54 protein-coding genes, 4 tRNA genes and 1 pseudogene (2 of these 59 cut by a window edge) are annotated in these 56,409 nt (G+C 59.1%); 42 read left to right on the forward strand and 17 right to left on the reverse strand.

Going from position 1 to position 56,409, the window contains the following annotated elements:
• The 9 genes from SERRSCBI_RS01510 to SERRSCBI_RS01550 all read left to right on the forward strand — a co-directional run.
• Positions 1-1,416 carry the end of an enterobactin synthase subunit F gene (locus SERRSCBI_RS01510; RefSeq protein ID WP_042783485.1) on the forward strand. Its footprint begins 2,529 nt before the window's first position, so 1,416 of the gene's 3,945 nt are visible here — the last part of the coding sequence; the start codon falls outside the window, past its left edge; it ends in the stop codon at positions 1,414-1,416.
• A gap of 176 nt (positions 1,417-1,592) precedes the next feature.
• Positions 1,593-2,861 (forward strand): enterobactin transporter EntS, encoded by a 1,269-nt coding sequence (gene entS / locus SERRSCBI_RS01515; protein WP_042783486.1) that lies wholly within the window; start codon positions 1,593-1,595, stop codon positions 2,859-2,861.
• A 212-nt stretch (positions 2,862-3,073) separates the two neighbouring features.
• Positions 3,074-4,279, forward strand: coding sequence for an isochorismate synthase (locus SERRSCBI_RS01520; protein ID WP_049866641.1), 1,206 nt, complete (start codon positions 3,074-3,076; stop codon positions 4,277-4,279).
• Positions 4,280-4,286: 7 nt separating this feature from the next.
• The gene (locus tag SERRSCBI_RS01525) at positions 4,287-5,915 is read left to right on the forward strand and encodes a (2,3-dihydroxybenzoyl)adenylate synthase (RefSeq protein WP_042783487.1); all 1,629 of its coding nucleotides are present in this window, start codon (positions 4,287-4,289) and stop codon (positions 5,913-5,915) included.
• A gap of 3 nt (positions 5,916-5,918) precedes the next feature.
• Positions 5,919-6,779, forward strand: coding sequence for an isochorismatase (locus tag SERRSCBI_RS01530; RefSeq protein WP_033641590.1), 861 nt, complete (start codon positions 5,919-5,921; stop codon positions 6,777-6,779).
• 106 nt (positions 6,780-6,885) lie between these two features.
• A complete protein-coding gene (locus tag SERRSCBI_RS01535; protein WP_369795926.1) occupies positions 6,886-7,905 on the forward strand; it encodes a PQQ-binding-like beta-propeller repeat protein in 1,020 nt (339 codons plus the stop codon).
• Positions 7,906-8,024: 119 nt separating this feature from the next.
• Entirely contained in the window at positions 8,025-8,645 is a 621-nt protein-coding gene (locus SERRSCBI_RS01540; RefSeq protein ID WP_042783489.1) for a DUF2238 domain-containing protein, read from the forward strand.
• A gap of 326 nt (positions 8,646-8,971) precedes the next feature.
• Entirely contained in the window at positions 8,972-9,706 is a 735-nt protein-coding gene (locus SERRSCBI_RS01545) for a winged helix-turn-helix domain-containing protein (protein WP_232230785.1), read from the forward strand.
• Positions 9,707-9,849: 143 nt separating this feature from the next.
• Complete coding sequence (locus tag SERRSCBI_RS01550) at positions 9,850-10,179, forward strand: hypothetical protein (protein WP_016929395.1); 330 nt, start codon at positions 9,850-9,852, stop codon at positions 10,177-10,179.
• An 82-nt stretch (positions 10,180-10,261) separates the two neighbouring features.
• On the opposite strand, the gene SERRSCBI_RS01555 is transcribed toward SERRSCBI_RS01550, so the two are convergent.
• A complete protein-coding gene (locus SERRSCBI_RS01555; RefSeq protein ID WP_042783492.1) occupies positions 10,262-11,005 on the reverse strand; it encodes a winged helix-turn-helix domain-containing protein in 744 nt (247 codons plus the stop codon).
• Positions 11,006-11,420: 415 nt separating this feature from the next.
• Between SERRSCBI_RS01555 and SERRSCBI_RS01560 the strand changes: the two genes are divergently transcribed.
• From SERRSCBI_RS01560 to SERRSCBI_RS01625, 15 genes are all read left to right on the forward strand, one after another.
• Positions 11,421-11,963, forward strand: coding sequence for a fimbrial protein (locus SERRSCBI_RS01560; RefSeq protein ID WP_042783493.1), 543 nt, complete (start codon positions 11,421-11,423; stop codon positions 11,961-11,963).
• 92 nt (positions 11,964-12,055) lie between these two features.
• Positions 12,056-12,598, forward strand: a complete 543-nt coding sequence (locus tag SERRSCBI_RS01565; protein ID WP_042783494.1) for a fimbrial protein — start codon at positions 12,056-12,058, stop codon at positions 12,596-12,598.
• Between the two features lie 46 nt (positions 12,599-12,644).
• A complete protein-coding gene (locus SERRSCBI_RS01570) occupies positions 12,645-15,185 on the forward strand; it encodes an outer membrane usher protein (RefSeq protein WP_042783495.1) in 2,541 nt (846 codons plus the stop codon).
• 17 nt (positions 15,186-15,202) lie between these two features.
• A complete protein-coding gene (locus SERRSCBI_RS01575; protein WP_042785627.1) occupies positions 15,203-15,955 on the forward strand; it encodes a fimbria/pilus periplasmic chaperone in 753 nt (250 codons plus the stop codon).
• A gap of 141 nt (positions 15,956-16,096) precedes the next feature.
• Complete coding sequence (locus tag SERRSCBI_RS24600) at positions 16,097-16,510, forward strand: hypothetical protein (protein ID WP_156965079.1); 414 nt, start codon at positions 16,097-16,099, stop codon at positions 16,508-16,510.
• A 50-nt stretch (positions 16,511-16,560) separates the two neighbouring features.
• Positions 16,561-16,899, forward strand: coding sequence for a PapG chaperone-binding domain-containing protein (locus SERRSCBI_RS01580; protein ID WP_042783496.1), 339 nt, complete (start codon positions 16,561-16,563; stop codon positions 16,897-16,899).
• A gap of 111 nt (positions 16,900-17,010) precedes the next feature.
• Complete coding sequence (locus tag SERRSCBI_RS24980; RefSeq protein WP_232230732.1) at positions 17,011-18,018, forward strand: fimbrial protein; 1,008 nt, start codon at positions 17,011-17,013, stop codon at positions 18,016-18,018.
• A gap of 40 nt (positions 18,019-18,058) precedes the next feature.
• A complete protein-coding gene (locus SERRSCBI_RS01590; RefSeq protein ID WP_369795890.1) occupies positions 18,059-18,604 on the forward strand; it encodes a fimbrial protein in 546 nt (181 codons plus the stop codon).
• A 56-nt stretch (positions 18,605-18,660) separates the two neighbouring features.
• The gene (locus SERRSCBI_RS01595) at positions 18,661-19,314 is read left to right on the forward strand and encodes a fimbrial protein (RefSeq protein ID WP_042783498.1); all 654 of its coding nucleotides are present in this window, start codon (positions 18,661-18,663) and stop codon (positions 19,312-19,314) included.
• Positions 19,315-19,373: 59 nt separating this feature from the next.
• A complete protein-coding gene (locus tag SERRSCBI_RS01600) occupies positions 19,374-19,844 on the forward strand; it encodes a fimbrial protein (RefSeq protein ID WP_223524319.1) in 471 nt (156 codons plus the stop codon).
• Positions 19,841-20,344 (forward strand): fimbrial protein, encoded by a 504-nt coding sequence (locus tag SERRSCBI_RS01605; protein ID WP_042783500.1) that lies wholly within the window; start codon positions 19,841-19,843, stop codon positions 20,342-20,344. Before SERRSCBI_RS01600 ends, SERRSCBI_RS01605 begins: the two co-directional genes overlap by 4 nt.
• Positions 20,345-20,437: 93 nt before the next feature.
• Positions 20,438-21,256 (forward strand): hypothetical protein, encoded by an 819-nt coding sequence (locus tag SERRSCBI_RS24605; RefSeq protein ID WP_156965080.1) that lies wholly within the window; start codon positions 20,438-20,440, stop codon positions 21,254-21,256.
• A 432-nt stretch (positions 21,257-21,688) separates the two neighbouring features.
• A complete protein-coding gene (locus SERRSCBI_RS01615) occupies positions 21,689-22,471 on the forward strand; it encodes a hypothetical protein (protein ID WP_042783501.1) in 783 nt (260 codons plus the stop codon).
• 140 nt (positions 22,472-22,611) lie between these two features.
• Positions 22,612-23,148 carry a helix-turn-helix transcriptional regulator gene (locus SERRSCBI_RS01620; RefSeq protein ID WP_042783502.1) on the forward strand — a complete coding sequence of 179 codons (537 nt, stop codon included), beginning with the start codon at positions 22,612-22,614 and terminating at the stop codon, positions 23,146-23,148.
• Between the two features lie 137 nt (positions 23,149-23,285).
• Complete coding sequence (locus SERRSCBI_RS01625; protein ID WP_042783503.1) at positions 23,286-23,570, forward strand: hypothetical protein; 285 nt, start codon at positions 23,286-23,288, stop codon at positions 23,568-23,570.
• A gap of 934 nt (positions 23,571-24,504) precedes the next feature.
• Here the strand turns inward: SERRSCBI_RS01625 and SERRSCBI_RS01630 are convergent.
• The 6 genes from SERRSCBI_RS01630 to aspA form a co-directional block, all read right to left on the reverse strand.
• Positions 24,505-24,580 (reverse strand) — tRNA-Phe (locus tag SERRSCBI_RS01630).
• A gap of 160 nt (positions 24,581-24,740) precedes the next feature.
• Complete coding sequence (locus tag SERRSCBI_RS01635) at positions 24,741-25,316, reverse strand: transcriptional regulator (RefSeq protein ID WP_016929381.1); 576 nt, start codon at positions 25,314-25,316, stop codon at positions 24,741-24,743.
• A 42-nt stretch (positions 25,317-25,358) separates the two neighbouring features.
• Positions 25,359-27,080: a protein-disulfide reductase DsbD gene (locus tag SERRSCBI_RS01640; protein ID WP_042783504.1), complete on the reverse strand. Its 1,722-nt coding sequence runs from the start codon at positions 27,078-27,080 to the stop codon at positions 25,359-25,361.
• Positions 27,056-27,379, reverse strand: coding sequence for a divalent cation tolerance protein CutA (gene cutA, locus SERRSCBI_RS01645; protein WP_042783505.1), 324 nt, complete (start codon positions 27,377-27,379; stop codon positions 27,056-27,058). Before cutA ends, SERRSCBI_RS01640 begins: the two co-directional genes overlap by 25 nt.
• A gap of 109 nt (positions 27,380-27,488) precedes the next feature.
• The gene (locus SERRSCBI_RS01650; protein ID WP_033641606.1) at positions 27,489-28,790 is read right to left on the reverse strand and encodes an anaerobic C4-dicarboxylate transporter; all 1,302 of its coding nucleotides are present in this window, start codon (positions 28,788-28,790) and stop codon (positions 27,489-27,491) included.
• A gap of 249 nt (positions 28,791-29,039) precedes the next feature.
• A complete protein-coding gene (aspA, locus tag SERRSCBI_RS01655; protein WP_004929659.1) occupies positions 29,040-30,476 on the reverse strand; it encodes an aspartate ammonia-lyase in 1,437 nt (478 codons plus the stop codon).
• A gap of 369 nt (positions 30,477-30,845) precedes the next feature.
• Here aspA and SERRSCBI_RS01660 point away from each other — a divergent pair, with 369 nt between their 5' ends.
• From SERRSCBI_RS01660 to SERRSCBI_RS01675, 4 genes are all read left to right on the forward strand, one after another.
• The gene (locus tag SERRSCBI_RS01660; RefSeq protein ID WP_004929660.1) at positions 30,846-31,334 is read left to right on the forward strand and encodes an FxsA family protein; all 489 of its coding nucleotides are present in this window, start codon (positions 30,846-30,848) and stop codon (positions 31,332-31,334) included.
• 189 nt (positions 31,335-31,523) lie between these two features.
• On the forward strand, positions 31,524-31,817 hold the full coding sequence (locus tag SERRSCBI_RS01665; protein WP_004929661.1) for a co-chaperone GroES: 294 nt from the start codon (positions 31,524-31,526) through the stop codon (positions 31,815-31,817).
• Positions 31,818-31,861: 44 nt separating this feature from the next.
• A complete protein-coding gene (gene groL, locus SERRSCBI_RS01670) occupies positions 31,862-33,508 on the forward strand; it encodes a chaperonin GroEL (RefSeq protein ID WP_004929662.1) in 1,647 nt (548 codons plus the stop codon).
• 367 nt (positions 33,509-33,875) lie between these two features.
• Positions 33,876-34,220 (forward strand): DUF4156 domain-containing protein, encoded by a 345-nt coding sequence (locus tag SERRSCBI_RS01675; RefSeq protein ID WP_025305007.1) that lies wholly within the window; start codon positions 33,876-33,878, stop codon positions 34,218-34,220.
• Positions 34,221-34,307: 87 nt separating this feature from the next.
• Here the strand turns inward: SERRSCBI_RS01675 and epmB are convergent, their stop codons facing one another.
• A complete protein-coding gene (epmB, locus tag SERRSCBI_RS01680) occupies positions 34,308-35,336 on the reverse strand; it encodes an EF-P beta-lysylation protein EpmB (RefSeq protein ID WP_042783506.1) in 1,029 nt (342 codons plus the stop codon).
• Between the two features lie 42 nt (positions 35,337-35,378).
• Between epmB and efp the strand changes: the two genes are divergently transcribed.
• The 4 genes from efp (at position 35,379) to sugE (ending at position 36,909) form a co-directional block, all read left to right on the forward strand.
• Complete coding sequence (gene efp / locus SERRSCBI_RS01685) at positions 35,379-35,945, forward strand: elongation factor P (RefSeq protein ID WP_004929666.1); 567 nt, start codon at positions 35,379-35,381, stop codon at positions 35,943-35,945.
• A gap of 70 nt (positions 35,946-36,015) precedes the next feature.
• Positions 36,016-36,147, forward strand: coding sequence for an entericidin A/B family lipoprotein (locus tag SERRSCBI_RS01690; protein ID WP_004929667.1), 132 nt, complete (start codon positions 36,016-36,018; stop codon positions 36,145-36,147).
• Between the two features lie 120 nt (positions 36,148-36,267).
• A complete protein-coding gene (locus tag SERRSCBI_RS01695; RefSeq protein ID WP_004929668.1) occupies positions 36,268-36,399 on the forward strand; it encodes an entericidin A/B family lipoprotein in 132 nt (43 codons plus the stop codon).
• Between the two features lie 192 nt (positions 36,400-36,591).
• Positions 36,592-36,909: a quaternary ammonium compound efflux SMR transporter SugE gene (gene sugE, locus SERRSCBI_RS01700; protein ID WP_033641610.1), complete on the forward strand. Its 318-nt coding sequence runs from the start codon at positions 36,592-36,594 to the stop codon at positions 36,907-36,909.
• Here sugE and blc read toward each other — a convergent pair.
• The 5 genes from blc to frdA form a co-directional block, all read right to left on the reverse strand.
• Positions 36,903-37,436: an outer membrane lipoprotein Blc gene (blc, locus tag SERRSCBI_RS01705; RefSeq protein ID WP_042783507.1), complete on the reverse strand. Its 534-nt coding sequence runs from the start codon at positions 37,434-37,436 to the stop codon at positions 36,903-36,905. The genes sugE and blc overlap by 7 nt on opposite strands.
• An 84-nt stretch (positions 37,437-37,520) precedes the next feature.
• Positions 37,521-37,880, reverse strand: coding sequence for a fumarate reductase subunit FrdD (frdD, locus tag SERRSCBI_RS01710; protein WP_042783508.1), 360 nt, complete (start codon positions 37,878-37,880; stop codon positions 37,521-37,523).
• 12 nt (positions 37,881-37,892) lie between these two features.
• Positions 37,893-38,285, reverse strand: a complete 393-nt coding sequence (gene frdC / locus SERRSCBI_RS01715) for a fumarate reductase subunit FrdC (protein ID WP_042783509.1) — start codon at positions 38,283-38,285, stop codon at positions 37,893-37,895.
• Between the two features lie 14 nt (positions 38,286-38,299).
• Positions 38,300-39,034, reverse strand: coding sequence for a succinate dehydrogenase/fumarate reductase iron-sulfur subunit (locus SERRSCBI_RS01720; RefSeq protein WP_033648713.1), 735 nt, complete (start codon positions 39,032-39,034; stop codon positions 38,300-38,302).
• On the reverse strand, positions 39,027-40,823 hold the full coding sequence (frdA, locus tag SERRSCBI_RS01725; protein ID WP_042783510.1) for a fumarate reductase (quinol) flavoprotein subunit: 1,797 nt from the start codon (positions 40,821-40,823) through the stop codon (positions 39,027-39,029). The genes SERRSCBI_RS01720 and frdA overlap by 8 nt, the downstream gene beginning before the upstream one ends.
• Before the next feature lie 385 nt (positions 40,824-41,208).
• Between frdA and epmA the strand changes: the two genes are divergently transcribed.
• Positions 41,209-42,186 carry an elongation factor P--(R)-beta-lysine ligase gene (epmA, locus tag SERRSCBI_RS01730; protein WP_004929681.1) on the forward strand — a complete coding sequence of 326 codons (978 nt, stop codon included), beginning with the start codon at positions 41,209-41,211 and terminating at the stop codon, positions 42,184-42,186.
• A 70-nt stretch (positions 42,187-42,256) separates the two neighbouring features.
• Here the strand turns inward: epmA and mscM are convergent, their stop codons facing one another.
• From mscM to rsgA, 3 genes are all read right to left on the reverse strand, one after another.
• A complete protein-coding gene (mscM, locus tag SERRSCBI_RS01735) occupies positions 42,257-45,604 on the reverse strand; it encodes a miniconductance mechanosensitive channel MscM (RefSeq protein WP_042783512.1) in 3,348 nt (1,115 codons plus the stop codon).
• 13 nt (positions 45,605-45,617) lie between these two features.
• Positions 45,618-46,511 (reverse strand): archaetidylserine decarboxylase, encoded by an 894-nt coding sequence (gene asd, locus SERRSCBI_RS01740; protein ID WP_042783513.1) that lies wholly within the window; start codon positions 46,509-46,511, stop codon positions 45,618-45,620.
• 76 nt (positions 46,512-46,587) lie between these two features.
• Positions 46,588-47,637, reverse strand: a complete 1,050-nt coding sequence (gene rsgA / locus SERRSCBI_RS01745) for a small ribosomal subunit biogenesis GTPase RsgA (protein ID WP_033641617.1) — start codon at positions 47,635-47,637, stop codon at positions 46,588-46,590.
• Between the two features lie 245 nt (positions 47,638-47,882).
• On the opposite strand from rsgA, the gene orn reads away from it, so the two are divergent.
• From orn to SERRSCBI_RS01765, 4 genes are all read left to right on the forward strand, one after another.
• The gene (orn, locus tag SERRSCBI_RS01750; protein ID WP_033641618.1) at positions 47,883-48,428 is read left to right on the forward strand and encodes an oligoribonuclease; all 546 of its coding nucleotides are present in this window, start codon (positions 47,883-47,885) and stop codon (positions 48,426-48,428) included.
• Between the two features lie 192 nt (positions 48,429-48,620).
• A tRNA-Gly gene (locus SERRSCBI_RS01755) sits at positions 48,621-48,696 on the forward strand.
• A 66-nt stretch (positions 48,697-48,762) separates the two neighbouring features.
• Positions 48,763-48,838, forward strand: a tRNA-Gly gene (locus SERRSCBI_RS01760).
• A 54-nt stretch (positions 48,839-48,892) separates the two neighbouring features.
• Positions 48,893-48,968: transfer RNA gene (locus SERRSCBI_RS01765), tRNA-Gly, on the forward strand.
• Between the two features lie 311 nt (positions 48,969-49,279).
• Here the strand turns inward: SERRSCBI_RS01765 and queG are convergent.
• Positions 49,280-50,419 carry a tRNA epoxyqueuosine(34) reductase QueG gene (queG, locus tag SERRSCBI_RS01770; RefSeq protein WP_042783514.1) on the reverse strand — a complete coding sequence of 380 codons (1,140 nt, stop codon included), beginning with the start codon at positions 50,417-50,419 and terminating at the stop codon, positions 49,280-49,282.
• On the opposite strand from queG, the gene nnr reads away from it, so the two are divergent.
• The 5 genes and pseudogenes from nnr to miaA form a co-directional block, all read left to right on the forward strand.
• Positions 50,418-51,932 (forward strand): bifunctional ADP-dependent NAD(P)H-hydrate dehydratase/NAD(P)H-hydrate epimerase, encoded by a 1,515-nt coding sequence (gene nnr / locus SERRSCBI_RS01775; RefSeq protein ID WP_042783515.1) that lies wholly within the window; start codon positions 50,418-50,420, stop codon positions 51,930-51,932. The two genes, queG and nnr, sit on opposite strands and share 2 nt — an antisense overlap.
• A 10-nt stretch (positions 51,933-51,942) precedes the next feature.
• Complete coding sequence (gene tsaE / locus SERRSCBI_RS01780) at positions 51,943-52,413, forward strand: tRNA (adenosine(37)-N6)-threonylcarbamoyltransferase complex ATPase subunit type 1 TsaE (protein ID WP_025305017.1); 471 nt, start codon at positions 51,943-51,945, stop codon at positions 52,411-52,413.
• Positions 52,414-52,420: 7 nt separating this feature from the next.
• On the forward strand, positions 52,421-54,217 hold the full coding sequence (amiB, locus tag SERRSCBI_RS01785; RefSeq protein WP_042783516.1) for an N-acetylmuramoyl-L-alanine amidase AmiB: 1,797 nt from the start codon (positions 52,421-52,423) through the stop codon (positions 54,215-54,217).
• A 22-nt stretch (positions 54,218-54,239) separates the two neighbouring features.
• Positions 54,240-56,123, forward strand: a complete 1,884-nt coding sequence (gene mutL / locus SERRSCBI_RS01790; protein WP_042783517.1) for a DNA mismatch repair endonuclease MutL — start codon at positions 54,240-54,242, stop codon at positions 56,121-56,123.
• Positions 56,116-56,409, forward strand: a pseudogene (gene miaA / locus SERRSCBI_RS01795) (tRNA (adenosine(37)-N6)-dimethylallyltransferase MiaA) (it continues 649 nt past the right edge of the window). The gene mutL and the pseudogene miaA overlap by 8 nt, the downstream one beginning before the upstream one ends.

Raw genomic sequence — 56,409 nt, forward strand, 5'->3', positions numbered from 1 at the left:
GGTGAGGGCGGGCGCATGTACCGCACCGGCGACGTGGCGCGCTGGCTGCCGGACGGCGCGGTGGAATATTTGGGCCGCAGCGACGATCAGCTGAAGATCCGCGGGCAGCGTATCGAGCTGAGTGAAATCGACCACGCCCTGCTGTCGCTGCCGGGCGTGCGCCAGGCGGTGACGCACGCGCGGGTGCTGCAGGGCACGCCGGTGGACGCCGGCGGCGATGCGCGCCAGCTGGTGGGTTATCTGGTGATGCAGCCTGGCGCGAGCTGGGATGCGGAAGCCCTGCGCGCGGCGCTGGCCGACCGCCTGCCGCCGCACATGGTGCCGGCGGCGTTGGTGGAAATGCGCGATTTGCCGCTGAGCGCCAACGGCAAGCTGGATCGCAAGGCTCTGCCGCAGCCGCAGGGCGGTGAGCGCAAGGCAGGGCGTCCGCCGCAGGCCGGGTTGGAAAGCGAGATCGCCGCAGTATTTGCCCGCTTGCTGCAGCGCGAGCAGGTGTTCGCCGACGACGATTTCTTCGCGCTGGGCGGCCATTCGCTGCTGGCGATGCGTCTGGCGGCCGAGCTGCGCCGCGATCTGGGCAAGGCGGTGTCCGTCGGCCAGGTGATGGTGGCGTCGCGCGTCGAGCAACTGGCCGCCTTGCTGGCGGAAGATCGCACGCAGGAAGAGGCCGATCGCAGTGGCTTCGACAGCGTATTGCCGCTGCGCGTCACCGAGGGGCCGACGCTGTTCTGTCTGCATCCGGCGTCCGGTTTCTCCTGGCAGTTCAGCGTATTGCCGCGCTATCTCGATCAGCACTGGTCGCTGGTCGGCATTCAGTCGCCGCGGCCGGACGGCCCGCTGGCGCTGAGCGAAGACATGGACCAGGTGGTGGAGGCGCACCTGCAGACGGTGCTGCAGGTGCAGCCGCACGGGCCGTACCACTTCATCGGCTACTCGCTGGGCGGCACGCTGGCCCAGGGCATCGCCGCCCGGCTGCAGGCGCGCGGCGAGCAGGTGGCGTTCCTCGGCCTGCTGGATACCTATCCGGCGGAGACCCAAAACTGGGACGTGATGCTGGACGACAACGTGTTGAAGGAAGTGCAGCGCGAGCGCGAACAGTTCCTGGCGGTGTCGCAGGATACGCTCGATCCGGCGCTGGGCGAGACGCGCACCCTGATGTTCGACAACATCGAAGCCAACTACGCCGATTCGGTGCGGTTGCTGTCGCACACGCGGACCGCCCGCTTCCACGGCCAGGCGACGCTGTTCGTCGCCAAACGCACGTTGCAGGCAGGGATGGACGTGCAGCAGACCTGGTCGCAGTACGTTGATGCGCTGCAGGCGCACGAGCTCGACTGCGCGCATGTCGATATCGTTTCGCCGGCGTCGTTCAAAGTGCTGGGGCCGCTGCTGAACCGGATTTTGCGCACGCTGTAATAACGCCCGTCATCTCGCCGCCAGGCACGGGGATTGCCCCGCGTTTGGCGGCGTTTCTTGCGTCCGCTCACAATTGAATATCAATGATTTCTATTATCATTATTGATTTCGTTATCTGTGCTAGCATAGCGCTCCGCAACTGCAGAATCCCCGTTTAAAGATGTGGTGAACAACCGATGAGTAGCAAACCCTCCATCCTGCTTGATTTTAGCCTGCTGAAAACCCACCGGGCCTTTCGCGCGGTATTCTGCGCGCGTTTCATCTCCATTGTGGCGCTGGGGCTGATGGCGATCGCCATCCCGGTGCAGATCCAGGCGCTGACCGGTTCCACCCTGCAGGTCGGGTTGGCGGTGACGCTGGCCGGCGGCGGCATGTTCGCCGGGCTGCTGATGGGCGGCGTATTGGCCGATCGCTATGAGCGGCGCCGGCTGATCCTGTTCGCGCGCTCCACTTGCGGCATCGGGTTCGTCGGCCTGTGCCTCAACGCCCTGTTGCCGTCACCTTCGCTGGCGGCCATTTATCTGCTGGCGGTGTGGGACGGTTTCTTCGGCGCAGTGGGGGTGACGGCGCTGCTGGCGGCCACGCCGGCGCTGGTGGGCCGCGAAAACATCGTGCAGGCGGGCGCCATCAGCATGCTGACGGTGCGCTTCGGCTCGATTCTTTCCCCGGCCATCGGCGGCTTGGTGATCGCCCATATGGGCATCGCCTGGAACTACGGCCTGGCGGCGTTCGGCACCCTGTTGACGTTGCTGCCGCTGCTGAGCCTGCCGCAGCTGATGCCGCCGCCGCAGCCGCGGGAACATCCGCTGCGCGCGCTGGCGGGCGGTTTCGCCTTCCTGTTCCAGAACAAGGTGATAGGCATGGTGGCGCTGATCGGCGCGTTGCTGACCATGGCCAGCGCGGTGCGCGTGCTGTACCCGGCGATGGCGGAAAGCTGGCGCATCGACGCAGCCCACCTCGGTTATATGTACGCCGCCGTGCCGCTCGGCGCGACTATTGGTGCGTTCACCAGCGGGCGCGTGGCGCACGTGGCGCGCCCCGGTTGGGTGATGCTGCTGACGGCGATCGCGGCTTTCGCCTCTATTGGCCTGTTCGGCCTGATGCCGTGGTACAGCCTGGCGTTGCTGTGCCTGGTGGCGTTTGGCTACCTGAGCGCGCTGAACTCGCTGCTGCAATACGGCCTGATCCAGGGCCTGACGCCGGACAATTTCCTTGGCCGCATCAACGGCCTGTGGACGGCGCAGAACGTGGTGGGCGATGCGTTGGGCGCGTTGCTGCTGGGGGCGATGGGCGCCTTTATGCTGCCGGCGATGAGCGCCAGCGGTTTCGGCTTCGGCGCGGCGCTGCTCGGCATCCTGTTGCTGTTCGCCATGACCGGTTTGCGCCAGGTTACGCTGCACAAACCGGAGCCGCAGAACGAGCCTCAGCCGGCCAGTGAAAAGTAACTCGATGCGTTAATGCGACGCTGTGGGATCAAATAGCAATGCTTATCATCGGCATGCGTAAAACCCACAGCGTTTATGTCATGATTTCGAAATGAAAGAAGTGCTTACGTTTATTGACATAGCAAATATCGGCGAGTAATTTAGCGCGGAATCAACTCAAATGATAATCATTATTATATTGGTTATCACTTCAAATTCTTGAGGGCGAAGCGATGGTTACTGCCGTGAACGACATCAATCGAAAGGAAATGCAGGAGCGCGAAGAACACCGGTTCGCCGCTGATTTTTCTCCGGCGTCGGGCTTCTTCTTTACCTCCCCTTACCGCAGCTTGAGCACCACCGGTTGTTTCAGCCGCATTCGCCTGCCGGCCGCGGACGGCGCCGATCTGAACGGCGAGTTCCAGCGCCGCGTGCGGCAGGCGTTTGCCGAGGCCCGTCAGGCCGGCATCAAAAAGCCGCTGCTGTGCGGCGCCATTCCGTTCGATACCCGGCAGCCTTCGGCGCTGTTTGTTCCCCAGCAGAGCCGCTGGTTCGACCGCGCCGCCTTTATGGCCGGCGTTCGGCCTTCGGCGAACGGCCCTGAACTGGCCGGGGTGACGGAGCTGCCGCCGCAGCAGACGTTCATGAACATGGTCAGCGACGCCGTTGCCGCGATGAAGGCCGGTGAGCTGGATAAAGTGGTCTTGTCGCGCCTGCTGGAGATCGAAACGCGCCAGCCGGTGGATCGCCATGCGCTGATGGCGCGCGTGATCGCCCAGAACCCGCACGGTTTCCACTTCCATGTGCCGCTGGAGCAGGGTGCGCTGTTGGGCGCCAGCCCAGAGCTGCTGCTGCGCCAGGACGGCGGCCGTTTCTATTCCAACCCGCTGGCCGGTTCCGCCCGGCGCGAGGCCGATCCGCAGCGCGATCGCGAAGTGGGGGAGCGGCTGATGGCTTCGGCGAAAGATCGCCACGAGCATCGCATCGTCACCGAAAGCATGCGCGACGTGCTGGCCGGCCGCTGCCGCTACCTGAACGTGCCGCACACCCCTGAACTGCTGACCACCACCACGCTGTGGCATCTCTCCACGCCGATCGACGGCGAGGCGGCGTCTCCGGACGAAAACGCCCTGTCGCTGGCCTGCCTGTTGCACCCGACGCCGGCGCTGTGCGGCATGCCGACGGCCGAGGCGCACGCCCTGATCGGCAAGCTGGAGCCGTTCGATCGCGGCCTGTTCGGCGGCATCGTCGGCTGGTGCGACGACGAAGGCAACGGCGAGTGGGTTGTGACTATCCGCTGCGGCACCGTTGACGGCAACCGGGTGAGGCTGTTCGCCGGCGCCGGCATCGTGGAAGACTCTTCACCCGAATCTGAATGGCATGAAACAGGTACCAAACTCAGCACCATTCTGCGTGCCTTTGGTATGAATCAAGGATAACGACAAGATGAGCATTGCCTTTACCCCCTGGCCGGCGGAGTTCGCCAGCCGCTATCGCGAGCGCGGCTACTGGATTGACAAGCCGCTGACCGAGATCCTCGACCGCCAGACCAACAACGACGCTCCGGCGATTATCGACGCCCAGGGCAGCCTGACCTACCGCGAGCTGCAGCAGCGCTCCGATCGCCTGGCGGCCGCTTTGCTGCGCCGCGGCGTGAAATCCGGCGACACCGCGCTGGTGCAGCTGGGCAACGTGGCGGAATTTTATATCGTGTTCTTCGCGCTGCTGAAAATTGGCGTGGCGCCGGTCAACGCGCTGTTCAGCCATCAGCGCAGCGAGCTGAACGCCTATGCCGAGCAGATCAAACCGGCGCTGCTGATCGCCGATCGCCGGCACGCGCTGTTTGCCGACGATCAATTCCTGAACGCCTTCCGCGATGCGCATCCTTCGCTGCGTGCCGTGGCGCTGCGCAGCCAGCCCGAGGGCGAGCTGGCGCTGGCCGCCTGGCTGGAAGAAGCCAGCGACGGCTTTGTCGCACAGCCTTCCGCGGCCGATCGGGTAGCGTTCTTCCAGCTTTCCGGCGGCAGCACCGGCACGCCGAAGCTGATCCCGCGTACCCACAACGATTACTACTACAGCATTCGCCGCAGCGTGGAGATCTGCCGTTTCGACGCGCAGACCCGCTATCTGTGCGCGCTGCCGGTAGCGCACAACTACCCGATGAGTTCGCCGGGCGTGCTGGGCGTGTTTTATGGCGCTGGGCTGGTGGTGTTCGCCGCCGATCCGGACGCCGCGCAGTGCTTCCGCCTGATCGAACAACATCAAATCAACGTGACGGCGCTGGTGCCGCCGGCGGTCACGCTATGGTTGCAGGCGATCGAAGAGTGGGGCGGCAATGCCCAGCTCGCCAGCCTGAAACTGCTGCAGGTGGGCGGCGCCAAGCTGGGCGAAACGCTGGCGGCGCGCATTCAGAATGAAATCGGCTGCCAATTGCAGCAGGTGTTTGGCATGGCGGAAGGGCTGGTGAACTACACCCGGCTGGACGACGACGAACGCCACATCCTGACGACGCAAGGGCGGCCGATGTCGCCGGACGACGAAGTGTGGGTAGCGGATGACGACGGCAATCCACTGCCGGCGGGTGAGATCGGACGGTTGATGACGCGCGGGCCTTACACCTTTCGCGGTTACTACCAGAGCCCGGCGCACAACGCCGACGCCTTCGACGCCGACGGTTTCTACTGCTCCGGCGATCTGATCAGCATTAGCGAAGACGGTTACATCACCGTGCAGGGGCGGCAGAAAGACCAGATCAACCGAGGCGGAGAGAAGATCGCCGCCGAGGAGATCGAGAACCTGCTGCTGCGTCATTCGGACGTGATCAACGCCGCGCTGGTGTCGATGCCGGACGCGCTGATGGGGGAGAAGAGCTGCGCCTATATCATCGCCAACGCGCCGCTGAAGCCGGTGGTGCTGCGTCGCCACCTGCGCGAACAGGGCGTGGCGGACTTCAAACTGCCGGATCGCTTTATTCAGGTGGACAGCCTGCCGCTGACCCCGGTCGGCAAAGTGGACAAAAAACGGCTGCGCGAGCAGCTCGACGCGCAACTACAGACTCAGGCTCAGGGAGATTAATTGATGGCCATTCCAAAACTTAATGATTACGCGCTGCCGACGGCGGACGAACTGCCGCAAAATAAAGTCACCTGGCAGGTAGAACCGCAGCGCGCCGCGCTGCTGATCCACGACATGCAGCAGTATTTCCTCAATTTCTGGGGCGAAGACAGCGCGCTGATTAAACAGGTGGTGGAGAACATCGCCAACCTGCGTCGCTACTGCAAACAGCAGGGCATTCCGGTGTTCTATACCGCTCAGCCGAATCAGCAGAGCGATGAAGATCGCGCGCTGTTGAACGACATGTGGGGGCCGGGCCTGAACAAACACCCCGAGCAGCAGGCGGTGACCGCCGCGCTGGCGCCGGACGAAGACGACACGGTGCTGGTGAAATGGCGCTACAGCGCTTTCCACCGCTCACCGCTGCAGGAGATCCTGCAGGAGTCCGGCCGCGATCAGCTGATCATCTGCGGCGTGTATGCGCACATCGGCTGCCTGACCACCGCCATCGACGCCTTCATGCGCAACATCCAGCCTTTCATGGTGGCCGACGGCCTGGCGGACTTCTCGCGTGACGAACACCTGATGGCGCTGCGCTACACCGCCGGCCGCTGCGGCCGGGTGGTGACCACCGCGTCTCTGCTGCCGGCGACCGGCATCGCCAGCATCGACGCGTTGCGTCAGCAAATCCTGCCGCTGCTGGACGAAGACAGCGAAGACATGGGCAACGATGAAAACCTGATCGATTACGGTCTGGATTCGGTGCGCATCATGGAGCTGGCGACCCGCTGGCGCAAAATCCGCGGCGATATCGATTTTATCGCGCTGGCGCGCAATCCGACCATCGACAGCTGGTGGGCGCTGCTTTCCGAAGAGAAAGCCTGATTTTAATAATGAAAAGAGGGCGGCCGCGCGGTCGCCCCGTTAGCTCTATAAGGAAATTTCGATGAATGCTTTGATCACCAAGGGAAGACGGGCGGCATTTCCGCTGATGCTGCTGTCAACGCTGCTGTTCTCCAACACCCTGCAGGCGCAGACCGTGCCGGACGTGCTGCGCAAACCGGTCGGCAAGGGCGCCTATGAAATGGCCTACAGCCCGAGCGAAAATGCGCTCTACCTGGCCACGTCGCAGAGCCGCAAGCTGGATAAGGGCGGCATCGTCTACCGCCTGGATCCGACCACGCTGGACGTGACCCAGATTATTCATAACGACATCAAGCCGTTTGGCGCCGCCATCAACGCCAAGACCGGCACGCTGTTCTTCGGCAACACCGTCAATAACTCGGTGACCGCCATCGACGCCAAGACCGGCGACGTAAAAGGCCGTCTGGTGCTGGACGCGCGCCAGCGCTCCGAGACCGTCAAGCCGCTGGCGCCGCGCGAGCTGGTGGCGGATGCCGACAGCAATACCCTGTATATCACCGGGCTGGGTGAATCCAGCGTGGTGTGGGTGGTGGACGGCAAGGATCTGACCCTGCGCGCCACCGTGGCCGACACCGGCAAATACGGCACCGGCCTGGCGCTGGACGCCGCCGCCAAGCGCCTGTACGTCACCAACGCCGACGGCGAGCTGGTGACCATCGATACCCAGAGCAACAAGGTGCTGTCGCGCAAGAAGCTGGATGAGACTAAAGAGCACTTCTTCCTGAACCTCAGCCTGGATACCGCCACCCACCGCGCCTTCATCACCGATTCCAAGCAGCCGCAGGTGCTGGTGGTGGATACCCGCAACGGCAACATCCTGAGCAAGATCGACGTGCCGGAATCGCTGGCGGTGCTGTTCAACCCGGCGCGCAATGAAGTCTACGTCACCCACCGCCAGGCGGGCGAAGTGAGCGTGATTGACGCCAAGAGCTACAAGGTGCTGAACACCATCAAGACGCCGACCCATCCGAACAGCCTGGCGCTGTCGCCGGATGGCCAGACGCTGTACGTCAGCGTCAAGCAGGCTTCCAGCCGCGAAAAAGAGGCGACCGCGCCGGACGACGTGATCCGCGTAGCGCTGAAGTAATCCCGCGCAGAATAACCCCCCTCGAACAGGCGAAGCGGCGACGCTCCGCCTGTTTTTTTTCGCCGTGCGATCTGCGGTATAAAGTGTGGATTGCCTTATTATCCGAAGGAACGTTGGTTATGCCTGCCTCATGCACACCGCGGTTGTTGTCCGTTATCACCCTGCTGCTGCTGGCCGCGCTGATCCACAGCGGCATCAGTCCTTACGATCGCACCACCTGGTTGATGGAGGTGGCGCCGGTATTGATTGTTTTGCCGCTGCTGTGGCTGACCCATCGCCGTTATCCACTGACGCCGCTGCTCTATAGGCTGATTTTCTTCCACGCGCTGATCCTGATTTTCGGCGGCATGTACAGCTACGCCCGCGTACCGCTGGGGTTTGAGGTGCAGCAGTGGCTGGATCTTGGCCGCAACCCGTACGACAAACTGGGGCATTTCTTCCAGGGGCTGGTGCCGGCGCTGGCGGCGCGCGAGATCCTGCTGCGCGGCGGTTATGTGCGGGGCCGCAAAATGCTGGGCTTCGTGGTGTGCTGTATCGCGCTGGCGATCAGCGCGGTGTATGAGCTTATCGAGTGGTGGGCGGCGCTGGCGCTGGGCCAGGGCGCCGATGAGTTTCTCGGCACCCAGGGCGACCCGTGGGACACGCAGTCCGACATGTTCTGCGCCTTGCTCGGCGCGATAGCCGGCCAATGGCTGTTTGGTGGCTGGCAGGATCGGCAACTGCGGCGTTTAAAGGCGTAAGCCCGGCGGCGGTTGAGCCTGGTGAAAATGGATATTTCTCGTGCCGCCCGGTATTTGCCGGGCGGCATTTTTAATGTCGACATGATAAAAATCGACAATCATCAGTTAAATGTTTGGCGCCCTGTGAGACAGCGCAATGTTATTTCCTATATTTATGTTTATTTAGCTTTTTATGCGTTTTTCTAGGAATTTTCTTAACTCATGCCGTGTGCTACTATTCTCATGTTTAACAAGGGCTAATTATTATTAATTAGTTTTTTGAGCGGGGAACAATGAGATACATAATTAATAATAAGATTAAATATCATGAGGATAGATCAGAGTTGGTGGATCTCAACGCTGAGCTGCCGCCTCAACCGCTCACCGCCACGCTGAACCGCCTGCTGTCCGCGTTGGTCAGAAACAATAACCTGGTGGTCTCCCGCGATACCCTGCTGACGCAAGTATGGGAAGCGCACGGCCAGGTGGCCTCCGGCAATAACCTCAATAACACCATTTCCATCCTGCGCAAGATGTTCGCCGCCATGGGCGAGGACGACATTATCGTCACGTTGCCGCGCCAGGGATTCATGTTTACCGCCGCTTCGTTGAAGACGACGGATAGCCTGGCGGAGAGTTTGCCGGAAATGCCGATCCTGGCGGCTGCAGACAACCCCTTGCCGACCAGGCCGCTGCGAGTGCAGCGATTTAAGCGCTTCGGGTTGGCCGCGTTGCTGCTGCTGGCGGCGGGGAGCGGGATTTTGGCCTGGCAGGAGACGGGGTATCCCTCGGCCAGTTTGATGACGGTGGGTAAGATCGGGAGCTGTAATGTGCAATTTGTCACTTCCTATCACAATGTCGGCCCCGGCGAGATCGACCTGAACCACCTGAAGAACATGTTGCAAGAGAAGAAAACGGCAACCTGCGGCGAGCCGGCGACGTTGCTTTATTATGACAGCCAGGCCCTGGTGCCAAATGCCAGTGGACGGGTCAGAGCATCTTATTTCTATTATTGTCCGCAAGAGGCCATGACCTCGGGCAAAGTACAATGTGAGAACTACTATGAAAGCAGGGGTCTATAGCTCGGTATGCCGCCACGGTTATGCGATTGCCGCGGCGGTGGCCGTGCTGGTATGCAGCGTTTCTGCTTATTTTTTATTTTTTTAAACCGCAAATTCCGGAATGTACGGCGGTTGAACGTTTCGTCAACCAATATGAAGGAAAAATGCTGGAGAGAACGCTGCTGATAAGCGTGGTCCCTGATGGGGTGAGGCATGCCACCATACTGTTTAACGGCAGTGTGTTTTACGATGGCAAGCGTTACATCATTGAACGATCCATGGGGGTCGATTACCGAAAATGGGGGGGGAACTACGAATTTCAGGTGCGGGAAAATATCCGAAAACCGCAGGACACGCTACAAGATGAGGCGCTGAACCGCAGTTTACCCATCGAAGGGCAGACGATTCACCTGCGTATTGAACGCATGGATGCACGCCATTATCTGTTTGTGGATAACCATGCGCCGTATTATGTCTGCGTGACGTCATCATAACAGCAGCCTGCGCCCCCGGTACGACCGAGGGGCAAGGTGGATTCATAACCCAGGTGCTATTTTAAAATGAATTGAGATATCGTTATTTTTTTATGTAATTGTTAATGCACGGGCTATTGCTCGCCCGCGGGCAATAGGTTAACCACTGTTCGTCCTTCTCGGCATTCTCATTGCGAATGTTGTCATAGTAATAGACATCCGCCCGGTATTGGCAGTCGAAGCCGGCTTGCCGTATCTCTCGCTTAATATTTGCCAGCTCGCCGCTGCCTAACCGCATGGTGTAAATTTGGCAATTTTGCTCATTGCCCAACGGATAAACGCTGATGCGCGTGCTGTTTTGGTAAAGCACAATCGCGGCAAACGGCACTAAACAAGCGGCCATGATCATAATTAAGCGCTGTACCGAGCGGCGAAAGTTCGGCGTTCTTGCCGGCGGCGGCGTTGACGCTATTTCGGTTTCGCTATAATCATTATTATTAATATCACTGGCTTTTATATCCATCTGTTGAATGCTTGCGGCATTAAATTTAAACCCCTGGCGGGGGTAGGTCACAATAATATCTTCTACGCCGAACTGCGCCAATGACTTACGCAGGCCGGAAACGTAATTATTCAGGTTGTTATTGGAGGCTTTGAGCCCATGCTCAACCCAGACATCATTAAGCAACCTCTCTCGCAGCAGCAGCTTATCATTATTTCGAATAAACAACGAAAGCAATCTGCCGGTCGGTTTAAGTAAAGCTATTTTATTGCTGGCATTATCAATATGCGACAGCGTGCCCTCATCCTCATTAAAGAGGATGTCTTCATTTATGATAAAAATCATTTCATTTACCCATCAACTTTCCTGTCGAGGGATTATTCTGAGACCTGATGCGCCTTTTTTCAATCCTTCACGCTGTGTGTAAATAGGATTTTTCTCTCTATCCGTATAATTGACATGAAATGTTTATCTTCTTACAAGTTTTTTTAAATAAATATTGATAATTAAATTCTATTTTTTAGTGTTAAAATCTATTTAATTATTATTTTATCGATAATAATCCTGTGTTTTTGTATTTTTTCGACATAACATTTCAAAATCAGATCGGGGGGTGTAAATTTGTTCCCACTGATACGGAGCGCAAAAACGCTATGTATTAGCCACGAATACAACGCTCAGGAATAAAGCTGCGGCATTGCATGCGTGACTTACGGATTTAATTTACTCCACTACTTACTAAGGAATGTAAGGGATTTATATGAAACTGAATAAAATTATGCTGGCCGCCGTTATGGCATTGGGTGTTTCTTCTCTGGCGCACGCTGCTGACCAGGGTCACGGTAAAGTGACCTTCAGCGGTTCTATCATTGACGCTCCTTGCTCAATCGCGCCTGAATCTCTGGATCAGACCGTTGAACTGGGTGCAATCTCTAACGTGGCGCTGAAAAACGGCGGTAAATCCACCCCGCGCAACTTCCAGATCAAGCTGGAAAACTGTGAGCTGACCACCAAGAATCCAGGCAAAAACAACACCGTTGCGCTGACCTTCTCCGGTTCCTCTTCTGAAGCCGACAGCAAACTGCTGGGCATCACCGGTACCGCTAAAGGCGCCGGCATCGCCATCACCGACGGCGCAGGTACCAACATCGAGCTGGGCAAACCTTCTAAAGCGCGTGAGCTGCAAAGCGGTGCCAACACCCTGAGCTTCGCCGCTTACCTGCAGGGCAGCTCGGCTTCCACCGCCGTGATCGTCCCGGGTGAGTTCCAGTCTGTAGCCGACTTTACCCTGGCTTACCAGTAAGTCGTTACCTGACGAAATACGTGTGATTATCGGGCATGCGGGGCAACCCGCATGCCATTTTCAAAGCAGCATGATTTCACCAGGGAATGGCAATGAACGAAAAAATAAAAGAAATAGGGGCTTTTTGCCTATTGCTGGCGCCATTTTTCATTTCCCAGCAGGCAATGTCTGCCGTGCAGGGCGAAGGGCGCGTCAATATGCAAGGGGCTATTATTGACACCGCCTGTGCAATAGCAACGGAAAGCCGAGAGCAAATTATCGATATGGATATTATGCCTGTCTCAGATATTGCGCGCGACGGCAGAGGTCGAACGGTGCCATTCAGTATTGAGTTGGTTAATTGCGTGCTCGAACGCGCCGATAAAAACTTACCGGACTGGAAACAGTTTCGCATTACGTTTGACGGCAATAGCGATGGTGAAATGTTTGGCATTAGCGGTAATGCCTCCGGTATTGCGCTGAAAATTACCGATGCCGACGGCAATATTGCCACGCCAGGGAAATCTCTTCCGTCGGTAAATATATTGCCGGGGAATTACCGTCTGAATTACGCCATGACGTTAATCAGTAACCAGCGGCCATTGAAGGCCGGGGACTATTTCTCATCAGTGCGCTTCAAAATGGATTATTACTGAGCCGGCTGATGAGTCAGGGAAATCAATAAATTAAAAGGTCTTGGAAATGATGTTTTTACCTGCCGGGAAACCGTTTCGTTTGCATATTCTCAGCGCCTGCGTGGCGCTGGTGCTGGGCAGCTTGGCGAGCAAAGCCGGCGCGGTGGAAGACATCCAGTTCAATACCGACGTGCTCGACGTGAACGATCGCAAAAACATCGATCTGAGCCAGTTCTCGCGCGGCGGCTACATTATGCCCGGCCAGTACGGCATGGTGGTGCACGTCAATAAAATCGATTTGCCGGAACAGCCGGTGGCGTTTTACGCACCGGACGACGACGCCGGCGGCAGCCGCGCCTGCTTATCGCCAGAATTGGTGGCGCAGCTGGGTATCAGGGATGAGGCGCTGAAAAAGTTAACCTGGTGGCGCGAAGGCGCCTGTCTGGACGAGGCCAGCCTGCCGGGCATGGAGGTGCGGGGGGAGTTGGCTACGTCGGCGCTGTATCTGAGCATCCCCCAGGCTTATCTGGACTACGTTTCGGAGGACTGGGATCCGCCTTCGCGCTGGGACGAAGGTGTCCCCGGCGTGCTGCTTGATTACAACATTAACGCTCAGACCCAGCATCAGCTGCAGGCCGGCACGCGTGGTTACAGCGTCAGCGGCAACGGCACGGCGGGCGCCAACCTGGGGGCCTGGCGGCTGCGCGCCGACTGGCAAGGGAACCTGAACCACCAGACCGGCTCAGGGCAGTCAACCGATAAGCAACTGGACTGGAGCCGCTACTACGCCTACCGGGCGATCCCGGCGCTGCGATCCAAGCTGACGCTGGGCGAGGACTACCTGGATTCCGGGTTGTTCGACAGCTTTCGCTTCGGCGGCGTGAGCCTGCGCTCCGACGACAACATGCTGCCGCCGAACCTGCGCGGTTATGCGCCGGAAGTCAGCGGAGTGGCGAAGAGCAACGCCAAGGTGACCGTGAGCCAGCAGGGGCGGGTGCTGTATGAGACCACCGTCGCCGCCGGGCCGTTTCGTATTCAGGATCTGAACGATGCGGTTTCGGGCGACCTGGATGTGCGGTTGGAGGAACAGGACGGCAGCGTGCAGGAGTTCAAAATGAGCACCGCCAGCATTCCGTACCTGACGCGCCCCGGTTCGCTGCGTTACAAGCTGGCGGCGGGCAAGCCGTCGGATATGGATCACCGCTACCAGGGGCCGATGTTCGGCACCGGCGAATTCTCCTGGGGGGTGAGCAACGGGTGGTCGCTGTTCGGCGGGGCGCTGCTGGGCGGGGATTACAACGCGGCGGCGCTGGGTATCGGCCGCGATTTGATGCTGCTGGGCGCGCTGTCGTTCGACGTCACCCAGTCGCGCGCCAAACTGCCGTATAACGGCGAGACGCTGAGCGGCGGTTCTTACCGCCTCAGCTACTCGAAAAGCTTCGACGAGCTGGACAGCCAGGTGACCTTTGCCGGCTACCGCTTTTCCGAGCAGAACTTTATGAGCATGAGCGAGTACCTGGATGCGCGCCAATACGGGCAGCGGTTCGGCAACAGCAAGGAGATGTACACCATCACCTACAACCAGCAGCTGCGTGATATCGGGTTGAGCGCGTATCTCAACGTTAGCCACCAGACCTACTGGGATCGGCCGGCCAACGATCGCTACAGCCTGACGATGTCGCGCTATTTTGACCTTGGGGATTATAAAAACCTGAGTCTGTCGCTGTCGGCGTACCGCAACCGCTACAACGAGACCAACGACGACGGCATGTATCTGTCGCTGTCGCTGCCGTGGGGCAACGGCGCCACGCTGAGCTACAACGCCACGCTCAACCGTGACGACAGCACCCACCGGGTGGGGTACTACGATCGCATCGACGATCGCAGCAACTACCAGATCAGCGCCGGCGGTTCACGCAGCGGCGCCAACCTGAGCGGCTACTACAACCGCGATGGCGATCTGGCGCGGATGAGCGCCAACGCCAGCTACCAGCAGGACCGGTACAGCGCCATCGGCGGTTCGCTGCAGGGCGGGATGACGTTGACCGCCGAAGGCGGGGCGCTGCACCGCAGCAACATGGCCGGCGGGACCCGGCTGCTGCTGGATACCGAAGGGGTAGCCGGGGTGCCGGTGCGCGGCTACGGCAGCACGATGGCGACCAACCGCTGGGGCAAGGCGGTCGTGGTAGACGTCAACAGCTACTACCGCAACAAGGCCAGCATCGATCTGGACAAGCTTGGCGATAACGCCGAGGCCACCACTTCGGTGGTGCAGGCGACGCTGACCGAAGGCGCCATCGGTTACCGCAAGTTTGCGGTGATCGCCGGGGAGAAGGCGATGGCCGTGATCAAGCTGGCGGACGGCGGCGAGCCGCCGTTCGGCGCCACGGTGCTGAACGCGCGTAAACAAGAGACCGGCATCGTTAACGACGGCGGCAGCGTTTACCTGAGCGGCATCAACGCCGGCGATCGCATGACGGTGCGCTGGAACGGCGCCGAACAGTGCGAAGTGCAGATGCCGACACCGCTGCCGGCCGAGATGCTGACCGCCAATTTACTGCTGCCGTGCCGGGCATTAAGCGCCGGTACGGGCGGCGACGAACACTGAATTAAGGAGTTTTTATGATGAGCAAACGTAACGCTATCGGCCTGCTGGCCACCACTTCGCTGCTGGCCGGCGCGCTGGCACCAACCGCGCAGGCGGCTATTGCGCTGGATCGCACCCGGGTGATTTTCGACGGCGGCGTGCAGTCGGTGAGCCTGAGCGTGAGCAACCAGAACAAACAGCTGCCGTACCTGGCGCAGGGCTGGCTGGAAGACGAACAGGGCAACAAGATCCAGAGCCCGCTGACGGTATTGCCGCCGGTGCAGCGCATCGAGCCGGGCAAGCCGAGCCAGGTGAAGATCCAGGCGCTGCCGGCGGCGAAGATGCTGCCGCAGGACCGCGAGACGCTGTACTACTTCAACCTGCGCGAGATCCCGCCGAAGAGCAACAAGCCGAACTCGCTGCAAATCGCGCTGCAGACGCGCATCAAGCTGTTCTACCGCCCGGCGGCGATCGCGCCGGAGCGCAACGCCGCGCCGTGGCAGGAGCAGCTGACGCTGAGCAAGCAGGGCGACAAGTATGTGGTCAACAACCCGACGCCGTACTACGTCACTCTGGTTGACGCCGCCAGCCGCAAGGGCGTTGAAGGCGCCAAAGGGTTTGAACCGCTGATGGTGCCGCCGAAGGGCAGCCTGCCGCTGACGGTGAGCGCAGGCAGCGTGGGGAACAGCCCGGTGCTGACCTATATCAACGATTACGGCGGCCGCCCACAGTTGAGCTTCAGCTGTGCGGGTGCGGTCTGCAAAGTGGTGCCGGAGAAGAAAGCGTCTTAGTGCCGGGCCGCAACGCATCACCGCCAGCGGTAATCAGACAGGCAAAGGGATATGCTGAAGGGGAGAACGGGCTGGTTTTCCATCGCCGTTTTCGATTAACGAAAGGATAATTGAATTTTTATTTATACCAGTGATTACCCTATGTTAAAACGGATGGCTTTTCCTTTTTTTATTTATTTTTATTCCGTTAATGTTTTTTCCGCCGCGTGGGAAATGAAAACGGAATATCGGCCGATAAATGCGACTTACGGCCATTTTGTTGCAAAAATTATTGCCTGGGATACGGAGGACAAAACCCCTAATCCATTATATGGTTGTAATTCTGGTCAGGAATATTGCTATCTTGCATTTGTTAATGGTAACACCCCATTTATGAATAAAGTGTATTTTTCAGGTGTTACAACCAGTAAAACATTGGGTGAACTGGGTAAAAAATTTATCCAGAATGGGTTACTCAATCGGGAGTATCGTAGTAAAGATTATGACTACCCGAATCAACCGCATTGCATTTACTTTGGTTATAACACCCTACAGGTAATAGCTCATGGGGGGTAATTAGGTTTCCCGGCGGCGAACAGTGCCGGGTGCCGGAGATCGTACCCAACGTGTGTGAGTTACGTGAGCCGCTGGTGGAGTTGGATCATGGCATGCTGCGGGCCGAAGTGATTAACGGCAGTACGGCTGAAGCGCAATTGACGGTGGCCTGCACGTTTAATTTCAAAGTAAGAATTATGAGTTCAGATCGGTCTGGAACGGTTTATTTTAACGATAAAAAACAGTTTCGCAGCGAATTGAAATTAGACGGCGTCAATGTGGGGGATGGCTTGTTGATTACCGCGACGCCGGCCGGAAAAACCTTAACGCTGACATCAACGCTTGCGGGATATGACGGCAGCGTGGGGGAGTTTCAGGGGGCGAAAAGCATCATCATTTCGTTACCGTGATTATTAATGATGCTTTAGGCTTTTTACGAAAATAAGTTAATGATTCGCGGTGTGCAAAAGGGGTGCATGCTTGTAGGGCGTGATATATCGATTGATAGGGAGATAAATAAAGTGAATATCGCATCGAATATAGCCTACATGTTTTTTCTGACAATGATGGCTTGCTTACTGACGAACATGCCGGCTTGGGCCGCCACCACGGTATCGGTCAGGGTGACCGTGCTGGCGCCGCTGCCTTGCGTGATCAACGGCAATCAGCCGATCGAGGTGAATTTCGGCGATGAGGTGATGACGACGCGCGTCAATGGCGAAAATTATCGCACGCCCGTCGACTATTCGGTGACCTGCGACAAACCGGGAAAGAACGGCATGCGGCTGTTGATTGCCGGCACCGGAGCGGGGTTCGACGGCAAGCTGCTCCAGACCAATGTCGGCGGCCTGGGCATTGCGTTTTTAAACAACGGTGCGCGTATTGCGTTGAACAGTTGGCAGAATTTCACCTTTCCCGTTTTTGCCGAAGCTGGAGGCGGTGCCCGTGAAGCAGGCGAACGCTACGCTGCCGACGGGGGAGTTTACGGCCTCCGCCACGTTGCGTGTCGATTATCAATGAACCGGGAGACGAACATGAAACAGGGCGTTGCCGTGATGCTGCTGTGTGCTAGTAGCCTGGTCGGCCATTCCGTTCAGGCGGCCGAAGAGGTCGCCATGCACCTGAAAGGGACGCTGCGCGTGCCGCCGCCCTGCCGCATTAACGACGGCGGTGTGATCGAAGTGGATTTTGGCCAGCGCGTCGGTATCAACAAAGTCGATGGCGTCAATTACCGGCAGGCGGTGAATTACCGCATCCAATGTGATTTGCCCGGTGCCCTGCCGTGGGAGCTGACGTTGACCTTTAAGGGCAACGCTGCGTCCTTTGATAACGCCGCGTTGCAAACCGATAACGGCAACCTCGGTATCCGCTTGTACCGGGATGACAAACCGTTCGCCCCGAACAGCAGCATCAAAATCGATCCGGCGAATCCGCCGCGTTTGGAAGCGGTGCCGGTTGCCAAAGCGGGCGTGCCATTGAAAGAAGGCGCGTTCGCCGCCACGGCGACGCTGCAGGCGAATTACCTTTGAGCCCACGCTCGGCGGCCGGGAGAAAGAAGAGGAAAAATGCATGGAGAGGATAAGTAAAACGGCGATGTGGCGAGGCGTTATCGGCGTGGGGTTGCTGATCGGCGCGAGCGGGTGTTGGGCCGCTGCTGACAATATGCATTTCAGCGGCGCATTGGTCGCCGAGCCTTGCACGCTGCGGCCGGGTGATGAGGATATCCGCCTGGATTTCGGTACGGTGATCGATAAGTACCTGTATACCTATGGCCGTACTCCCGGCAAGGCGTTCAGTCTGGTGCTGCAGGATTGTGACATCAGCCTGGGCAACACGGTGAAGGTGACCTTCAGCGGCGCTGAAAGCGGTGCGCTGCCAGGTCTACTGAAGCCGGATGGCGGCAGCCAGGCGACGGGCATCGCCCTGGGGTTGGAAACGATGGCGGGCGCGCCGCTGGCGCTGAATAAGCCGAGTGAGGGATACGCCATCGGCAAAGGCAGCAACAGTTTACAACTGCAGGTGTACGTTCGGGGCGAACCGGAGGCGATAGCGCAAAAGAGCATCGGTCTGGGGGCGTTTTCGTCTGTCGCGACTTTCGGCCTGGAATATGAGTAAGCGTGTTTAGCGTGACGGCAAACGGCCCTAAGCGCCCATTTTATCAGGAGAGAACTATGACAGGGAAACAGACGGTGCGTGACTGGGCATACCTGCGCGGTGAACTGGGCTATTACGCCTCGTTGGGCGGCCTGGCGCTGATGGCGCCGCTCAGCCTGGCGGCCATGATGTGGCTGCTGCCGGCGGCGCAGGCCGTCGATAACTGGGAAGTGGATGGCGCTAACGGCGTGCTTTATGTCAGGGGGGCATTGACCGAAAGCGCCTGCCGGCTGGAGATGGACAGCCTGCGGCAGGAAGTCTGGCTGGGTGAGGTAGCGACCGGGTCATTGACGCAAACCGGCGATCGCGGCGCGGCGGTAAGCTTTGCGCTGCGGTTGCGCGACTGCCTGCGCAGCCCGGCGGCGAACCGGGATGAACGCACCGGTGCGCTGAGCTGGGCGGCGGATCAGCCGGCGGTGCGGGTGAGCTTCCGTGCACCGGCCGATGCGGACAGCCCGCAGTTGGTGAAAGCGCAGGGCGTGAGCGGTATGGGGCTGCGCCTGCTGGATGCCCAGGGCGAAGACATTCGCTTGGGCAGCCGCGGCAAGCCGCTGTGGCTGACGCCGGGCAGCAACGTGTTGAACTACAGCGTGATGGCGGAACGTACTGGCGCGCCTCTGCGGGCGGGGAGTTTTGATGCCGTGGTGGATTTTAGCTTGAGTTATGACTAATTGGGGGAGGCGTGCGCGTGAAACGGCGATCTTTGCCCGAATCTTGCAGAAGCTATGGCGTGTTGGCATTGACGGTTCTGGCCGAGGTGCTCTGTGTCTCACCAGGATTGGCGTCGACGACCCCAATTTCTATCTCCGGCACGATCACCAGCAAACCGCAGTGTGTGGTGAACAACAATCAAACCCTCCGCGTAGAGTTTGGCGATGATCTTGTGACCACTAAAGTCAATGGCAGCAACTATCTTCGCACGATCGATTATACGCTGGAGTGCAAAAACAACAGCAGAAATGCCATGAAGATGAAAGTGGTGGGCGCTGCTGCTGCGTTCAACAGCAGTGCGATTCAAAGTAGCAAAGGCAATCTGGCGATTGCACTGCGGGCCAACGGTGTGCCGCTGATCATTGGCAGTTGGCTTAATTTTACCTATCCGAATAAGCCTGTGTTACAGGCGGTGCCTGTGAAAGGCAGCGGCGCTCTGACCGTCGGTTTTTTTAGCGCGGGAGCGACGCTGATGGTGGATTATCAATGAAGATAAACGTTGGAAAAACGTGGGCCTTGCTGGCTTGTAGCCTGTTTCTGCCCGCATTGCAGGGATGGGCGGCAGACAACGAGGCGGGCCTGTCGTTCAGCGGCACGCTGAACGAACCGCCGTCATGCGTGATCAATAACGGCCAGCGAATCGAGGTGGATTTTGGTCAGAGGGTCGGGATCGGTAAAGTGGATGGGAGGAATTATCTGCAAACCGTCAATTACCGGATCGAGTGTGAGCCGGGTGGCAATGGGCAGGCGCTGGGATTAACAATGGTAGCCACCGCCAGTGGGTTCGATAACGCTGCCGTGCCGACCAACGTTCCCGATCTGGCTGTGCGTCTGTTGTTGGCGGGGAATGCTTTCGTTCTGAATAAACGTGTGGCGATAGATGCTGCCAATCCGCCGACGTTGCAAGCCGTGCCGATCAAACGACAGGGAGCCGGATTAACGCCGCAGGCGTTTAGTGCCCAGGCGACGCTGCTGGCGGATTATCAGTAATACACCGGTTATTTTTAGATAGTTTTGTGCCCGGAGTGAAAATGCCAATGGCTGAAAAGACTGAATTAACGATGCACAAAATGGGTATTAAAAATGAAAAAGTTATTTCTTGGTCTTTTGGTTTTATTCTTCCACCCAAGCTATGCAGGAATTAATGTTGACTGGAAATTAGATAGCGGAGGGAGTGTATTGCGGTTTACTATTTTGTCCGCAGATTTCTCTGGCGCTCCGAGAGATTGGGATCTTGAATGTGGGGGTATTCTTTCTCGACCGCAATGCAAAATAACAATGTCGCCTGGTGGTTTCGCTGCTCCTGTATATTCATTTGATTTGCCTCAAAAAAATAAGCAAAAAGCAAGTGCGTTGGTTGCTTATTGGGCTTCTAATTTACCGAAAACCGGTGCGATATTAGATTGGGATAAGTGGGTAAAGCAGAACGGTGGTAAATCGCCCTGTATTGTTTTTAATGTTGGCACCAATAATACCGGATGGTTCGCTGATTCTTGCTCTGGTAGCGTTACTGAGCCACCCACCATTGATCCGCCAAAACCGCCGGTATCATGCTCTATGAGCGGCAATATTGATTTGCGCCACGGTTCTCTCGCCGATAGCGAAGTAACCGGCAATCGTGCCGAGAGCACGGCCTATGTTTATTGCTCCGGGGCCGCCAAAGTGAAGGTGCGTGCGCTAGCTTCCGTCGGCAGCGACAGCTACACCGTCAATTTGCGCGCTGACGGCAGCCTGAAATCGATATTGAGCGTCAATGGGGTTGTGGGTAACGCCGGGGTGACGCTGGATGTACCGGGGGGAGGATGGAAAGCGGCGACCTTCTCCTCTTTACTGATAGCCGCAGGAACGCCGGCCCCAGGGGATTTTTCCGGTTCGGCGGTGGCGGTCGTCGATGTTCTCTAACATTAAGGCAATAACGCAGAAAAAAACGGTATTTAATGCCGTGGATTAAATAATCCAATGGTGGAAAGTCTATTCCTTAATGAGGTTGCCAAATGAAAGATGTGCTCCCTGCTTGGCCACTATTTTAAATAGCCCTCTCTGAAAAAGGAGGGGCATGAAAAACCATCTAATATCATCGTCGATGACGAGCACCGTTATTTCACCGCCGGGTTGCGGTTAGGCGTTGCGGAATATGTGCAGCAGCATAATAAAGTCGCGTACTTCCTGCCACCGGGCCGCGATGTGTTGAACGACAGCGTTATGGCGGAGTGCACCGACGCGCTTTTACGGGGCAGGAGGGGTTAGCCTCAGTAATGACCGACGAAGGCGACTCCACGCCGGTGCCCCGAAATGTAAATGTGAAAATCGCCAGCTCGATAACGGGAAGGAAAGATGAAAAAAATACTCTTTTTATGGTTGTTGTTGCACGTGCCGCAGGCGGCTGCCAGTTGGGTGATCGATGCGCAATACTCGCCGTCTCAAAAGAGATTTATCGTGAAGGTAATTCGGTGGGATGAGTACGATCCTGCGCGGAATCCATTAAAAAATTGCAGGTTTACCAGTACCTGTAAACTGGCTTTTACGTACTCTGACCGCTCACATTATATAGATCCTTTTGGCTACATGGATATGCCAGAGGCGTCAGATCTAAATACGATGGGGGAATTAGCCCAGCTATTTGCACGGAAAGGTTATCTCAATCGGGAAGTTAAATCACAATTCGGCCTATACGAGGAGCCTTGTCTGGGTTTGGCTTATCCGGTATATAGTGCCGGGTCGATCCCTTATGTTCCTTTGCCAGGCGGCGAGTTTGAATGCTTTGCACCACAAATAGATCCAACCTATTGCAGCATTGCCGATGCTTATATCGAGCTGAATCACGGCACGATAAACACTAACTCAGTTAATGGGAGTGTTGCAGCGAAGCAATTTCGCGTTGCCTGCAATAATGCATTTAGCTTGGCTATCATCGCTGTGGATAAAAATGGTTCCGTCTCTCTTGGTGGTGGCATTATCAGCCATCTTAAAATAAATGGTGTCGATATTGGTTCTGGTTATCTCGACCGGATTGGCCCTGAAGGGAAAACCCTCACGCTGACGTCAACATTAAGCGGATACAGAGGCGGTACCGGCGATTTTCAGGGGTATAAGGTCATTATGCTGACTCTTCCCTGATTTATAAGCTTAGGCTTATAAAAATAAGTTAAAAATGCATTGAAACAACGGGTGAAAATGACGGGTGCAATGACGCGGTCAATCGTGTTTTTATTAAATTTTCAATCTAAATAGAATGATGGGTAAATTAGGAGGGGATAATGAAACCACTCAATATCGTCATCGATGACGAGAACCGCTATTTCGCCGCCGGCTTGCGGTTAAGCATTGTGAAATATGCACAGCAGCATAATAACGTTGCGCACTTCCTGCCGCCGGGCAGCGATGAACGGCCTGACATCGTGCTGGCTTCCCCGGCCCGGCGCACCCGGCGTTGGGCCGCCTATTCCGGGGCGCATGTCGTCACCATTAAGGAAAAGCAGACCGTTGCCTCCGGGCGCGCGAGCCGGGTGCTGTACCGCACCGACGATCAGCAGTGCCTGTTTACGCTGCTGTCTGATACGTTGGCTAATCCGAAGCCGGTATGTCGATTTCCCGCTAAGCTGTTGACTCCCCGTGAGCGGCAGGTTATCGGCTATTTACGGCGCGGGTTGGATCAATCGCAAACCGCCAGAGTGATGGGGGTGAGCGTTAAAACGGTGCACAGCCATAAACGTTCGGTGATGGGCAAGCTGATGCTAAACCGCAGCCATGATTTTATTTATTGGTTGTTATCACCAGAGGCAGAGTATTCCTAACCGTGATGGGGGATAATTTAAATTATTCTCATCTGATATCTTCATAACGCTAAAAAATCATGAGTTGTGATTAACATTCCCCAAGGGAATGTTAAGTATTTTTTTATTCATTTTCTAAATAACACAAAGGGACAGTTATGAAAACGACAGCGGCTTTACTTATTGGCGCTGGCATCATGATGATGTCTTATGCGCACGCCGGTTTTAACGGCAATCAGAATGTGCAGGGGAATCATGGCAACGCCAGCGGCGCCGGCAATAGCGATTTTGGCCAATGCATCAATGGCCAGGGGAAAAATGGCGGGCAATGTGCAGGCAACACCAATACAGACGCCAAGCCTAAAGAGAAAGATAAAGGCGAAGTCATGAATGCGATCTGTGAATCACCGTTTATGAAGAAGTACTTGCCGCTATGTCAGTAATATTGATTTTAAAATGACAAGCAGGGTTATCCTCCCTGCTTTTTTTGTGACTATTGATTAAATAGCCTGTTGTTCCGACTCAAAGCATCAGTTCGGTGAATTATTATCGTTGGCAGTGATGGTAGCTGTGCGTAATTTACGTTGGGTATTATCTACACCAAGGGAAAGGTGAAGTGGATTTGTTTTATTTTGCGATATTCTTGTTCTGTTTAAGCATCTATTCATTCTACAAACATGCGCAGCGGATGAAGAAAAGGCAGTTGTCTATCCAAGACTACGGCCATTCTTCCTGGTGGTTGGCATTACTACGTCATCATTGACGCTGCTGCACATTGTATGAGGTAGCGTTTTTTACCAGAGAGTGAGTATCCGCCTCAACGAAATTGGGCATTACTCGCCTGGCGAGGCCACTTTCACGCCTAATGCCGAGAATGCGGCAATTCGCTTACCCTTGGAGCCAACGTTTTTGGGGGGATGCAAGCAGAGAAGGGAGCATTCGTCCTGTGTCGCTGGCCTGCAGGGTGAGGCCTTTGGCCGAATAATCGAACGCAGTTCGATGGAGAGTCCGTACCCCAGAAAGCGAAAAACCCGCCATAGGCGGGTTCTTCTAAATAGGGCGACCGGACTCGGACAACCGGCGCTGGCGCCGCGTTGAACAGCGCTTCAGCGCTGGCCCGCAGGGTGAGGCCCTTGGCCGAATAATCGAACGCAGTTCGATGGAGAGTCCGTACCCCAGAAAGCGAAAAACCCGCCATAGGCGGGTTCTTCTAAATATGGTGCCCGGACTCGGACAACCGGCGCTGGCGCCGCGTTGAACAGCGCTTTAGCGCTGGCCCGCAGGGTGAGGCCCTTGGCCGAATAATCGAACGCAGTTCGATGGAGAGTCCAGTCCCTGAAAAGCAAAAACCCAGCCATAGGCTGGGTTCTCTAAATATGGTGCCCGGACTCGGAATCGAACCAAGGACACGGGGATTTTCAATCCCCTGCTCTACCGACTGAGCTATCCGGGCAACGGGCAGCATTAAACCGTATTGGCATAAAGCCGTCAACGGCTTTATGCGTGAAATACGCGAAAATGCCTCCGGTTGCTGGCTTTTCAGGCAAAGGGCGCAAAAAATGCGCCTGCCGGGGGGAGCACCTTGGGTTGTCTATGCCGTCAACCCTGTCGATTCAGCTCAACGCCCCGTTGCGACGGCACTGCGCCACCTGCAAGATGTCTTCCGCCAGCCGTTTGGCGACCGATACGTCCTGGAGCTGGCGTTTTACCAGCAGTTTGCTCAGGCAGCCTTCCTGAATCAGCTCCATTTGCTGCGCCACCATGTCGGCGTCATCGGCGTCCATTTCACGCAGCAATTCGCGGGTCAGCTCCAGCGAGGTCAGCTTTTGCTGCTCCGCCAGCTGGTGGATCGGGTGGTCCGTTTCCGGGAAGAAGCTGCAGGCGGCGATAAACAGGCAGCCGGGATAGCGGTCTTGCTGCACGTATTCCGCCAGCACGTCATAGCGCGCCAGCAGCTTTTGCTGCGGGCTCAGATTTTCGTCCAGCAGCAGCTGGCGGCGCCAGGTGTCGATCTGCTGGCCGTGGTAGCGCAGGCAGTCGTACAGCAGCGCTTCGCGATCCGGCCAGAACCGTTTGAGATCGCCGGGCTGAACGTCGAGTTTTTCCGCCAGCATCTCTAATGTGGCGGTCGCCAGGCCCTGTTGTTCCAACAGGCCCAGCGCGGTATCAAGGACGTGTTCACGTTGCACTTGTGCTTCCTCCTCTTCAGTTCAGAACCTCAGTGTTATTTATCACATCACTTTCTGCAAATGCGCGTTGAAGGCTTCCGCCTTCATAAAACCGGTGACCCGCTCGGCCGTCAGCTCGCGGCCCGCCGGATCGAAGAACAGGATCGTCGGCAGCCCCAGCACCTGCAGGTGCTTCAGCAGCGCCGCCTGTTCCGCACCGTTGGCGGTCACATCCGCCTGCAGCAGCACCGCGTTGGCCAGGCTTGCCTGCACTGCCGCATCGCTGAAGGTGTATTTCTCGAACTCTTTGCAGGCTACGCACCAGTCGGCGTACAGGTCCAGCATCACCGGTTTGCCCCGCGCCTGTTGCAGCGCGAGATCGAGCTGTTCGACGTTGTTGATGCGGGTAAAGGCCAGGTGCGGCTGAGCCGCCTGCTGCGCCTGGTCCGCACCGAAAGCCCAGTCCTGCAGCGGCCGTGCGGCGATCACCGCCGCCGCCAGCAACAGCAGTTGCAGGGCGCGCGCCCAGCCGCGTGCGCTTCTCAGGCTCAGGGCGAAGGCCCAGCCGAAGAACGCCAGGCCGAGCAGGCTCCACAGGCGCATGCCCCACAGATCGCCGATCACCCGCTCCAGCAGGAACACCGGCAGCGCCAGAATGACGAAGCCGAAGGCCTCTTTCACGTACTGCATCCACGGGCCGCTGCGCGGTAGCAGGCGGTTGCCGAACAGGGTGACGATCACCAGCGGAATGCCCATCCCCAGCGCGTACAGGTACAGCGTGCCGCCGCCGGCCCACAGATTGCCGCTCTGGGCGATATACAGCAGGATGGCGCTGAGCGGCGCGGTGGTGCAGGGGGAACAGATCAGCCCAGCCAGCGCGCCCATCAGGAATACGCCGGTCAGTGAGCCGCCGCGCTGGGTGTTGCTCCAGTTTGCCAGCCGGGTTTGCAGCGCCGAGGGCAGCTGCAGGGAATAGAGGCCGAACATCGACAGCGCCAGCGCGATGAACAGCGCCGACAGGCCAATCAGCACGTAAGGATGCTGCAGCGCCGCCTGGAACTGCAATCCGGCGGCGGCCACCACCAAGCCCAGCAGGGTGTAGGTGAGCGCCATGCCCTGCACGTAAACCAGCGCCAGCGCCAGAATGCGGCCGCTGCTTTGCGGCCGGTCGCGGCCGAGGATGATGCCGGAGATCAGCGGGTACATCGGCAGTACGCAGGGGGTGAAGGCGATGCCGATGCCGATCAGCAATGCCCACAGCGGCGAGAACGGCAGGCTGGCCGGTGTTGCGGATTGTTCGGCTGGCTCAGAGGCAGCCGCCGAGAGCGGCGCGGCTGCGGTGGCGCTGACCGCGTCCAGCGGGATGGTTCGGGTTTCCGGCGGGTAGCAGAAGCCGGCCTCGGCGCAGCCCTGATAGGTGACGCTGAGGCTGGCGTTGGCCGCCGCCTGTTGCAGCGGCACCTGCAGATTCAGCTGCTGTTTGAAAATTGCCACTTCGCCGAAGAACTCGTCCTTGTGGCTCAGCCCTTCCGGCAGGATAAAGGCGCCGAGCGTCGCCTGCTGCGGCACCAGTTTGATCTGCTGACGATACAGGTAATAGCCGGGGCGGATCTGCCAGTTCAGCATCACCTGGCCGCCTTGCTGTTTGAAATCGAAGGCGAAGGCCTGATCGACGGGCACGAACTGGCTGCCGCCCTTCGGCGCGAACAGCGAAGCCTGCGCCGCCTGCGGCAGGAAGCACAGGCTGCACAGCAGCAAAATCAGTCTAATGAAGCGTTGATCCATAACAGGTAGTCTTTATCTCCGGCCATCACCGGCAAGACCAGCAGCTCGGGCGTCTGGTAAGGGTGATGTTGTTTCAGGGTGTCGAGCAGGGCCTGCTGACGGCGGCGATCGCTTTTGAACAGCATCTGCACTTCGTATTCCTGTTCCAGTTTCCCTTCCCAGTAATACAGCGAGGTGGCGCCGGGCAGCAGCGTGGCGCAGGCCGCCAGCTTATCGCCCAGGACCCGCGCCGCCAGTTCCTGGGCGCTGGCTTCATCGGGTGCGGTACAGAGTATGACGACAGCTTCGCAATCAGACATCTTCAGCCCTCTCATCGGTTCGAATGGGCACTATACCCTGAAGGCGGATTGGCTAGAAGGCGAGTTTATCGCCAGAAAGAAAACCGGGGCCGCAGCCCCGGTCGACGTCTTACAGCATGACGCTGCCGAGCAGGAAGCCGAATACCACCGCGAAAATCACGCCCATGGTGCCGGGAATGAAGAACGGGTGGTTGAACACGAAGCGGCCGATGCGCGTGGTGCCGGTATCGTCCATCTGCACCGCGGCGACCAACGTCGGGTAGGTCGGCAGGATGAACAGGCCGGAAACGGCGGCGAAGGAGGCGACGGCGGTCAGCGGCGACACGTTCAGCGCCAGCGCCATCGGCATCAGCGCCTTGGCGGTGGCGGCCTGCGAGTATAGCAGCGCCGAGCAGAAGAAGAAGATCACCGCCAGCAGCCACGGGTGCGCCTGAATGACGCTGCCGGCCGTCTCTTTGATCCAATCGATGTTGGCCTGGACGAAAGTATCGCCCAGCCAGGCGACGCCGAGGATACAGATACAGGCGCTCATGCCGGCCTTGAAGGTGCTGGAGTTCAGCACCATGTCGGTGTCGACGCGGCACAGCAGGGTGGTCAGCGTGGCGACGCTCAGCATGATGATCAGAATGGCGTTGGTGGTGTTCATCAGCGGCTTGGCCACCAGACCCAGGCCCGGGCTGTTGATGATGGCGTAGGCGACCACGCACAGCACGCCGAGCAGGAACAGCAGCACCGAGGTTTTGGCGCGTGGTTTGATCGCCAGCGCGTTGTTGCCGCGCAGGGTGATCAGGCCTTCTTCCAGGCGTTTCAGGTACACCGGATCGTTAGACAGCTTGGAATCGAACAGCCAGGTCACCAGCAGCGACATCAACAGCACCGCGCAGAAGGTGGACGGGATCACCACCATCAGCAGGTGCAGGTAGCTGACGCCGTGGCCCTCCATCACCGAAGACATGTACACCACCGCGGCGGAGATCGGCGAGGCGGTGATGGCGATCTGGGCGGAGACCACGGCGGTCGACAGCGGGCGGCAAGGCTTGATGCCCTGTTCTTTCGCCACCTCGGCGATCACCGGCAGCGCCGAGAGTGAGATATTGCCGGTGCCGGCGAAGATGGTCAGGAAGTAGGTGACGATAGGGGCGAGAATGGTGATGTGCTTGGGGTTCTTGCGCAGCAGTTTTTCGGTCTGCTGCACCAGGTAGTCCATCCCCCCGGCGACCTGCATGGCGGAGATCGCCGCAATCACCGCCATGATGATGGAAATCACGTCGAAGGGAATGTTGCCCGGTTTGACGCCGATCAGCGCCAGCGCCAATACGCCCAGTCCCCCCGCGAACCCGATACCGATACCGCCCAATCTGGCCCCTAAAAAGATGGCCAGCAGAACGATAACCAATTCTACGGCTAGCATAATGTTTACTCCTTAAAATGAGATTTCCCGTCATCCTTGAAACTGCATCGGTGTTGGCTGCGAGCGCTCACCCCAGTCACTTACTTGAGTAAGCTCCTGGGGACTTGCGCTCTTGCCGCCTTGATGCAGTCCCAATGATTTAGGGTGTAAATTGAAAATAAAACGTTAAAATTTTGTGGGCGCCTAAAAGTAAAAAGGCACGCTATCCAGAGGATTTAGCGTGCCTTTCAGGGCTACCGGGTAGGTCTGTTATTGTTCATTTTCATCCGTATAGCGTTTGGCTTTATAGGCCGGGTGCATCAGGTTCTCCACGGAGAAGATGTCATCCAGCTCGGCTTCGGTCAGCAGGCCGCGTTCCAGCACCACTTCGCGCACGCTCTTGCCGGTTTCGGCGCAGATCTTCCCGACGATGTCACCGTTATGGTGGCCGATGAACGGGTTCAGATAGGTGACGATACCGATCGAGTTGAAGACGTAGTGTTCGCAGACTTCTTTATTCGCGGTGATGCCGTTAATGCATTTTTCCAGCAGGTTGTAGCAGGCGTTGGTCAGGATGTGGATCGACTCGAACATCGCCTGGCCGATCACCGGCTCCATCACGTTCAGCTGCAGCTGGCCCGCTTCGGCCGCCATGGTAACGCAAGTGTCGTTGCCAATCACCTTGAAACACACCTGATTGACCACTTCCGGCACCACCGGATTCACTTTGGCCGGCATGATGGACGATCCCGCCTGCAGCTCCGGCAGGTTGATTTCGTTCAGGCCGGCGCGCGGGCCGGAGGAGAGCAGGCGCAGGTCGTTACAGATTTTGGACAGTTTTACCGCCAGGCGTTTGAGCGCGCTGTGCACCATCACGTAGGCGCCGCAGTCGGAGGTGGCTTCGATCAGGTCTTCCGCCGGCACCACCGGCAGGCCGCTGACTTCCGCCAGTTTTTGCACCGCCAGCGGCTGGTAGCCTTCCGGGGTGTTGAGCGCGGTGCCGATGGCGGTGGCGCCGAGGTTCACTTCCAGCAGCAGCTCCGCGGTGCGGTGCAGGTTGCGGGTCTCTTCGTTCAGCAGCACGCTGAAGGCGTGGAATTCCTGGCCGAGGGTCATCGGCACCGCGTCCTGCAGCTGGGTGCGGCCCATTTTCAGGATGGTTTCGAACTCTTTCGCCTTGCGATCGAAGCCTTCGCGCAGCTGGTTGATGGCGTCGATCAGTTTCTGGTTGGAGGCGTACACCGCGATGCGGAACCCGGTCGGGTAGGCGTCGTTGGTGGACTGACACTTATTGAGGTGATCGTTCGGGTTCAGGTACTGGTATTCGCCTTTTTGATGGCCCATCAGCTCCAGGCCGATGTTCGCCAGCACTTCGTTGGTGTTCATGTTCAGCGAGGTGCCCGCGCCGCCCTGGAATACGTCCACCGGGAACTGATCCATGCACTTGCCTTTATCCAGCACCTCGTCGCAGGCCTGGATGATCACGTCGGCGATTTTGCGCGGGATGGTTTTGAGTTCTTTGTTGGCCATCGCCGCGGCCTTTTTCACCATCACCATGCCGCGAACGAACTCGGGGACATCGCTGATTTTGCTGTTGCTGATGTAGAAGTTTTCAATCGCACGCAGAGTGTGAACTCCGTAGTAAGCGTCTGCGGGGACTTCACGTGTTCCTAACAGGTCTTCTTCGATACGAATGTTGTTTGACATGAGAACCTTCTCTATGTGTTGCTGCCGAATTAATAATTTGTCAGGTCAAGGCTAGTAAGGGCACAGCCTAAATTAATATTGCCGAAGGCTTGGGGCGTGAAACGATTAACCAAATCGCCCGTAGCTGCCCAGATCATATGCTGGTTGGTAAGAAATGACTGAATCCAGATCACCTTATGGTGTTTAGGGATATGCCCTTTTTCGGTTCTGTGACTTCTTTCACGTTTGTGAACTTTAGCAATAAAAACCGGCTCTCGGTTGAAATGGTGGGGGGATGCCCTCATTGTAATAGTGTCGGCCGTTTACGGCCTCTTTTTTCGCGCCGTCGCCCCGTGGCGGCCGTGCCTTACCTACCGATAGGAGAACCAGGTGCGCTGGTTACCGCTACTGCTGATATTTCTGCTGGCTTACATAGAAATATCCATCTTTATCAAAGTCGCCGCCGTGCTCGGCGTGGCTGTCACCCTGCTGCTGGTGGTGTTCAGCTCCTGCGTCGGCATTTCGCTGGTGCGCAATCAGGGCATGAAAACCTTCGTGCAGATGCAGCAAAAACTGGCGGCCGGCGAAAGCCCGGCGGCGGAAATGGTGAAAAGCGTTTCGCTGGTGCTGGCGGGCTTCCTGCTGCTGATACCGGGCTTCTTCACCGATTTCCTCGGCCTGTTGCTGCTGCTGCCGCCGGTGCAAAAATCGCTGACGCTGAAACTGATGCCGCACCTGTCGGTGTATCGCCCCGGCGGTTGGACGGGCGGTGACGCCGCCAACGGCAATACCTTCGACGGCGAATTCCAGCGCAAGGACGACGAACGCCCGGTGCTGGAACACCGCCCGGACGAGGATCGCAAACCTCACGATCGTTAAGCAAACGCGGCTCTGGCCGCGTTTTTCATCTCTGCGGCACTCGTCGGACCAAAAATGCGAAATTTTTTTTGTTCGCCCCCTTGAAGGGGGCTGGAACGCCCCCATCTCAAATGCCACGAGGCCGGTAATAACAACCATCCGGTGTACAACCCTAAATCTGATAGAGACCTTCTTACAGGAGAGCGTTCAATGAGTATTCGTCCATTGCATGACCGCGTTATCGTCAAGCGCAAAGAAGTTGAATCAAAATCTGCTGGCGGCATCGTCCTGACTGGCTCTGCTGCGGGTAAATCCACTCGCGGTGAAGTGGTTGCAGTGGGTAAAGGGCGTGTGCTGGAAAACGGCAACATCCAACCGCTGGATGTGAAAGTTGGCGATATCGTGATTTTCAACGACGGCTACGGCGTGAAAGCAGAGAAGATCGACAATGAAGAAGTGTTGATCATGTCCGAAAGCGACATTCTGGCAATTGTTGAAGCGTAATTGCGCTTTATCTTCTGAACTGAACGAGTTGAAGGGAAATACCAATGGCAGCTAAAGACGTAAAATTCGGCAATGACGCTCGCGTGAAAATGCTCCGCGGCGTGAATGTTCTCGCTGATGCAGTAAAAGTGACCCTGGGCCCGAAAGGCCGCAACGTAGTGCTGGATAAATCTTTCGGCGCACCGACCATCACCAAAGATGGCGTTTCCGTTGCGCGTGAAATCGAACTGGAAGACAAGTTCGAGAACATGGGCGCACAGATGGTGAAAGAAGTGGCCTCCAAAGCGAACGACGCGGCGGGCGACGGCACCACCACTGCAACCGTACTGGCTCAATCCATCATCACCGAAGGCCTGAAAGCGGTTGCTGCAGGCATGAACCCGATGGATCTGAAGCGCGGCATCGACAAAGCGGTTGTCGCTGCGGTTGAAGAACTGAAAAAACTGTCCGTACCTTGCTCCGATTCCAAAGCTATCGCTCAGGTCGGCACCATCTCCGCCAACTCCGACGAAACCGTGGGTAAACTGATCGCGGAAGCGATGGAGAAAGTGGGCAAAGAAGGCGTCATCACCGTTGAAGAAGGCACCGGCCTGCAAGACGAGCTGGACGTGGTTGAAGGTATGCAGTTCGACCGCGGTTACCTGTCCCCATACTTCATCAACAAGCCGGAAACCGGTTCTGTTGAGCTGGAAAGCCCGTTCATCCTGCTGGCTGACAAAAAGATCTCCAACATCCGCGAAATGCTGCCGGTGCTGGAAGCCGTTGCCAAAGCAGGCAAACCGCTGCTGATCATCGCTGAAGACGTTGAAGGTGAAGCGCTGGCGACCCTGGTGGTCAACACCATGCGCGGCATCGTGAAAGTGGCTGCCGTTAAGGCGCCTGGCTTCGGCGACCGTCGTAAAGCCATGCTGCAGGACATCGCTACCCTGACTGCCGGTACCGTTATCTCTGAAGAGATCGGTCTGGAGCTGGAAAAAGCCACCCTGGAAGACCTGGGTCAGGCGAAACGCGTTGTCATCAACAAAGACACCACCATCATCATCGATGGCGTGGGCGACGAAGCGACCATCCAGGGCCGCGTTGCTCAAATTCGTCAGCAGATCGAAGAAGCGACCTCTGACTACGATCGTGAAAAACTGCAGGAGCGCGTAGCGAAACTGGCCGGCGGCGTTGCCGTTATCAAGGTTGGCGCAGCCACTGAAGTTGAAATGAAAGAGAAGAAAGCCCGCGTTGAAGACGCCCTGCACGCGACCCGCGCCGCAGTGGAAGAAGGCGTGGTTGCCGGCGGCGGCGTAGCGCTGATCCGCGTTGCAGGCAAAATCGCCGCGCTGAAAGGTGACAACGAAGACCAGAACGTGGGTATCAAAGTTGCGCTGCGCGCAATGGAAGCCCCTCTGCGTCAGATCGTGGTCAACGCCGGTGAAGAAGCTTCCGTTATCGCCAACCAGGTGAAAGCGGGCGAAGGCAGCTACGGCTACAATGCTTACTCTGAAGAATACGGCGACATGATCGCGATGGGTATCCTGGATCCAACCAAAGTGACCCGTTCTGCTCTGCAGTACGCGGCTTCCGTGGCTGGCCTGATGATCACCACCGAATGCATGGTCACCGACCTGCCGAAGGCTGACGCACCAGATCTGGGCGCAGCAGGCGGCATGGGTGGCATGGGCGGTATGGGCGGCATGATGTAATCATCCCCCACACGCTTGTGTGCTGAAAGCCCCGGTCAAATGACCGGGGTTTTTTATGCCTGAGCGCCGCCGCACTGTATTTGATGATATTTTTGCCGCCCGGGGCGATTTAGCTGGTAAACTGGTAAGTCATCAGCTGTCGCTCAAGACGTTGGCCCGCTCGCGTGGCAACGGATGCTTAAGAGATGGCATCGCTTTCTGATATACCCTATGAATTTCAAGTTGTAGCTAGGCGGCCAGCTCGTGAGTCCCCAGGCGCTTACTTGAGTAAGTAACTGGGGTGAGCGAGTGCAGTCAACAACGCTACAGCTTGAAAGGCGACGGGTAGAAGATTTTGCGTAATTCTCAACATCGAATGGGGAACAAGATGCGGATTAAAGCCTTACTGGGTCTTTCGGCAGCGATGCTGCTGGCGGGTTGCAGCACCACTCATGAACTGACCGCTGCGGGTCAGCAGATCAAGTTCACCGACAGCAAGCCGGCGGCGGAATGCCAGCTGCTGGGGGAAGTGACCGGCACCCAGAGCAACTGGCTGTCCGGCAACGGCGGTGAAGGCAGCTCCATGCGCGGTGCGGCCAACGATCTGCGCAACAAGGCAGCGGCGATGGGCGGCAACGTCATTTACGGCGCCAACAGCCCAAGCCAGAACCTGCTCTCCAGCTTCGCGCCGCTGGACAGCAAAATGGTCGGCCAGGTTTACAAGTGCCCGTAAGGCGCTGAGGCCTAACGCCGCGAAGAGATAAAAAAGAGGAATGCCACGGCATTCCTCTTTTCGTTTCGTCGAGCCCTGTGGCGCGCGTCACTCCTGCATCAGGCGCAGGTCGATCGGCGTTTTGCTCGGTTCGCCGCCCACTTCACGCGTCAGGCGCGGCACCAGATAACCGGACACCTTGCTCAGCAGCGCCTGCATGATGACGCGCGCTTCATCGTCGCTGACCATGAAATGCGCCGCGCCCTGCACCTTGTCCAGCACATGGATGTAATAGGGCAGGATGCCGGCGTCGAACAGCGCGTTGCTGAGCGCCGCCAGTGTATCGGCATCGTCGTTGACGTCGCGCAGCAGCACGCTTTGGTTGAGCAGCGTGACGCCGGCGAGGCGCAGCTGGGCCATGGCGCTCTGTAGCTCGCGGTCGATTTCGTTGGCGTGGTTGATGTGGGTGACCATCAGCACCTGCAGGCGCGAGGCCGACAGCAGGCGGCACAGCGCCGGCGTAATGCGCGCCGGGATCACCACCGGCAGACGGGTGTGAATGCGCAGGCGTTTCAGATGCGGGATGGCCTCCAGCTCGCCGACCAGCCACTCCAGCTCGCTGTCTTTGGCCATCAGCGGATCGCCGCCGGAAAAAATGATCTCGTCCAGTTCCGGGTGTTGGCGGATATAATCCAGCGCCTGCCGCCAGTTGTTCTTGTTGCCCTGATTATCCTGATAGGGGAAGTGACGGCGGAAACAGTAACGGCAGTTGACCGCACAGCCGCCTTTGACCAGCAGCAGCGCGCGATTGCGGTATTTGTGCAGCAGACCCGGCACCACGCTGCGCTGTTCATCCAGCGGATCGGTGGTGAACCCTGGGGCGTTGATGAACTCCTCTCTGGCGGTCAGCACCTGGCGCAGCAGCGGGTCGTTGGCATCGCCGGGGCGCATGCGCGCAGCGAAGGCGCGCGGCACGCGCAGGGCAAACAGCCGACGGGCATCGCGCCCCTGCGGCAGTTCCGGGTGCGTATTCAGTGACAAAAGCTGCAGTAATTCATCGGGATCGGTAATAACATCGGCGAGTTGATGCAACCAATCTTCTCTATGTGCCGTACTTTGGGTTATAATGTGTGCCATTTTTTTGGCTAAGCTACCAGTTCAAATATTCAGAGGGCCATCATGGCGACTTATTCTAGCAACGATTTCCGTCCGGGTCTTAAAATCATGTTCGAGGGCGAACCTTACGCCGTCGAAGCCAGTGAGTTCGTTAAGCCGGGCAAAGGCCAGGCGTTCGCGCGCGTGAAAATGCGCCGTCTGCTGACCGGCACCCGCGTGGAAAAAACCTTCAAGTCTACCGATTCTTGCGAAGGCGCAGACGTGATGGACACCAACATGAACTACCTCTACAGCGACGGTGAGTTCTACCACTTCATGCACCCTGAGTCTTTCGAACAGCATCAGGTTGACGGCAAAACCGTCGGCGACGCGGCCAAATGGCTGCAGGATAACGCAGAGTGCATCATCACCCTGTGGGATGGCCGTCCAATCGCCGTTCAGCCGCCGAACTTCATCGAAGCGGAAATCACCGATACCGATCCTGGCCTGAAAGGCGATACCGCAGGGACTGGCGGCAAGCCGGCTACCCTGAGCACCGGCGCCGTGGTAAAAGTGCCGTTGTTCGTCCAGATCGGCGAAGTGATCAAGGTTGACACTCGCTCTGGCGAATACGTCTCTCGCGTTAAGTAAGTTTCAAAACAGAGGAACCCCCGCGGTTCCTCTGTTTTATCCCATCCCCGTTCGTTGGCAGAAAATCCGCATGTTCAAGAAAACGCTGTTGGCCGTGCTCTCCCTGTTGTTCCTTTTCTCCCTCAGCAGTTGCAATACGTTTCGCGGTTTCGGCGAAGACGTTCAGCATCTCGGCGGCGCCATCTCCCGCACGGCCAGCTGATCCTGCCTTTAACCCGATGTATTTGCGCCACAAAGCCGGTCACGATCCCACACCCTCCGTCAATTTTGACTACGCTTAGAAAGCCGTACTTTTTCATCAACGACAAATAAGGACTTTCTTATGCTGAAGAAAAGTATTATCGCGATCTTCTCTTTGATGATTTTGAGCTCGCTGACCGCCTGCAATACCACCCGCGGTGTGGGTGAAGACATTCAGGCCGGCGGCAAGGCTATTCAGCGCAGCGCGGAATAATCCGCATTCCACCCGGCGGCGTTCCGGCTGCGGAGAGCCGCCACATTTCTATCCCTTGCCTGAGCGTTAACGCTGCTGCTATCCTGCCGCAGTGCGGGTGAGGTTACCCGTCATGCATCACCTCGCTAAACGGGACGACCCGTTTACGCGTCATTTTATCGGGGACGACCCCAGTGGTAGGGAGGCCGTCTCATGGCCTGGATTATTCTGCTTATCGCCGGTTTGCTCGAAGTGGTTTGGGCTATCGGTCTGAAATACACCCACGGTTTTACCCGGCTGACGCCGAGCATCATCACCATCGCCGCGATGGTGGTCAGCATGTTGCTGTTGGCCAACGCCATGAAAACGCTGCCCGCCGGCACCGCCTACGCGGTGTGGACCGGCATCGGCGCGGTGGGCGCGGCCATCATGGGCATGGTGCTGTTGGGCGAATCGACCAATATCGCGCGCATCATCAGCCTGTGCCTGATCGTGGTCGGCATACTCGGGCTGAAGTTCAGCAGTCAGTGATCGGCGGACTGCTGCACCCAGATCAGCTTGTCGGTGGCGAAACCGTAGCCTTTGGCTGTCTGCAATAAACGGTCGCGCACGGCGGCGTCAAGCGTCGGCGTGCGCGACAGGATCCACAGATAGTCGCGGTTCGGGCCGCAAACCAGCGCGTAGCCATACGCCGGATCCAGGGCAATCACGTTGTAGCCGCCATAGAAAGGGCCGAAGAACGACACTTTCAGCGCCGCGATCTGCGGTGAACCGATAAAGTAGGCTTTGCCTTCGCTTTCTTGCCATTGCTGTTTTTGCGGATTGAAGCCGCGATTGATGACGTTCAGTCCGCCGTCGGCGCGCGGGCTGTAATGGGCGGTCACCTGCTGCAAACCGCGTTCAAAACGATGATCCAGACGTGCGATCTCATACCAGGTGCCGAGATAGCGCTGGCTGTCGAAATTGTTCACGACCTTGATGTCTTTAGGCGGGGAGACGCTGCAGGCGACGGAGAGCAGGGCGGAAAGCATGACGCAAAGCTTTGACCATAAACGCATCGGTGACTCCTGTTTACCGGGGGCGAGTAGACAGTGTAGCCGATGAGAAAAGGGCGGCCAACGGGCGTTGGCCACCCGAGCGGTTTACAGCGTGACGACGCCGATGACGGTGACGACGCTGAGGATTGCCGCCAGACCGTAGAACACCCACTTGCCGGCCGGCACGTGGATCTTCAGATCGTGCATCGCATGGTGGATGCGATGCAGGCCGCACCACAGCGGCAGAATGATCATCAGCAGCAGGAACAGGCGGCCGATCAGGCTCTGGCAGAACGCCAGCACGCGCTCGTAACCCAGCGCTTCACCGGGGAACAGCCCCAGCGGCAGCAAAATGCCGATCAGCAGCACGATAGCCGGCGCGACGATCGCGCCCCACATGCCGCCGGCGCCGAACAATCCCCAGAAAACCGGCTCGTCGGAGCGTTTAGGTGCTTGATTTATCATGTTTCCTCCGGATTAGAACAGGGCCACGGCCAGGATGACCACGCTGACGACGATCGTGACGGCCCACAGCCCTTTCACGATGGGGCCCGGTCCCATTTTCTCGCTGTTGACCACGATATTGGCGGCCTTCGGCGCCAGATCGAACCAGGTTTTGGTGTGCAGCGCCGCCGCCAGCAATGCGATGACGTTGATTAACAGCACCAGCGGATTCTGCAAGAAACCGACGAAGCCGGCCCAGCTCTCGGCGCCGCCCTTCAGCGCGAACACGCCGTAGAGCAGCACGATGCTGAACCAGACTGCCAGCACCGAGGTGCCTTCGCGCAGCATGTAGAAACGGTAGAAGCCGAGCTTTTGCCACCAGGTGGGCGTCATGGTGCGCACATAGGGCTTACGTTGAGTTGTCATGGCAATTTTCTCCCTTATTGCGGCTTCAACATGGCGATCATGAAGTCTTTGGCGCTCTCCACCTTGCCTTGCTGGATAGCGGCGGCGGGATCGACGTGTTTCGGACAGACTTCGGAGCAATAGCCGACGAAGGTGCAGCTCCAGACGCCGTTTTGGCCGTTGAGCTGCGGCATGCGCTGTTTCTTGCCGTGGTCGCGGTTGTCCAGGTTATAGCGGTGCGCCAGCGTGATCGCCGCCGGGCCGATAAACTCGGGGTTGAGGCCGAACTGCGGGCACGCCGCGTAGCACAGGCCGCAGTTGATGCAGCCGGAGAACTGGTGGTATTTGGCCATCTGCGCCGGAGTCTGCACGTTCGGGCCATCCTCCGGTTTGCGATCGTTGCCGATGATGTACGGTTTGATCGCCTCCAGGCTTTCGATGAAGTGGGTCATGTCGACCACCAGATCGCGCTCGATCGGGAAGTTGCCCAGCGCTTCGACCTTCATGCCGCCGACGTAGTCGCGCAGGAAGGTTTTGCACGCCAGCTTCGGCACGCGGTTGACCATCATGCCGCAGGAGCCGCAGATCGCCATGCGGCAAGACCAGCGGTAGGAGAGGTCCGGCGCCAGGTTATCCTTGATGTAGCCCAGCGCATCGAGCAACGAGGTCTGTTCGTCGTAAGGCACGGCGTAAGTGACGAAATGCGGCTCGGCGTCGCTTTCCGGGTTATAGCGCATGACTTCGATCTTCAGGGTTTGCATCTCAGCCATTTGCCTGCTCCTTATTCTTTTTCTCCTGCGCTTCGGCTTCTGCGCCGTAGACGCGTTTGGCCGGCGGCAGCTTGGTGATTTTCACGTCGCTGTATTCGAGACGCGGCGCGCCCTGCGGATTGTGGAACGCCAGCGTATGCTTGAGGAAGTTGACGTCGTCACGCTCGGTGCAGCCTTCGTCCAGGCGCTGGTGGGCGCCGCGCGACTCTTTGCGGTTAAATGCGGAGTGCGCCATGCATTCAGCGACGTCCAGGCCATAGCCCAGCTCGATGGTGTACAGCAGATCGGTATTGAACACGCTGGTGTTGTCGGTGATTTTGACGCGCTTGAAACGTTCTTTCAGCTCGGCCAGCTTATCGATGGTTTTTTGCATCAGCTCCGGCGTGCGGTAGATGCCGCAGCCTTCTTCCATCGACAGCCCCATTTCGTCGCGGATCTTCGCCCAGTTTTCGTTGCCTTCCTGCTTCATCAGGTTGCTCAGGCGGGTTTCGACGTCGCGGGTTTGCGCATCCAGCGCGCTGCCGTTGGCCGGCGCGGTTTCCAGCGCGCGGCGCGCGGCGTGTTCACCGGCGACGCGGCCGAACACCACCAGTTCCGCCAGCGAGTTGGAGCCGAGACGGTTGGCGCCGTGCAGGCCGACGGAGGAACATTCGCCGACCGCAAACAGCCCCTTGATGCGGGTTTCGCAGTTCTGGTCGGTTTCAATGCCGCCCATGGTGTAGTGCGCGGTAGGGCGCACCGGGATCGGATCTTTCACCGGATCGACGCCGACGTAGGCCTTGGCCAGTTCACAGATGAACGGCAGCCGCTCCAGCAGCTTTTTCTCGCCCAGGTGGCGCAGATCGAGGTAGACCACGTCGCCGCGCGGGGTGGCGATGGTGCGGCCGGCGCGCCATTCGTGCCAGAAGGCCTGGGACACTTTATCGCGCGGGCCCAGCTCCATGTATTTGTTCTTCGGCTCGCCCAGCGGGGTTTCCGGGCCCATGCCGTAGTCTTGCAGGTAACGGTAGCCGTCTTTGTTCACCAGAATGCCGCCTTCGCCGCGGCAGCCCTCGGTCATCAGGATGCCGGAACCGGGCAGGCCGGTCGGGTGATATTGCACGAACTCCATGTCGCGCAGCGGTACGCCGTGGTGGAACGCCATGCCCATGCCGTCGCCGGTAACGATGCCGCCGTTGGTGTTGTAGCGATAAACGCGCCCGGCGCCGCCGGTGGCCATCACCACCGCGTTGGCGCGGATCTGCACGCGGGTGCCTTCCATCATGTTGAGCGCCACCAGGCCGCGCGCCTGGCCGTCATCCACCAGGATATCCAGCACGAAGTGCTCGTCGAAGCGTTGGATTTGCGGGTATTTCAGCGAGGTCTGGAACAGGGTGTGCAGCATGTGGAAGCCGGTCTTGTCGGCGGCGAACCAGGTGCGTTCGATCTTCATGCCGCCGAAGCGCCGCACGTTGACCGAACCGTCCGGTTTGCGGCTCCATGGGCAGCCCCACTGCTCAAGCTGGGTCATCTCGCGCGGGCACTGATGCACGAAGTGATCGACCACGTCCTGCTCGCACAGCCAGTCGCCGCCGGCGACGGTGTCGTGGAAGTGATAGTCGAAGGTATCGTGATCCTGGGTGACGGCGGCGGAGCCCCCCTCGGCGGCGACCGTGTGGCTGCGCATCGGGTAGACCTTAGAGATCAGCGCGATTTTCAGTTGGGGATTGGCTTCCGCTGCGGCTATTGCTGCACGTAAACCAGCGCCCCCGGCCCCAATAATGGCAAGATCGGCGTTAAAGGTTTGCACTGCATTCCTCCAATGTTCTTGTTAAGAACGGCAAGTTAAATATCTATGCTTAAAATTTAGCGAACTCTTCGGGTGCTAACTAATTGAACCGATTAATGTTGCTTAAAGGTTAAGGATAGATATCTCCCACCAATAATGGGGAATTAACTATACCTAAAGTTAAGTAGTCGAAATTTGATGTGATCGATTGTTTTGTCGATTAACGCTTGCCCGGCAGGCTTGTCTGTTTTTTTGCGCGTTCGGCCGGCTTTACCCTTTTTAACGCGCTTTTGCCGCCCTTTTATCGGAAATTGGCGTTATCGCCGGTTGCGCATCGTGAAGAATTTGTTTGGCTGCAAGGATGCGAGTAGACTGCATCCCCTGTTTGATTTCGGAGTTAATTACCATGAGCGAAACGGCAAGCTGGCAGCCTAGTGCACCCATCGCCAATTTGTTGAAACGCGCAGCGATTCTGGCTGAGATCCGGCGTTTCTTCGCCGATCGTGGCGTGCTGGAAGTTGAGACGCCCACCATGAGCCAGGCGACGGTCACCGACGTTCACCTGTTCCCGTTCGAGACGCGTTTCGTCGGGCCGGGGGCGGCAGAGGGCCTGACGCTATACATGATGACCAGCCCGGAATATCACATGAAGCGCCTGTTGGCGGCGGGCAGCGGCCCGATCTACCAAATGGGGCGCAGCTTCCGCAATGAAGAAGCCGGGCGGCATCACAACCCGGAATTCACCATGCTGGAGTGGTACCGTCCGCACTACGACATGTACCGCCTGATGAATGAAGTGGACGATCTGCTGCAGCAGGTGCTGGACTGCGAGAGCGCGGAGACCCTGTCCTATCAGCAGGCGTTCCTGCGTCATCTGGACATCGATCCGCTGTCGGCGGAGAAGGCGCAGCTGCGCGAAGCAGCGGCCAAACTCGATCTGAGCAACATCGCCGATACCGAAGAAGATCGCGATACGCTGCTGCAGCTGCTGTTCACCGTGGGCGTGGAACCGCATATCGGCCGTGAAAAACCGGCGTTCGTGTACCACTTCCCGGCCAGCCAGGCGGCGTTGGCGGAGATTAGCACCGAAGACCACCGCGTGGCGGAGCGTTTCGAGGTGTACTTCAAGGGTATCGAGCTGGCGAACGGTTTCCGTGAGCTGACCGACGGCCGTGAACAACAGCAGCGCTTCGAGCAGGACAACCGCAAACGCGCGGAGCGCGGCCTGCCGCAGCAACCGATCGACTACAACCTGTTGGCGGCGTTGCAGCACGGCATGCCGGAATGTTCCGGCGTGGCGCTGGGCGTGGATCGTCTGGTGATGCTGGCGCTGGGCGCCGAGAGCCTGAGCGACGTATTAGCCTTCCCGGTCGGGATCGCCTGACGTTTCAGGCGGCGAAAAAGCAAAAAGGGGGTCGGCATTTGCCGACCCCCTTTTTTATCGCGAGAAGCGCTTACAGCCCCCCGGCGTCGCGCTTGGTGTTCGGCGCCGGCGTGGACGGCGGCGTGCGGCCGTTGTTGGTCAGCCGCGACAGCGTCTCGGTACGCACCTGGAACGGCGGGTACGGCAGCGTGATGCCGTGCTCGCGGTAGCCCGCCAGGATCAGCTGGTGGATCTCATGGCGCAGCGGCATACGGTGGCCCATCTCGGCGGCGTAAATACGCATCTCGAAGATCTGAATGCCTTGTTGCAGATCGACCAGATAGACCTCCGGCGCCGGGTTATCCAGCACCAGCGCGCAGCGCTCGGCGGCGTTCATCAGGATCTTGGTCACTTCTTCGCTGTTGGCCTCGCCCGGCGCCGGTACGGTCAGCACCACACGGGTCAGGGTATCCGACAGCGACCAGTTGACGAACTGCTCGGTGATAAACGCTTTGTTCGGCACGATGATCTCTTTGCGGTCCCAGTCCGAGATGGTGGTGGCGCGGGTATTGATCTTGGTGACGGTGCCGGTCAGATTGCGGATCGTCACGGTGTCGCCGATGCGGATCGGTTTCTCGAACAGGATGATCAAGCCGGAGATGAAGTTGGAGAAGATCTCCTGCATGCCGAAGCCCAACCCCAGACTGAGCGCGGTAACCACCCACTGCAGTTTCGACCATTCGATGCCGATCCAGGCGAAGCTGAGCACCGCGCCGAACAGCAGCAGCAGGTACTTGGTGATGGTGGTGATGGCGTAGCCGGTGCCCGGGGACAGATCCAGGTGCTGCAGCACCGCCAGCTCCAGCAGCGCCGGCAGGTTGCGCACCAGCTGCATGGTGATGATCAACACCAGAATGGCGATCAGAACCGCGCCGAGGGTGATCGGATGGGCGGTTTCCACGCCGTTCACCGTCGAGGTTACGTCCCACAGCGAGATGTTTTCCAGGAAGGCGAACGCGGAGTGGATCTCCGACCACAGTACGATCACCGACACCAGCGCGATCAGCGTTAGGATCGAACGCACCAGCCGTAGCGACTGGGCGCTGATGGTGTCCAGATCGAAGTCCGAATCGTCCGGATCGATGGCGCCTTCGGTGCTGTTCGGGGTATGTGAAGTTTCGTCTTCGCCGCGGGCGCGCTGGGCCAGAATGTCGGCGCGGCGCTGCTTGGCGCGATCGAAGGCGATGCGCCGCCGCTGGATCAACATCCAACGGCGGATGATGTGGTAGACGACCAGCAGCAGGAACCAGATCGCCACCGAAGTTTCCAGACGCGCCAACAGCGCCTGCGCGGTGGTGAGGTAACCGACGGTCGAGGCCAGCGCCGCCAGCAGCGGCGCCGACAGCAACAGCCCCCAGAAGGCGCTGTTGAGCATGTTGTCGCCGGAGCCGTTTTTATCCAGATACAGCGGAATGCCGGCGCGTTTCAGGCTGTGGGTGACCAGCGCCAGCGCCAGACACAGCAGGATGAAGCACAGCCGCCCCAGGGTGTTGGCGAATTCGCGTTCTTTCAGGCTATCGAAGGTGATCAGCGCCATGATCAGCGGCACGATCAGCCAGATCGACATCTTGTAGTAGCGCATGGCGCGCGAAACCTGCTTCGCCGGCCAGCGGAAGTGCACGATGAACAGCCCCTGCGGGTGGGCGAAGGCGGCGCAGATCATGCAGATCCACAGGATCGGCAGCGTGGCGGTTACCCCTTTGCCGATCGCTTCCGCCACCGGGTAGTTCCAGGCGCTTTGCAGGCCGTAACCGAGCGCGGCCCACAGCACCGGCAGCGGCATCGCCACCAGAATCGACCAGAACACGGTGCGCACCGTCAGGAAGAATTCGTCCTGCGTCACCTTGCCGACGCGGCTGCTCGCGCGCTCGAGGAAGGCGTGGTAGTGCTTGCGCGAGCTGATGCTGAAAATCACCAGCAGCAGGGCGCCGAAGATCGGGATCAGCGTTTCGCGGCTGGTCACCATCATCATGAAGGCGCCGCCGAGTTGAGACAGCGTGTCCAGCGACAGGACGCGCGTCAGATCGTGTGCCACGTTGAGCGGGTAGGAGAAGTTGATCGGATTGACGTCCGGCACCCAGAACAAATAGCGGTGGGTGGCGTCGCGAATTTCGTTCAACGCTTCGATCAGCTGGGTGTTGGCCACCTTCAGCTTGGTCAGCTCAAGGATTTGGGTGTCGCACCCGGACAACAACGAGTTGAGCAGCTCGCGCTGGGTGCGCAGCTGGGCATCGACGATGCGTTGCTCCTGATTGGTCAGCGCGCTGCCGTCGTCGCGTTTGAATTCGCGCTGCGACAGTTTTTCCAGCTGGTTTTCAAACTGCAGGCGCTGCACGCGCAGCTGGGCCATGTCGCCGTCCAGCTGTTGCGGCTTGGGCATTTCCGGCAGTGTCGCCACCTGGGCGCGCAGGGTTTCCCCCAGCGCCGACGACGAACCGAGCCATTGGGCCTGCTCGATGATGGTGCTCAGCGCCTGGCGCACCTGCAGCGTCTGCGCCGCCGCCTGCCGCTGCTGCGATGAAATCAGATCCATGCGCTGCGCCTGGCTGTTCAGCGCGGCGGACAGTTCGCGGTTGATCTGCAACTGCTGGCTGATGCTTTTTGGCAAATCGCCGTTCTGCTCGGCCAACTGCTCGGTTTTTTCCAGCGCCAGCTCTGCTTCGCGTTGGCGTTGGGCGTTGAGGTTATTGCGCAGCGCCTGCAGCTGAACGTCTATTTTCTCGTGGCGCTTTTTATAGACCTCGGCGCGCATGCGCGCCAGCTCCTGACGGTTGTTGGCCGACAGCTGCGCCAGCTCCAGCTCGTCCACTTTGGCTTTGCGCGCCGCGGCTTCGGCCTGCAGCAGGGCCAGTGCGGCCTGCGCATACGGCGTGGTCGGGTTGGCGGGCTGCGCCTGCAGGCGGCGCTGCACTTCCGTCAGCGCACGGCGGGCGTCGGTCTGCTGCTGCGGCAGCTGGCCGAGCGAATCGCTGATCTCCCGCGTGCGATCCTGTTCTTGCTGCAGCAGGCGCGCCTGTTCCAGCAGCAGGCTGCTGGTTTGCAGGATCTGCTGTTCCAGCTCGGCGGCCGGCAGATCGTCGCCGTTAGGCAAGATCTTGTTGCTTTCCAGCACCAGCTGACGGCGCAGCTCCTGCGTCATCTTCGGAAAATCGTCGATCACCCTCTGATACTGCTCGGAGCGAGTCTGCGACTCTTTGCGCTCCGTCAGCCAGTTGAGGGCGCTTTGCAGCGCCTCAGTGGTTTCCGCCTGATTCGGCGCGTTTTTGCTGCTTTCCGCCTGCTTCAGCTCCTGTTTGAGCTGGGTCTCGGTCGGCACGGGGGCGGCCAGCGCCGGTTGCCACAGCAGGCAACCGAGCAAAAGCGTGATGAAAAGGCGCACGGCGTCGATTCCTTTAGAGCGGGGTCTGTGGCGTTTCAGCGGCGGCCGGGATTTCGGCGAAGGCTTCACCCATGCGGGTGACGGTGCCGTTATGCAGCTGCGGCGCAAACTGCACGCTGCCTGCTGTAAACAGGTTGATCACCGTGGAGCCGAGTTTGAAACGGCCCATCTCGGCGCCTTTTTCCAGCGCGATGGCGCCTTCTTCGCCGACGGCCGGGTAGGTCCAGCGCTTGATGATGCCTTCACGCGGCGGCGTGACGGTGCCGGCCCAGACGGTTTCGATGCTGCCGACGATGGTGGCGCCGACCAGGATTTGCACCATCGGCCCAATGTCGGTGTCGAATACGCAGATCACGCGCTCGTTGCGCGCGAACAGATTAGGCACGTTGGCGGCGGTGAGCGGGTTGACCGAGAACAAATCGCCCGGCACATAGATCATTTCGCGCAGCACGCCGGCGCACGGCATGTGTACGCGGTGATAGTCGCGCGGCGCCAGATAGGTGGTGGCGAACAGGCCGTTGCGGAACGGCTCGGCCAACAGATAGTTGCCGGCCAGCAGCGCTTCGAGGCTGTAGTGGTGGCCTTTGGCCTGGAAGATATGATCCTCGCGGATCGGGCCGAGCTGGCTGATGGCGCCATCGGCGGGCAGCGCCAGCCAGTTGGCGTCGGCGATGATGGGGCGCGCGCCATCGCGCAGCGGGCGCACGAAGAAGTCGTTGAAGGTGGCGTAAGACGCCAGATCCGGATTTTGCGCTTCCTGCATGTCCACGCGGTAGAAGCGGGCGAAGGTTTTGACCACCAGTTGGGTCAGCCAGCCGGCCCGTTTGTCGGCGCCCCAGCCCGCCAGGCGGGTCAGCGCCAGCTTCGGCAGCCAATATTGCAGTTTAATCTTGATGCTATCCAGCACGTTAACCTCGTGAATCAGGGTAAAGGGCGCGCATTGTAACGAGGGCTCCGCCGTCGTCAATGCTCGCTCGTCAGTGTCAGTCTGCGGCGTCCGTGAAGTTCTTGCGAACCTTCACCTGCGCCATGCTTTCCAGAATACGGTGATAGTTGTCGAACCGCTCTTGCGCGATATCGCCTTTCTCCATCGCCGCGCGAATGGCGCAGCCGGGATCGGTATCGTGGCGGCAGTCGCGGAATTTGCAACCGCCTAAATAATCACGGAATTCGACAAAACCGCGGGTGATTTGTTCCGGCTCCAGGTGCCACAGGCCAAACTCGCGCACCCCCGGGGAGTCGATCACGTCGCCGCCGTGCTGGAAATGGTACAGCCGCGCGGCGGTGGTGGTATGTTGCCCGAGGCCCGAGACGTCGGAAACCTGATTTACCAGAATTTGCTCTTCAGACGGCGGCAGCAGCGCGTTCAGCAAGCTGGACTTGCCGACCCCGGACTGACCGGCGAAGATGCTGATGCGCCCGGCCAGCGCCTGTTCGAACTCCGCCATGCCTTCCCGCGTTTGGCTGGAGACTTCCAGCACCCGGTAGCCAATCTTGCGATAGATATCCATCATGCCGTCGACCAGCTTGCGCGCTTCGGCGTCCAGCAGGTCAATTTTGTTGAGCACGATCAGCGGCTCGACTTCGAGCGTTTCGCAGGCCACCAGATAACGGTCGATGATGTTCAGTGACAGCTCGGGCAGGATCGCCGACACGATGACGATCTGATTGATATTGGCGGCGATCGGTTTCACGCCGTCATAGAAGTCCGGGCGCGTCAGCACCGAGGTGCGTTCGTGCACCGCTTCCACAATGCCTTTTACCCCTTCATGGGCGCCCAGGCCGGGGCGCCACACCACGCGATCGCCGGTCACCAGCGAACGCAATGTGCGGCGGATGTTGCAGCGGTGCTGAGTGCCATCCGGCGCCTCAACGTCGGCGTGCATGCCGAAACGACTGATGACGACGCCTTCCTGCGGCTCGCCCAGCTGGGAATCATCCGGTTCCGGTTTGTTATCGGCGCGCTTCAGACGGCGCTGATGGTTCGCCTGCACGCGGCGTTGCTGACCTTTGGACAGTTTGTTCTTACTCACTGCGCCTCACTTGAATCGGTTTTATACCTTTACGTATACGCACAGCCGCGGCGGGGGACTTGCCCCGGGCGCAGCCTTGAACCCGTCAGGGTATATGTCGCCCATGGCGACCAAAAAGACTATGATACACGCTATTTTATATTAAATAACCGTTGTTAGCCGCCGGCTGCGGCGTGTCGCCATCGGCGGCGGCCGTCGTCTCGTCCGCACAGCGTTTTTCTCTCGGCTTTTAGGCAGGAAACATCATGACAGCAAACGAAAATAACCTGATTTGGATCGATTTGGAGATGACCGGGCTGGATCCCGAGCGTGACCGCATTATCGAGATCGCCACGCTGGTCACCGACGCCAATCTGAACATCCTGGCGGAAGGGCCGGTGATCGCCGTGCACCAATCCGACGAGCAGCTGGCCTTGATGGACGAGTGGAACGTGCGCACCCATACCGGCAGCGGGCTGGTGGAGCGGGTGAAAGCCAGCCGGCAGGACGATCGCGCCGCCGAGCTGGAAACCATCGCCTTCCTGCAGCAATGGGTGCCGGCCGGTAAATCGCCGATCTGCGGCAACAGCGTGGGCCAGGATCGCCGTTTCCTGTTCCGCTACATGCCGGAGCTGGAGGCCTACTTCCATTACCGCTACCTGGACGTCAGCACGCTGAAAGAACTGGCGCGCCGTTGGAAGCCGGAAATTCTCGGCGGCTTTAAGAAGCAGGGCACCCATCAGGCGCTGGATGACATCCGCGAATCGGTGGCCGAACTGGCTTATTACCGCGAGCATTTCATTCAGCTTTAAGGCGATGGCGGCCTCTGCGGGGAAAAAATGCCGTTTTTAGCCGCTTAATTCGCCAATCTGGCGCTTTAATCGGCAATCAAACAAAAATCGCGTTTTTTTGCTTTCAGGGGCTTGCGACAAAAAGGATTTCTCGTATAATGCGCACCCCGTACCGATGAAGAATTTCGTAACGTTCCACCATCGATACGCCGGGCGGGAATAGCTCAGTTGGTAGAGCACGACCTTGCCAAGGTCGGGGTCGCGAGTTCGAGTCTCGTTTCCCGCTCCAAATTCAACAATGTCGCGATGCGGCATGATGAATAAATAAAGCAGTATCAAGCAGTACCTATGCGACGCGGGAATAGCTCAGTTGGTAGAGCGCAACCTTGCCAAGGTTGAGGTCGCGAGTTCGAGCCTCGTTTCCCGCTCCAAAAATTCAAAGGTCACGCCAGTGTTTGGTGACCGGATGCCAAAAGCATCTCAATGCGGGAATAGCTCAGTTGGTAGAGCACGACCTTGCCAAGGTCGGGGTCGCGAGTTCGAGTCTCGTTTCCCGCTCCAATTTTCTCTTCGTTTCAAACTCAAATCCAACGCCTTCTCCGGCGCGGGTTTTTGTCCCGTTTTACACACCTGCTAAAAACGTTGTGAACAGAGTTATCCACAGTCTCTGTACATAAACCCGCCAGCCTGAAAAATCAACGTCATACAAATTAAATATTTACATATTTGATTTATAAGCTTATTTATTTATCCCAAAACGTTATGCCGATCACTTGCTCTTTTTGTTGCAGTTGAAAGACAACGTGTTTTTATTTTTATGCACAAATCCACAGAGTGAGATTTCGGGCGATACGCCCGTGCGGCGCACCCCGTCAGGCATCCCTTGGCAAACCTTTTTCCACAGCCCGTATCAACCGTTTTTTCTGCGCCGTTTGCACCTCGATGCCCTGCGCTTCACGGCGAGCGAGCTGTTGCGCCAGCGCCCAGTGGATATGTTCGTCCAGCATGGCGTCCTGGTCCAAACGCGTGCGCAGCGCGAGCACGATGCTGTCCTCATAAGGCGCATTGCCCAGCGCCACGGCGATATTGCGCAGCCAGCGCAGGTGACCGATGCGGCGTATCGCCGAGCCTTCGGTGATGCGCAGGAATTTTTCTTCCGTCCAACTGAACAGATCGATCAGCTGCGGCGCATGCAGCGCGGCGCGCGGGCTGAAATCGTCTTCGTCGGTGAGTTGCGAAAATCGGTTCCACGGGCAGATCAGCTGGCAGTCGTCGCAGCCGTAGATACGGTTGCCGAGCAGCGGCCGGAATTCCTCCGGGATCGCGCCTTCCAGTTCGATGGTCAGATAGGAAATGCAGCGCCGGGCATCGACGGTGTAGGGCGCGACGATGGCCCCGGTCGGGCAAGTGGTGATGCAGGCGACGCAGCGGCCGCACTGCTCTTCCTGCGGCTTATCCACCGGCAGCGGCAGGTCGATCAGCAGTTCGCCGAGGAAAAACCAGGATCCGGCTTCGCGGTTAAGAATTAGTGAGTGTTTACCAACCCAGCCAATGCCCGCCTTGGCGGCAAGCGCGCGCTCCATGACCGGCGCCGAGTCGACAAAGGGGCGGAAATTCAGTTCGCCGCAGTAGGCCTGGATCTGATCGCCCAACTTTTTCAGGCGCTGACGCAACAGCTTGTGATAATCGCGCCCCAGCGCATAGCGGCTGACGTAGCCCAATTGCGGGTTCTGCAGGGTGCTGGCGAACGCCGCCTTGGCCGGCAGGTAGTTCATGCGTACGCTGATCACCCGCAGCGTGCCCGGCAACAGCTCGTGAGGGCGTGCGCGCAGCATGCCGTGGCGCGCCATCCACTCCATCTCGCCGTGGTACTGTTTGTCGAGCCAGGCCTGCAGCTTCGGCTCTTCCAGGCTGAGATCGGTATCGCAGATGCCAACCTGCTGGAATCCTAGCGATTGCCCCCATTGCTTGATATGTTGGGCGAGTTGATGGAGATCGAGGGGGTGCGTCATGACGGGCCACAGTGAAAAAGCATACGCTGACAGTTTACCACACTCTGTCTGGCCTGCGGATTGGATCCGTCGTTCGGAACCTGCGGCGGCGGCCTCGCTCGGTCTTTCTCTTTACGATTTAATGCTGCGCGCCGGTCAGGCGGCCTACGTACTGGCGCGCGACACTTATCCCTCCTGCAACCACTGGCTGGTGCTCTGTGGCCACGGCAACAACGGCGGCGACGGCTATGTGGTGGCGCGTTTGGCGAAGGCGGCGGGCGTGCAGGTGACGGTGATCGCCTGCGAAGGCGCACGCCCTTTGCCGCCGGAGGCCGCAGCGGCCCGCGAGGCTTGGCTGGCCGCTGGCGGCGATATTCTGCCGGCGAACAGCCGCTGGCCGGCGTCCGTCTCTCTTATTATCGACGGTCTGTTAGGCACCGGCCTGGGCAGCGCGCCGCGCGCGCCTTACGATGCGCTGATCGAGGCCGCCAACCGCCATTCGGCGCCGGTGGTGGCGCTCGATATTCCGTCCGGGCTGCTGGCGGAAAGCGGCGCGGCGCCGGGCGCGGTCGTGCGTGCCGCGCATACCGTCACGTTCATTGGCCTCAAGCCGGGCTTGCTGACCGGGCAGGCGCGCGACTGGGTCGGGCAACTTCATCAGAATACGCTAGGCTTATCGGATTGGTTGGCGAAGCAACCGGAACAGATTCAGCGGCTTACCGCCGAGGCGTTGCCGCGCTGGCTGCATCCGCGGCGCCCCTGCGCTCATAAGGGCGAGCATGGCCGTCTGCTGCTGGTGGGCGGCGACCGCGGATTCGGCGGCGCCATTCGCATGGCGGCGGAAGCGGCGCTGCGCAGCGGGGCTGGATTGGTGCGAGTGCTTACTCACATTGAGCACGTCGCGCCGCTGCTGGCGGCCAGGCCGGAGTTGATGGCGCAGGCGCTGGACGAGACGACCTTGCGGCAGGCGATGCAATGGGCGGACGTGCTGGTGATTGGCCCGGGGCTGGGCCAGGCTGAGTGGGGCAAAAACGCCTTGAACGTGCTGCAAACCAGCGATAAACCGGCCTTGTGGGACGCCGATGCGCTGAACTTGCTGGCATTAAATCCCGAGAAACGGCAGAATCGCGTGATGACTCCGCATCCCGGAGAGGCGGCGCGGCTGTTGAGCTGCAGCACTGCCGACATCGAGAGTGATCGCTTACTTGCCGTGCGTAACCTGACGGCGCGCTATGGCGGCGTGGCGGTGCTGAAAGGCGCCGGCACGCTGATCGCCGATGAGCAGGGCCAGATGGCGCTCGCCGACGTCGGCAATGCCGGCATGGCCTCCGGCGGCATGGGCGATGTGCTGTCGGGCATCATCGGCGGTTTGCTGGCGCAAAAGCTCTCGCTGTATGATGCCGCCTGTGCGGGCTGCGTCGTACACGGCGCGGCCGGCGATCGCGTAGCGGAAAGACAAGGAACAAGAGGCATGTTGGCGACCGATTTACTGCCGGACATCCTTCATTTCGTTAACCCTGAGTGGGCAAAATAGACTTTATCGAATGAAAGAACTCGTTTTACCTCTGCCGGACGAGGCAGCGACTGTCGCTTTGGGCACCACTTTGGCCAAGGCCTGCGATCGCGCCAGCGTCATCTATCTCTACGGCGACCTGGGCGCCGGTAAAACCACCTTCAGCCGTGGCTTCCTGCAGGCGTTGGGGCATCAGGGCAATGTCAAAAGCCCGACCTACACGCTGGTGGAGCCCTATGCCTTGCAGCCCTTGGCGGTATATCACTTCGATCTGTATCGCCTGGCCGATCCGGAAGAGCTTGAATTTATGGGCATTCGCGATTACTTCGCGCAAGACGCCATCTGCCTGGTCGAATGGCCGCAGCAGGGCACCGGCGTGCTGCCGGAGCCGGATCTGGCGCTGCACCTCAGCTATCAGGGCGAGGGGCGAGAGGCGAAGATCGAGGCGATTTCTGCTTACGGCAGCCAGCTGTTAGACCGTATTCATGGATCACAGGGATGATGCTGCAATGACGCATGCGTTGAAAAAATTTGCGGTCATCATGCTGATCGCCGTGCTGGGGCCGCTCGGCGCGTTGAACGCGCTGGCGGCGTCCTCGCTGTCCGATATCAAAGTGTCCAACGCCCAGCGCGAAGCGACGGTGTCGGTGAGCTTCAATGGCCCGCCGGACTACGCGTTTTTCCCGCTGCACGGCCCGGAGCGCTTGGTGCTGGACGTCAACCAGAAAGGCAAGGTCGGCGGGCTGCCGCTCAATTTCAGCGGCCAAAACCTGGTGAAAAGCATTCGCTCCAGCGCGCCGAAAGACGCTCAGAGCGTGCGCCTGGTGTTTGATCTGACTCAGCGCGCTAAAACCCGCGTCTCCACCCGCCAGAACGGCGGCGTGCACACCGTGGTATTCACCCTTACGGCCGAAGGCGGCGTCAATACCGTGGCGCGTAAAGCGCCGGTCCAAACGCCTGCGCCGGTCGCCGTCAGCCAACCGCCGCGTCAGGCGCCGGTCGCGGTGCGTGAAGCGCCGGAGCCGCCGCTGCGCAAAGCGCCGACGGGATCGAATCCCTTTACCAATAAACAGAGCGTGGTCGCGGGCACCGCCACTGAGGTGACGCCGCGCAGCAGCCGCGTTTCCGCCGGTTCCGGCGATCGGGTGGTGGTGGCGATCGACGCCGGCCACGGCGGCCAGGATCCGGGCGCCATCGGCCCGAGCGGGTTGAAGGAGAAGAATGTCACTATCGCCATCGCGCGTCGCCTGCAGGCGATGCTGGACGCCGACCCGCAGTTCAAGCCGGTGCTGACGCGTAACGGCGACTATTTTATTTCGGTGATGGGGCGTTCCGACGTTGCGCGTAAACAGGGCGCCAACGTACTGGTCTCCATCCACGCCGACGCCGCGCCAAACCGCAGCGCCAGCGGGGCTTCCGTCTGGGTGCTGTCCAATCGCCGCGCCAACAGCGAAATGGCCGGTTGGCTCGAACAGCATGAGAAGCAGTCCGAGCTGCTCGGCGGCGCCGGCGACTTGCTGGCCAACAGCCAGGCCGACCCTTATCTGAGCCAGGCGGTGCTGGATCTGCAGTTCGGCCACTCGCAGCGCGTTGGCTACGATGTGGCGGTGAAGGTGCTGCAGCAGCTGCAGAGCGTCGGATCGTTGCATAAACGCCGGCCGGAACACGCCAGCCTGGGCGTGCTGCGTTCGCCGGATATTCCATCGCTGCTGGTGGAAACAGGATTTATCAGTAATAGCACGGAGGAGCGGCTGCTGGGCAGTAGCGCGTATCAGGAGAAGATTGCCAAGGCCATTCATAACGGCCTGCGCAGCTACTTCCTGGCGCATCCGCTGCAAGCCGACCCAAAGGTGGAAAACCGACCGCTGGACGTCGCAGCGGCGGTTAACACCTCAACACCAGACGTGCGCCAGCCTGAGCCTATCGTCAGCTCGGCCGGCGAGAGCCGCAGCGTAAGCGGCAAGACCCAGATCCACGTGGTGAAACGGGCGGAGACGCTGTCCGGCATCGCCGACAGCTACGGCACGACCATGGCGGCGCTGCGGGATCTGAACAAACTGAAGAAAGACGGCGTGTGGGTCGGGCAACGCCTGAAGGTGCCGGCGGGGAAAACCGCCGCCGTCACCGCCGTCGCCAAAGCGAAAACGCCGGCGAAGAAGCCGTCTAAACATAAAGTGGCCCGCGGGGACACGCTGTCCTCCATCGCTTCTCGCTACGGGGTCAGCGTCGGCGATTTGAAACGGGTCAATAATCTGAAGTCGGACGTCGCGCCGCTGGATCGGACGCTGACCATTCCGCAGGCCTAGCGCCACCGCTACAGGAGTCAGCATGCCTATCCAGGTGTTACCGCCACAGCTCGCCAACCAGATCGCCGCCGGAGAGGTGGTCGAACGCCCCGCGTCGGTCGTCAAAGAGCTGGTGGAAAACAGCCTGGACGCCGGTGCGACGCGCATCGATATCGATATCGAACGCGGCGGCACCAAGTTGATCCGCATTCGCGACAACGGCTGCGGCATCGGCAAGGACGATCTGGCGCTGGCGCTGGCGCGGCACGCCACCAGTAAAATCAGCACGCTCGACGACCTGGAGGCGATCGTCAGCCTCGGTTTTCGCGGCGAAGCGCTGGCCAGCATCAGCTCGGTTTCCCGTTTGACCCTGACGTCGCGCACAGCAGACCAGAGCGAAGCGTGGCAAGCCTATGCCGAAGGGCGCGAGCAGGCGGTGACGGTCAAACCCGCCGCGCACCCGGTCGGCAGCACGCTGGAAGTGCTGGATCTGTTTTACAACACCCCGGCGCGCCGCAAGTTCATGCGCACCGAGAAAACCGAATTCGGCCATATCGATGAAGTGGTGCGGCGCATCGCGCTGGCGCGCTTCGATGTGGCGATCAACCTCAGCCACAACGGCAAACTGATCCGCCAATATCGGGCGGCGAAGGAAGAAAGTCAGCACGAGCGCCGTTTGGGCAGCATCTGCGGCCCGGCGTTTTTGCAGCATGCGCTGAACATCGACTGGCAGCATGGCGATCTGAGCATCCGCGGTTGGGTGGCGGATCCGGACGGGGCGCGCCAACTGGGTGAAATGCAGTATTGCTACGTCAACAGCCGCATGATGCGCGATCGCTTGATCAACCACGCCATTCGTCAGGCCTATCAGGATCAGCTGAAAGACGATCAGCAGCCCGCTTACGTGTTGTATCTGGAGGTGGATCCGCACCAGGTGGACGTCAACGTTCATCCCGCCAAACACGAGGTGCGTTTCCATCAGGCGCGGCTGGTGCACGATTTTATCTACCAGGCGGTGACCACGGTGCTGCAACAGGCCGGGCAGACGCCGTCGCTGCCGCTGGCGGAAACGCCTGACGAGACGCCTGCGCCGGTCTGGCAGCAGGAAAACCGCGTCGCCGCCGGCGGCAACCATTTTTCACAGCCGGCGCCGCGTCGCGAGACGCCGTCATCGGCCGGCGCCGCCCGCGAGCGCGCGCCACAACCCGGTTGGCAAACGGCGGGCGGTTACCAGAAACGCGAAGGCGAGCTGTACGGCAAACTGATGCGGCCTGCCGCCGAGCCGCAGGCTGAGGCCGCGCCGGAAGCCCCGAGTCGGCCGCCGCTGTTCCCACCGGTGAAAGCCGCCGTGGAAACGCCGTTGGCGAGCGGGCAACACAGCTTTGGCCGGGTGCTGATGATCTATCCGCCGTGCTACGCGCTGATTGAACAGCGCCAGCAGCCGGCGTTGCTCAACCTGACGGTGGCCGAGCGCTGGCTGCGCCAGGCGCAACTCAATCCGCCGACGGAAGGGCTGCGGCCGCAGCCGCTGCTGATCCCAGTCAAGCTGACGTTGGACAAGAACGAAGCGGCGGCCATCGCACGGCATCAGGCGCTGCTGACGATGATGGGGCTGGATTTGCAGACGGATCACGGCCGTGTGACGCTGCGCGCAGTGCCTTTACCATTACGCCAACAAAATTTACAAAAACTGATACCCGAACTGTTAGGCTATCTGGCCGAGCATCAGGAGATGTCGCCCGCGGTGTTGGCCACCTGGCTCGCTCGCCGTCTCGGCAGCGAACATGAACAGTGGAACACCTCGCAAGCGATACAATTGCTGACCGACGTTGAACGACTTTGCCCGCAGCTGGTCAAATCGCCACCGAGCGGACTTTTACAACCCGTTGATTTACAGGCCGCACTGGCGGCCCTCAAGCATGACTGAAACTGAAATGACATCACGTCCCCCGGCTATTTTCATCATGGGGCCGACCGCCTCGGGCAAGACCGCGCTGGCGATCGCGCTGCGCGAGCGCCTGCCGGTGGAACTGATCAGCGTCGATTCCGCGCTGATTTATCGCGGCATGGATATCGGCACCGCCAAGCCGAGCGCCGAAGAATTGGCGCAGGCGCCGCATCGGCTGATCGATATTCGCGATCCCGCCGAAGCTTACTCGGCTGCGGAGTTCCGCGCCGATGCGCTGAAAGAGATGGCCGACATCACCGCCGCC

The organism is Serratia sp. SCBI (genome assembly GCF_000747565.1).
In the GTDB taxonomy this organism is placed as follows: Bacteria; Pseudomonadota; Gammaproteobacteria; order Enterobacterales; family Enterobacteriaceae; genus Serratia; species Serratia ureilytica.

Excerpts from the sequence above, each read along its gene's own strand:
- entS (WP_042783486.1), top strand. The coding sequence starts at position 1,593 with ATGAGTAGCAAACCCTCCATCCTGCTTGATTTTAGCCTGCTGAAAACC.
- SERRSCBI_RS01520 (WP_049866641.1), top strand. The coding sequence starts at position 3,074 with ATGGTTACTGCCGTGAACGACATCAATCGAAAGGAAATGCAGGAGCGC.
- SERRSCBI_RS01525 (WP_042783487.1), top strand. The coding sequence starts at position 4,287 with ATGAGCATTGCCTTTACCCCCTGGCCGGCGGAGTTCGCCAGCCGCTAT.
- SERRSCBI_RS01530 (WP_033641590.1), top strand. The coding sequence starts at position 5,919 with ATGGCCATTCCAAAACTTAATGATTACGCGCTGCCGACGGCGGACGAA.
- SERRSCBI_RS01535 (WP_369795926.1), top strand. The coding sequence starts at position 6,886 with ATGCTGCTGTCAACGCTGCTGTTCTCCAACACCCTGCAGGCGCAGACC.
- SERRSCBI_RS01540 (WP_042783489.1), top strand. The coding sequence starts at position 8,025 with ATGCCTGCCTCATGCACACCGCGGTTGTTGTCCGTTATCACCCTGCTG.
- SERRSCBI_RS01550 (WP_016929395.1), top strand. The coding sequence starts at position 9,850 with ATGCTGGAGAGAACGCTGCTGATAAGCGTGGTCCCTGATGGGGTGAGG.
- SERRSCBI_RS01555 (WP_042783492.1), bottom strand. The coding sequence starts at position 11,005 with ATGATTTTTATCATAAATGAAGACATCCTCTTTAATGAGGATGAGGGC.
- SERRSCBI_RS01560 (WP_042783493.1), top strand. The coding sequence starts at position 11,421 with ATGAAACTGAATAAAATTATGCTGGCCGCCGTTATGGCATTGGGTGTT.
- SERRSCBI_RS01565 (WP_042783494.1), top strand. The coding sequence starts at position 12,056 with ATGAACGAAAAAATAAAAGAAATAGGGGCTTTTTGCCTATTGCTGGCG.
- SERRSCBI_RS01570 (WP_042783495.1), top strand. The coding sequence starts at position 12,645 with ATGATGTTTTTACCTGCCGGGAAACCGTTTCGTTTGCATATTCTCAGC.
- SERRSCBI_RS01575 (WP_042785627.1), top strand. The coding sequence starts at position 15,203 with ATGAGCAAACGTAACGCTATCGGCCTGCTGGCCACCACTTCGCTGCTG.
- SERRSCBI_RS24600 (WP_156965079.1), top strand. The coding sequence starts at position 16,097 with ATGTTAAAACGGATGGCTTTTCCTTTTTTTATTTATTTTTATTCCGTT.
- SERRSCBI_RS01590 (WP_369795890.1), top strand. The coding sequence starts at position 18,059 with ATGGAGAGGATAAGTAAAACGGCGATGTGGCGAGGCGTTATCGGCGTG.
- SERRSCBI_RS01595 (WP_042783498.1), top strand. The coding sequence starts at position 18,661 with ATGACAGGGAAACAGACGGTGCGTGACTGGGCATACCTGCGCGGTGAA.
- SERRSCBI_RS01605 (WP_042783500.1), top strand. The coding sequence starts at position 19,841 with ATGAAGATAAACGTTGGAAAAACGTGGGCCTTGCTGGCTTGTAGCCTG.
- SERRSCBI_RS24605 (WP_156965080.1), top strand. The coding sequence starts at position 20,438 with ATGAAAAAGTTATTTCTTGGTCTTTTGGTTTTATTCTTCCACCCAAGC.
- SERRSCBI_RS01615 (WP_042783501.1), top strand. The coding sequence starts at position 21,689 with ATGAAAAAAATACTCTTTTTATGGTTGTTGTTGCACGTGCCGCAGGCG.
- SERRSCBI_RS01620 (WP_042783502.1), top strand. The coding sequence starts at position 22,612 with ATGAAACCACTCAATATCGTCATCGATGACGAGAACCGCTATTTCGCC.
- SERRSCBI_RS01625 (WP_042783503.1), top strand. The coding sequence starts at position 23,286 with ATGAAAACGACAGCGGCTTTACTTATTGGCGCTGGCATCATGATGATG.
- SERRSCBI_RS01640 (WP_042783504.1), bottom strand. The coding sequence starts at position 27,080 with ATGGATCAACGCTTCATTAGACTGATTTTGCTGCTGTGCAGCCTGTGC.
- cutA (WP_042783505.1), bottom strand. The coding sequence starts at position 27,379 with ATGTCTGATTGCGAAGCTGTCGTCATACTCTGTACCGCACCCGATGAA.
- SERRSCBI_RS01650 (WP_033641606.1), bottom strand. The coding sequence starts at position 28,790 with ATGCTAGCCGTAGAATTGGTTATCGTTCTGCTGGCCATCTTTTTAGGG.
- aspA (WP_004929659.1), bottom strand. The coding sequence starts at position 30,476 with ATGTCAAACAACATTCGTATCGAAGAAGACCTGTTAGGAACACGTGAA.
- SERRSCBI_RS01665 (WP_004929661.1), top strand. The coding sequence starts at position 31,524 with ATGAGTATTCGTCCATTGCATGACCGCGTTATCGTCAAGCGCAAAGAA.
- groL (WP_004929662.1), top strand. The coding sequence starts at position 31,862 with ATGGCAGCTAAAGACGTAAAATTCGGCAATGACGCTCGCGTGAAAATG.
- SERRSCBI_RS01675 (WP_025305007.1), top strand. The coding sequence starts at position 33,876 with ATGCGGATTAAAGCCTTACTGGGTCTTTCGGCAGCGATGCTGCTGGCG.
- epmB (WP_042783506.1), bottom strand. The coding sequence starts at position 35,336 with ATGGCACACATTATAACCCAAAGTACGGCACATAGAGAAGATTGGTTG.
- efp (WP_004929666.1), top strand. The coding sequence starts at position 35,379 with ATGGCGACTTATTCTAGCAACGATTTCCGTCCGGGTCTTAAAATCATG.
- SERRSCBI_RS01690 (WP_004929667.1), top strand. The coding sequence starts at position 36,016 with ATGTTCAAGAAAACGCTGTTGGCCGTGCTCTCCCTGTTGTTCCTTTTC.
- SERRSCBI_RS01695 (WP_004929668.1), top strand. The coding sequence starts at position 36,268 with ATGCTGAAGAAAAGTATTATCGCGATCTTCTCTTTGATGATTTTGAGC.
- sugE (WP_033641610.1), top strand. The coding sequence starts at position 36,592 with ATGGCCTGGATTATTCTGCTTATCGCCGGTTTGCTCGAAGTGGTTTGG.
- blc (WP_042783507.1), bottom strand. The coding sequence starts at position 37,436 with ATGCGTTTATGGTCAAAGCTTTGCGTCATGCTTTCCGCCCTGCTCTCC.
- frdD (WP_042783508.1), bottom strand. The coding sequence starts at position 37,880 with ATGATAAATCAAGCACCTAAACGCTCCGACGAGCCGGTTTTCTGGGGA.
- frdC (WP_042783509.1), bottom strand. The coding sequence starts at position 38,285 with ATGACAACTCAACGTAAGCCCTATGTGCGCACCATGACGCCCACCTGG.
- SERRSCBI_RS01720 (WP_033648713.1), bottom strand. The coding sequence starts at position 39,034 with ATGGCTGAGATGCAAACCCTGAAGATCGAAGTCATGCGCTATAACCCG.
- epmA (WP_004929681.1), top strand. The coding sequence starts at position 41,209 with ATGAGCGAAACGGCAAGCTGGCAGCCTAGTGCACCCATCGCCAATTTG.
- orn (WP_033641618.1), top strand. The coding sequence starts at position 47,883 with ATGACAGCAAACGAAAATAACCTGATTTGGATCGATTTGGAGATGACC.
- nnr (WP_042783515.1), top strand. The coding sequence starts at position 50,418 with ATGACGGGCCACAGTGAAAAAGCATACGCTGACAGTTTACCACACTCT.
- queG (WP_042783514.1), bottom strand. The coding sequence starts at position 50,419 with ATGACGCACCCCCTCGATCTCCATCAACTCGCCCAACATATCAAGCAA.
- tsaE (WP_025305017.1), top strand. The coding sequence starts at position 51,943 with ATGAAAGAACTCGTTTTACCTCTGCCGGACGAGGCAGCGACTGTCGCT.
- amiB (WP_042783516.1), top strand. The coding sequence starts at position 52,421 with ATGACGCATGCGTTGAAAAAATTTGCGGTCATCATGCTGATCGCCGTG.
- mutL (WP_042783517.1), top strand. The coding sequence starts at position 54,240 with ATGCCTATCCAGGTGTTACCGCCACAGCTCGCCAACCAGATCGCCGCC.